The organism is Comamonas sp. 17RB (assembly GCF_030056555.1).
In the GTDB taxonomy this organism is placed as follows: domain Bacteria; phylum Pseudomonadota; class Gammaproteobacteria; order Burkholderiales; family Burkholderiaceae_C; genus Comamonas; species Comamonas terrigena.
In genome coordinates this window covers 230,195-287,712 of the sequence record NZ_JASHHY010000001.1, presented here as the reverse complement: position 1 = coordinate 287,712, position 57,518 = coordinate 230,195, and the positions used below count along the sequence as shown (strand labels likewise).

Below are 57,518 nucleotides of genomic sequence, written 5' to 3'. Positions count from 1 at the left end.
CGAACAGGCGCTGGCGCTGGACGGTGCGGTACGCCGCTTTGCCATGCCCGGTGGTACCACGCTGTCCGCAGCGTCCGTGGATGCCATGGCATGGGGTGGGGTGGCTGCGCCGCGCCAGGCCCCGGTGATGGCGCCGGTGGGCATGGCGTCGCTGGATGCAGCTCCCGCCGGCGTGCCAGCACGTGGCAATGCCGGTATCGAGGCGCCGGCCGAGGCCTGACGCCAGCTGGGGTGAAGGTGTACGGTGCGGGCAGGGCTGCCGCCGCGCTCTGCACCTGCACCGCAGCAGGGCCTGCCGTTCGCACCGCTGCGGGCGCAGGCCCGGAGGGTTCAGCCCGCGACCAGCTTGTGCACCAGATCGGCGGCGGTGGAGGCGCCGTATTTGCGCATCAGCCGGGCGCGGTAGATTTCCACGGTGCGGTGGCTGATGGCCAGGGCCTTGCCGATTTCCTTGGAGGTCAGCCCCTCCAGCAGGCGCGCTGCCACTTCGCGCTCGCGGCCGGTCAGCTCGGCTTTCACCGGGCGCTGGGCGGACAGGTCCTCAAAGCTCCAGATGCCGGAGGCGTGGGGGTCGTCCCGGTCCAGCGCGCGGCCGCTGACATGGCACCAGAAGGTCTCGCCGCTGGCGCGCTTCATGATGCGGTTGTCGGAATAGTGGCCCTTGGCGTTCAGGATGGGGGCCATGCGGGCGCCCAGGCGCTCGTATTCGTCGGCGCTGGGATAGAGAATCTGGAACGATTGCCCGATCATCAGTTCGCGCGAGATGGCAAACATCTCGCAGACCTGGTGGTTGCAGTCCACCATGGTGCGGTTGCGTGAGATCACCAGCCCGACGGGGGCCATCTCGAACGCCAGCTTGTAATCCATCTCCATGGTGCAACTCTTTACGAAAAACTACCTAATTACGTACGTAGTATCGTAATGCATCGCACAACAAGGAGACATGCATGAAAAAGCTCTACCCTTCCGCGGCCGCTGCGCTGCAGGGTGTGGTGGCCGATGGGCAACTGCTCGCCGTGGGGGGCTTTGGCCTTTGCGGCATTCCCGAAGCGCTGATTGACGCGCTGCGGGACAGCGGTGTCAAAGGGCTGACCATTGCGTCCAACAACGCCGGCGTGGACGGTTTTGGCCTGGGCAAGCTGCTGGAAACCCGCCAGATCAAGAAGATGATCGCCAGCTATGTGGGGGAGAACAAGGAGTTCGAGCGCCAGTACCTGGCCGGCGAGCTGGAGCTGGAGTTCACCCCCCAGGGGACGCTGGCCGAGAAGATGCGCGCCGGCGGTGCCGGCATTCCGGCCTTCTTCACCAAGACCGGTGTGGGCACGCAAGTGGCCGAAGGCAAGGAGCTGCGCGAGTTCGACGGCGACACCTATGTGATGGAACGTGCCATCGTGGCCGATGTGTCGCTGGTCAAGGCCTGGCGCGCGGACAAGAGCGGCAATCTGCAGTTCCGCCTGACGGCGCGCAACTTCAACCCGGCGGCGGCCACCTGCGGCAAGGTCTGCATCGTGGAAGTGGAAGAGTTGGTGGAAGTGGGCGACATTGCCCCGGACGACATCCACCTGCCCGGCATCTATGTGAACCGGATCGTGCACAACGCCCATCCGGAAAAACGCATCGAAAAGCGCACCGTGCGCGAGGCCTGAGCCGTGGTGGATCTGTCGCAATCGCCCGAGGCACCTGATGCACCCGATGCGCTGGCCGCAGCCAGCGTGCCGGTGTTTCGCGCCCTGGCGGCGCACGAGCAGGCGCAGCTGGACCGCGAACGCATGCTGGTGTGCCAGGTTGCCGCCCGCGAGCTGGGGCTGAACGACTGGAGCATGGACCGCTCGGGTCTGGTGCAGCTGCAGGCGCTGCTGGACCGGGGCCTGGTGCAGCCGGACAACCGGTTGCTGGCCCGCGGACTGGGCGTGGTGCTGGGCGATGCGCTGACCTGCGAAATGGACGACATGGACTGGCACATGGTGAGCGACGACTGGGGCACCGACCCGGTGGTGCGCTTTCGCGAATCCAGCATCCAGGTCGGGGCGCGCGACATGGTCCTCAAACGGCTTGAAGACGGCCGTGCGGTCGATCTGGTGCATCTGCTCGACGGTGTGGTTTCCCACCTGCAGCCCATGATCGACTCCGGCGACTACCAATAACGTCAATCACGATTTATTCAGGAGGCTCTTATGCCTTGGACCCAAGACCAGATGGCTGCACGTGCGGCCCAAGAACTCGAAGACGGTTTCTACGTCAACCTCGGTATCGGCATTCCCACCCTGGTGGCCAACCACACGGGCGACAAGGAGGTGTGGCTGCAATCGGAGAACGGCATGCTGGGCATCGGCCCCTTCCCGACGGAAGACCAGGTCGACGCCGACCTGATCAACGCCGGCAAGCAGACCGTGACCACCATTGCCGGCTCGGCCATCTTTGGCTCGGACCAGTCGTTTGCCATGATCCGTGGCGGCAAGATCAATCTGTCCATCCTGGGGGCCATGCAGGTCTCCGAGCAGGGCGATCTGGCCAACTGGATGATTCCCGGCAAGATGGTCAAGGGCATGGGCGGCGCCATGGACCTGGTGGCCGGCGTCAAGCGCGTGATCGTGCTGATGGAGCATGTGGCCAAGAAAAAGGACGGCACCACCGACCTGAAGATCTTGCCCCGCTGCAGCCTGCCGCTGACCGGCGTGGGCGTGGTGGACCGCATCATCACCGACCTGGGCGTGATGGATGTGACGCCCGAGGGCCTGAAGCTGGTGGAGCTGGCGCCGGGCGTGACGCTGGAGGAAATCCAGTCCAAGACCGGGGTGACGCTGCTGTCGTGATACGGCGCGCAAGCCGCCCGTAATGCTGTGAAAGCCTGCCGTGTGCAGGCTTTCGTATGATGGGCGTCAGAACTGTACTGGTCCGCATGAGCCTCCCATCGCATCCCTTACCCCAACTGGAGGCCGACAGCCTCCAGGGAACCGCGCATTTCCTGCGTGCCATCCAGGCCCTGGGCCAGCAGCAGAACCTGGTGCTGCGCGATGCCATCTACACCGCCAACGGGGTGCGCCTGGCCGACAAGGGCATGCGCATCGACGCGGTGCTGTACGACAAGCTGGTGAACGAGCGCCTGCGCCTTCCCATTGACGATCTGCTGGAGATCCGCGACCGGGTGGATGTGCCCACGCTGGAGGCCGAGGCGATGACGCTGTGCGAATCCGCCGCGCTGCCCCGGCTGCTGATGCAGGCCCTGGGCCCGCGCCAGCAGTGGCGCCTGCTGGCGCCGCTGGCCGACATGGCCTGGCCGGCGCAGGCCTGTTTCAAGCTGACGGTGATGCGCAGCCAGCGCCCGCAGCTGTACGAGCACAGCCTGTGCATGATGCTGGTGGCGGTGTTCCTGGGCGTGCGCGAGAGTCTGGACGACACCCAACTGGCGCAGCTGGCTGCCGCCGCCTTGCTGCACGATGTGGGCATGCTGTTCATGGAGCCCAGCTGGGCCGATCCGCAGCACAAGCTGACCCCCGAGGAGCGGCGCCAGCTGGCCGTGCATTCCATCACCGCCATGCTGGTGGTGCGTTCCACCGCGGCCTATCCGGCGGCCGTGGAGCTGGCGGTGCTGGAGCACCACGAGCGCATGGACGGCAGCGGCTACCCGCGCAACATCACCGGCGAGCAGATTTCACCGCTGGGCCGCATCCTGATGGTGGCCGAGGTGGTGGCCGCCTTCTTTGAAAAATATGCCGGCGACCGGCCGGCCATGCGCCTGTCGCTGATGCTGCGCCTGAACCGCGAGCGCTTTGATACCCGCCTCATCGAGCATGTGCACCTGCTGCTGCAGCCGGCGCTGGAGCGGGAGCCGCGCATGGCGGCCGAAGGCGAGATGCAGCCCATGGCGGCCGAAGTGCGCCACAGCCTGGTGATGCTGACCATGCTGATCGACCACTGGAAGCGCCGCAGCGCCCAGCTGCCCGAGAAGTGGCAGCTGCTGCCCAGCGGGCGGGCCGGGCTGTTTCTGGACGTGCGCGTGGCGGGTCTGGAGGCCGCGTTGGCCGAGGCAGGATCGCTGCCCAAGCAGCAGATGGCCGTGCTGCACCTGATGAAGCGCGACGCCACCATGCTGAGCGAGCAGGCCGTGATCAACCGCGAGGCGCTGTGGCAGCTGGAGACCTTCATCCACACCTGTCTGCGGCGCTGGCCCAAGGTGGCGCAGCAGGGCGATGCGGTGGCCCAGGCGGTGATGGACTGGATCAACCAGGCCCAGTCCGTGCTGGCCGGCAAGCGCCCGGGCGGGCGGCCGGCATTCTTCGGCTGAAAGTGGGCTGCACAGGCTGGCATCAGGCCGGCGTGCAGCACGGGACGGGGGCCGGGGCGTAGGGCGCAGCAGGGCGCCGCACCCCTCCGTATCGCCGGTGTGAAGCCGGCATGCAGCAGGTGTGCCGTCGGCGTGGAGCCTCAGCAGCCTTCGTTGACGATGGCCAGCAGCGCGTCGCTGTCGCGCACCACCAGACCCGAGGGTTCCACGCGGATGCAGTCTTCGCGTTCCATGCGCTTGAGTTCCTGGTTCACGCGCTGGCGCGAGGCGCCCAGCAGCTGGGCCAGCTCTTCCTGCACCAGCTGCAGGCCGATGCGGATTTCCTGCGGATCGTCGTGGGTGCGCAGCCCGTAGCTGCGCGACAGGTGCATCAGCTGCTTGGCCAGGCGTGCGCGCAGCGGCAGGGTGTTGAGGTCTTCCACCAGGCCGTAGATCTGGCGGATGCGCTGGGCCTGCAGGCGCAGCAGGGCATCGTAGAACTCGATGTGGTTGGACAGGATGGTGCGAAAGCTCTCCTTGCTCACGCACACCAGTGTGGTGTCGCCGTGGGCATGGGCGTCGCGGGTGCGGGGCTCGTCCAGGAAGGTGGACATGGCACCGAACCAGGCGCCGGGCTCCAGGTAGGTGAGGGTGGTCTGGCGTCCCGCCAGGCTGGTGGAGCTCATGCGCACCGCGCCCTTGGCGCAGGCAAACCAGTCGTGCGGGGCATCGCCGCGCGCGTAGATCTGCGCGCCGTCCTTGAAGCGCTTGACGGTGGCCAGGCGCAGGATGTCATGGCGCAGCGATGGGGAGAGGGTGGTAAACCACCGGCCGGCGTTGATGGCCTCGCGCTCGGTGACGCTCAGGATAGGTTCGTTATGGCTGGGTTGCATGGCAGCTTGTCTCGCTTTTTGGCGGTCATTGTAGGCCGCCGGGCATTTGTCCGGACAGCTGCAGCATACGCAATTGCCGCAGTGGTGTGGCGTACTTTCGCTTGGAATATGGCTTTGTGGAAGTATCTGTTGCTATGGTTTTTGATGGCTTCGGATTTCAGTGCGGCGGCCCTGCAGATCGAAGAAATGCGCGGATATTTCAGCAGTTTGGGGAAAATAAAAGCAGTGAAATGACGATGTGACGACATTTGTTGGCCGGATTGTCACTTTTTATACTTGTGGTGACAAAGCCGCGACCTACACTGCCCAGCGTGCTGCTTGGCACCCATCGGTGGGGCGCGCGCATCCGGGGCCCTGGCCTGGGGTGTGGCGGCCTGGCGGTGGTGCTGCACCCACCTCTCCCCCCTCTACGATTGTTTTGACGCGCGGCCCGGCCGCGCAAGGCATTTCCCATGACCGTCTCCCGCACTCTTTTCCGCTCGCTGGCAGTGGCCGGCAGCCTGTTGCTCACCCAGGCCGCCATGGCCCAGGACGAAACCACGCTGCAGCGCGTGGAGCGCACCAAGGTGCTGCGCATCGGCGTGATCTCGGGCGCCACGCCGTACTTCCACAAGGATCTGGTGCGCAATGAATGGCAGGGCTTCGGTCCCGACTTCGCCGAAGGTCTGGCGACCAAGCTGGGCGCCAAGGTGGAACGCGTGGAAACCACCTGGGGCAATGCCGTGATGGACCTGCAGGCCAACAAGATCGACGTGATGTTCGGCATGGGCCCCACACCGGCGCGCCGCGAGATGATCGACTTCTCCGATGTGCTGTTCAACAACACGCTGACCGTGGTCTGCAAGAAGGGCTATCCGGAAGTCAAGACCTGGGAGCAGCTGAACGATCCCAAGGTGAAGATCGTGGTGGACGTGGGCTCCAACCAGGACCAGTTCGCCACCAAGACCCTGCCCAAGGCCAGCATCTCCCGCCTGGAAAGCTCGGGCGCGGCCACCATGGCCATCCAGACCGGCCGTGCCGACTGCCAGGTGCTGATGGTGCTGCTGGCCCAGCCGCTGCTGGCCAAGCGCCCCGACATGGGCAAGATGTTCGTGCCCGAGCCGGTCAGCACCTCCACCGTGCACATCGGTCTGCGCAAGAGCGCCAACAAGGACCTGGAAAACAAGGTGAATGCCTGGATCAAGGAAACCCGTGCCGCGGGCGATGTGCAGAAGGTCATCGTGCACAACATGGAGAAGCTGGCCGGCGTGAAGCCCGAGAGCTTCCCCAAGCAGGTGAAGTTCTAAGCGGGCAGGGCTGAGGGTAGGTCAATGTACGAATGGGACTTTGCCTCGCTGTGGCAGTACCGCAGCCTGCTGATTGCCGGCATCGGCTATACGCTGCTGTTCACCGCGATCTGTGTGGCGGCGGGCCTGGCCATCGGCGTGCTCGCCGGGCTGGGGCGGCTGTCGCGCCATGTGTGGATCAGCGCGCCGCTGCGCGCCTATGTGGAAGTGTTCCGCTGCACGCCGGTGCTGGTGCAGCTGGTGTGGTTCTACTACGCGCTGCCGGTGCTGACCGGCATCGAGATGTCGGCCACCATGGCGGCGGCGCTGTGCCTGTCGCTGTATGGCGGTGCCTTTTATGCGGAAATCATCCGCGGGGGCGTGATCGCCACCGACATCGGCCAGACCGAGGCCGGCCAGGCCATCGGCATGACGCGCGGCCAGGTGATGCGCCGCGTGGTGCTGCCCCAGGCCTTCAAGCGCATGGTGCCGCCGCTGGTGAGCCAGTCCATCATGCAGCTGAAGAACACTTCGCTGCTGTCGGTGCTGGCGGTGCCCGATCTGCTGTACCAGGGCCAGGTGATTGCGCACGACACCTACCGTCCGCTGGAGGTCTACACCCTGATCGCCGTGGCGTATTTCGTGATCCTGCTGCCGGCCACGCTGTGGGCCAAGCGCCTGGAACAACACCATTCCAAGGGGGGCTGAGCCATGTCCACTTCCGATATTGCGATCAGCATCCGGGGGCTGCGCAAGTCCTTCGGCACGCTGAATGTGCTCAAGAACATCTCGCTGGATGTGCCGCGCGGCAGCGTGGTGGCGCTGATCGGGCCTTCGGGCTCGGGCAAGTCCACCTTGCTGCGCTGCATCAACCTGCTGACCGTGCCCGATGGCGGCGAGATCCGCGTGGGCGGGCAGGCGCTGGAGTTCACCGGTGGCGCCGACTGCCTGCCGGGTGACAAGGTGCTGGCGGGCTTTCGTGCCCGCACCGGCATGGTGTTCCAGCACTTCAATCTGTTCCCGCACATGACGGTGCTGCAGAACGTGATGGAAGGCCCGGTGACGGTGCTGAAGAAGCCCAAGGCCGAAGCCGAAGCCACGGCCCGCAAGCTGCTGGCCAAGGTGGGCCTGTCCGAGCGCTGCGACATGCTGCCCGAAAAGATGTCCGGCGGCCAGAAGCAGCGCGTGGCGATTGCCCGCGCGCTGGCCATGGAGCCCAGCGTGATGCTGTTCGACGAGGCGACTTCCGCGCTGGACCCCGAGCTGGTGGCCGAGGTGCTGGGCGTGATCCAGTCGCTGGCCAAAGAGGGCATGACCATGGTGCTGGTGACGCACGAAATTGCCTTTGCCCGCGAAGTGGCGGACCAGGTGGTCTTCATGCGCGACGGCGTGGTGGTGGAGTCCGGCGCGCCGGCGCAGGTCATCGACCACCCGCAGCAGGAAGCCACCCGCGCCTTCCTGGGCAAGATGGTGGGCAGCCACGCCGCCCCACATTGCAGCGCCTGTGGTGCTACGCTCTGAGCCTATGGACTACCGACTCGACGAAACCGACCGCCAGCTGCTGCGCCTGCTGCAGACCAATGCGCGTGCTTCGACCGCCCATCTGGCACGCCAGATGGACCTGGCCCGCACCACGGTGGTGGCGCGCATCGCGCGGCTGGAACAGGAAGGCATCATCGCCGGCTACGGTGTGCGCCTGGGGCCGCGCATGGAGCAGGCTTCGGTGCGTGCCTACTGCGGCATCCGGGTGCAGCCCAAGACCGCGACTTCGGTGATGCAGGCGCTCAACCGCCTGACCGAGGTGGAAGAGGTCTCCGCCGTCAGCGGGCAGTACGACTACATGGTGTTCCTGCGCTGCGAAAGCAACGAAAAGCTGGACGCGCTGCTGGACCGCATCGGCATGATCGACGGCATCCAGCAGACCTATACCTCGGTGGTGCTGAACCGCAAGATCGACCGCCGCACCACGTCGCCGCTGCAGGCGCCGGTGGTGATGGAGTGAGGCGCGGCGCCGGGGCGATTTGCAGGCCCCAGGCCGCCACCGCATGAAAAAGCACCTCCTTTGGAGGTGTTTTTTGTTTGGGCGAATGGAAGACGCAGTCGCTCCGCCCGGGCGCTTTTGCTCAGTCCGCGTCCGTCTGCACGGCGTAGATTTCGCGTGGTGTGCCGGTGCCGGGCAGCTCGCCCCGGATGGCGCCCCAGCGGCTGAGGGTGCAGCGCAGGCCGTCGCGCTGTTCGCACTGCTGCTGGGCCTGGGTGATGGCCTGTTCCTGGCTGGTCAGCCCGTGGCGCAGGTACAGGCCGACCATGTCTTCGCCCTGGTGCACCGTGAACAGGGCGTACAGACCGGGCGCTTCCACGGTGGCGGCGATTTCACAGGCCGGCTCGCCACAGCCTGCCAGCGCTTCGCGTTCGGCTTCGGTACGGCTGCGGTAGCTGATGCTGCTGGCCAGCATTTCCGAATCCGTGGCCACGGCCACGGCGGCGGTGTAGCGGATGGCGCAGCGGGCGTGTGCCTGCGCGCAGACGGCCAGGGCGGCGGCTTCGGCTTCGGCCTGGGTGGCGCCGGTGCCCCAGCCGCCCACCTGTTTGGGCGCGTACAGGGCCACCGCCGTGTAATCCGCCCAGGCAGCCGCGCTGCCCATGCCCAGTGCCATGCCCAGCAGGCAGTGTCCCATCCACTTCATGTTGTTTCTCTGCATGCGCAAAAGCATAGCGGAAAAACAAGGCACCAAGCCTGTTGCATCAGTCCGGGGTGGTGGGATACCCCGCGGCAGTGCGCGCTGCATCGGGATGGCTGCCTGCAGAGACGGCCTTGGCTGGGACGTTCTCTGCTGCCGAGCGGAGAGGGCGTTCCACAGAAGAACCACGCCGCACTGTGTGACAAAAATAAGGGTATCTACTATGTGTTGGCACGACTGTTCTGCAAAAAATCACGTCTGTCCTATCAATATCAATTGATTGTTCAACAATAGAATGGATATCACCCTCTCATGCAGGGGGCGAAGCCTTTCGAAAGAGCTGGGCGGGATTCCGAGAGGACTCCCGCCTTTGGCGTAGTACCTATGGCCCACCGCGCAGCGGGTATGGGCGTGATTCCCCGGAGGCTTGATGCCTGTAGATCTCAACCTGTGGCCGCTGATTGGCGTGCTCATCATCATTGCGGGCTTTGCGCTGCGCTTTAACCCCATGCTGGTGGTCATCGTGACCGCCATAGGCACCGCCTTTGCGGCGGGCTTCCCGCTGGACAAGGTACTGGCCGCCATTGGGGCCGGTTTCATCAAGACGCGCAATCTGCCGCTGATCATCCTGTTGCCTCTGGCCGTGATCGGTCTGCTGGAGCGCCATGGCCTTCGCCAGCATGCGCAGAACTGGATCAGCTCCATCAAGTCGGCGACCGCCGGCCGCCTGTTGATCGTCTATCTGGCTGCGCGCCAGCTGACCGCTGCCATCGGCTTGACCAGCCTGGGTGGTCATCCCCAGATGGTGCGCCCGCTGCTGGCGCCCATGGCCGAAGGCGCGACGGAAAACCGCTACGGCAAGCTGTCCGGCAAGGTGCGCGAGAAACTGCGCGCCATGTCGGCTGCCACGGACAACGTGGGCCTGTTCTTTGGTGAAGACATCTTCGTGGCCTTCGGTGCGATCGTGCTGATGACGACGTTCCTGAAGGAGGCTGGCATCGAGGTCGAGCCGATCCACGTTGCGCTGTGGGGCATTCCCACCGCCACCGCGGCATTTGCCATCCATGCCTTCCGCCTGCACCGCCTGGACAAGCAACTGGCGCGTGACATTGCTGCAGAGAAGAAAGTTGCCCAGGGAGAGTCGGCATGACCATCACCATCCAATACCTGTACTACCTTGTCGGCCTGGTGCTGGCGGTGACGGCCCTGATGACGCTGCGCGACAGCAGCAACCCGCGCCGTTTCTCGGCCGGCCTGTTCTGGGCGCTGTATGCGCTGGTGTTCCTCATCGGTGATCTGCTGCCACCCGCCTGGGTGGGGGCGGTCGCAGTCGTCATGGCGCTGATCGCAGGCTTCGGCGGCGTGATGGGTGGCAAGCACCAGCCGCGCACCGATGCGCAATACCTGGCAAGCGCCAAGCGCCTGGGCAACAAGCTGTTCGTGCCGGCGCTGGCCATCCCCCTGATCACCATGGTGGGTACCTTGTCGGCCAAGCACCTGGTCTTCGGCGGTGTTCCCTTGATCGATCCCAAGAACAGCACCCTGGTCAGCCTGGGCATTGGCTGCGTGATTGCGCTGGTGCTGGCCTGCAAGATGACACGTGAGACGCCCGCGCAGGGCCTGCGCGAGTCGCACCGCCTGATTGACGCACTGGGCTGGGCCCTGGTGTTGCCGCAGATGCTGGGCATGCTGGGCCTGGTGTTCTCGGACGCTGGCGTGGGCAAGGCGGTGGCTTATGTGACCACCACCTACATCAACATGGATGTGCGTTTTGTGGCTGTGGCCGTGTATGTGATCGGTATGGCGCTGTTCACCGTGATCATGGGCAATGGCTTTGCGGCCTTTCCGGTGATGACCGGCGGTGTGGGCGTGCCCGTGCTGGTGGGCGTCTACCACGGCGATCCCGCCGTGATGGCGGCGGTGGGCATGTTGTCGGGCTACTGCGGCACCTTGCTGACGCCCATGGCGGCCAACTTCAACCTGGTGCCCGCAGCACTGCTGGAAATTGACAAGAATGCCGTGATACGCGCGCAGGTTCCCACGGCTATCACGCTGCTGATCGTGAATGTGTTCCTGCTCAATTTCCTGATGTTCCGATAAGAAGAGAGAGTTGCCATGACTGCCCCTGCCAAGCGAATCCTGCTGACCGGCTTTGAGCCTTTTGATAAAGACAGCGTCAACCCTTCGTGGGAGGTGGCGCGCGCACTGGACGGCGAGCAGATTGCGGATGGGGTGGTGCATGCCGTGCAGCTGCCCTGCGTGTTCGGCGCAGCCATGGCGACGCTGGATGAGGCATTGGCCGGCCTGCAGCCCTCGCTGATCATCAGCCTGGGCCTGGCCGGCGGACGCTGCGACATCACGCCGGAGCGCGTGGCCATCAATATCGACGATGCACGCATTCCGGACAACGCGGGCAAGCAGCCCGTGGACCAGTCGGTGGTGGCTGGTGCGCCCGCGGCGTATTTTTCGACCCTGCCCATCAAGGCCATGGTGCGGCATCTGCGCGATGCGGGCATTCCGGCTTCGGTATCGAACACGGCAGGCACTTTTGTCTGCAACCATGTGTTCTATGCCCTGATGCACAGGCTGTCGCGCCGCGCGGCCCCCGGCGTGCGCGGCGGCTTTATTCACATCCCCGCGCTGCCGCAGCAGGCCGCACGCCAGCCCGGCATGGCCAGCATGGCGCTGGACCTTCAGGTGCAGGGCATTCGTGCCGCCATCCAGACAGCGATGACGGTAGAGCAGGACTTGCAGGAAAACGCAGGCCAGCTGCATTGAGACAGAGCCCCTGAGCCGCTAAACCGCTAGGCCGCGGCGCAGTTTCCTCATTTGGGGGCGATGCCTGCGCCGCGAGACGGCCTTTGCCCTGCCTCGCAGGCCTGGCGTGCGCCATGGGATGCGGCAAGGCCAGGGCGCCAAGACCGGCCCTTGATGGGCCCAGGTACAAGGACAGAAACGATGAAAATGGATTTGAACAGCGATTTGGGCGAGAGCTTTGGCGCCTGGAGCATGGGCGACGATGCGGCCATGCTGGACATCGTCAGCAGTGCCAACGTGGCGTGCGGCTTTCATGCCGGCGATGCTGCGGGGATTCTCTCCACCCTCAAGGCCGCCAAGGCGCGCAATGTGGTCGTGGGCGCACATGTGGCCTACCGCGATCTGGCGGGCTTCGGGCGCCGCAACATGGATGTGGCCAGCGCCGATCTGGTGGCCGATGTGATTTATCAGATCGGCGCACTGCAAGGCCTGGCGCAGGCTGCGGGCACTACGGTGCAATATGTCAAGCCGCACGGCGCGCTCTACAACACCATTGCCCAGGATCGACGCCAGGCCATGGATGTGATCCATGCGATCCAGGCCATCGACCCCAAGCTGGTGTTGATGGCGCTGGCCGGTGCCCCGCTGATTGGCTGGGCCCGCGATGCGGGTCTGAGCGTGGTGGCAGAAGCCTTTGCCGACCGTGGCTATACGCCTGAGGGCGCGCTGGTCTCGCGCCGCGAGCCCGGTGCCGTGCTGCATGACGAAAACCTGATTGCCCAGCGCATGCTGACCCTGGTGCGCGACGGTGTCATCGAGGCTGTGGACGGGAGCCTGGTGCGTGTGGAGGCCGACTCCATCTGCGTGCATGGCGACAGCCCCGGTGCCGTGGCCATTGCGCGCAACATCCGCCAGCGGTTTGAGCAAGAAGGCGTACAGATTGCCTCTTTTGTGGGCGCTGCGGGATGAGTGCCATGCGATTCCTTCCCGTCCACCGCCAGGCCATTCTGGTGGAGCTGGCCGACCTGCAGCAGACATTGCTGCTGCTGGGCGCCTTGCAGGCCAAGGCCATCCCTGGCGTGCAGGAGCTGGTGCCGGCTGCGCGCACCATTCTGGTCCAGTTCGCACCCCATCTCATCACGGCGGCAGAACTGGTCCAAGCCATTGCGGGCTGCGATCTGAGCGGCAGCGTGCAACGCTCGGACGTGCTGGTGCAGATTCCCGTGCGTTATGAGGGCGAGGATCTGGCCGAGGTGGCGCAGATACTGGGTATCACCGCCGAAGAAGTGGTGCGCCGCCACACGGGCTGCGAGTGGTCTGTGGCTTTTACCGGCTTTGCGCCGGGCTTTGCCTACCTCAGCGGTGGGGATGCCATCTTCAATGTGCCGCGTCGTGCCACGCCGCGCACCAAGGTGCCTGCGGGCGCCGTGGCGCTGGCAGGTACTTTCAGCGCCGTGTATCCGCAGGCCAGCCCCGGCGGCTGGCAGATCATTGGCGTGACGGATACGGCCATGTGGGATCTGGCGCGCGATCTGCCCGCACTGCTGCAGCCCGGTTATCGCGTGCAGTTCGTCGATGCGGCCACGCAAAGCACAGTATCGGATGTTTCGTCGGATGCGATTCCAGACCACAAAGTGTCTGAGATCCATCCGCAGCAAGAGCAAAAGCAACCAGCTGCCACGTTAAAGGGCAGGGCATTGCGTGTGCGCGCCACGGGCCTGCTCACGCTGTTCCAGGACCTGGGCCGCCATGGCCAGGCCGGGCAAGGCGTTTCGGCCTCGGGTGCTATGGACCAGGCGGCGTTCAAGACCGCCAATCGCCTGGTTGGCAATGCCAGCCAGGTGCCGGTGCTGGAAACCGTGGGTGGAGGCCTGTCGCTGCAGAGCGTTGGCGACAACGTGGTGGCCGTGACAGGCGCGGATGCGCCCATCAGCCTCACCACGGCCGAAGGCCAGCGCTGGCAGGTGCCGCGCTATGCCGCGATTGCGCTGGCGGATGGCGACGTGCTGAGTATTGGCCAGCCCACGGCCGGTGCGCGCTGCTATGTGGCGGTGCGTGGCGGCTATGAGGTCGCCCCTGTGCTGGGCAGCGCTTCCACGGACACCCTGGCCCATGTCGGTCCGCCGGCCTTGCGCAGCGGCCAGTTGCTGGTCGTGCAACCGGCCCAGAAGGCCGTGGTGGCCGTGGTGGCCGATACGGCCTTGCCGGTGCAGAACCTTCCGGCCGCAGGCGGCGAAGTCGTGCTGGATGTGGAGCTGGGCCCGCGCACGGACTGGTTCACTGCCGAGGCCGTGGCTTTGCTGGCCGGGCAGCGTTGGCAGGTCACGTCCCAGTCGAACCGCGTGGGGTTGCGCCTGGCTGGCGAGCAGGCCCTGACGCGCTCCATCAGCAGCGAGTTGCCCAGCGAAGGCACGCCGCTGGGTGCCATTCAGGTGCCGGCCAGCGGCCAGCCCGTGCTGTTTCTGGCCGATCACCCTTTGACTGGCGGTTACCCCGTCATCGGCTGTGTGGCGCTTCACCATCTGGATCTTGCGGGGCAGATCCCCGTGGGGGCCTGGATTCGTTTCAACCCTGTTCGTTCTTTTGAAGAACTCACACCCACTTTGTGAGGACCTTCCATGATTACCAAAGTTCTGATTGCCAATCGTGGCGAGATCGCCGTGCGCATTGCGCGCGCCTGTGCGGATTACGGTGTGAAGTCCGTGGCCGTCTATGCCAATGCCGATATCGACGCCGTGCATGCGCGCTGCGCCGATGAAGCCTACGGCCTTGATGGCGACAAACCTGCCGACACCTATCTGAACATCGCCAAGCTGATTGCGATCGCCAAGCGTTCGGGGGCCGATGCCGTGCACCCGGGCTATGGCTTTCTGTCGGAGAGCGAAGCCTTTGCGCAGGCCGTGCTGGACGCGGGGCTGAGCTGGATTGGCCCGCGCCCGGACACCATTGCCAAGCTGGGTGACAAGGTCGAGGCCCGCAAGATTGCGCTCAAAGTGGGCGCACCGCTGGTGGCTGGCACGCCCGATCCCGTCAAGGACGCCGACGAGGTGCTGGCCTTTGCCCAGCAGCATGGCCTGCCCATCATCATCAAGGCTGCCTTTGGCGGCGGCGGCCGCGGCATGAAGATCGCCTGGCGCATGGACGAGGTGGCCGAGCTGTATGCGTCCGCGGTGCGCGAAGCGGTGACGGCCTTTGGCCGTGGCGAATGCTTTGTGGAGCAATTCCTCGACAAGCCGCGCCATATCGAGGCGCAGGTCATGGCAGACACCCATGGCAATGTGGTGGTGCTGGGCACGCGCGACTGCTCGCTGCAGCGCCGCAACCAGAAGCTGGTGGAAGAGGCGCCTGCGCCCTTTATCAGCGATGCGCAGCGTGAACGCATTCACAGCGCAGCCAAGGCCATCTGCTCGGAAGCGGGCTACATCAGCGCCGGGACGGTGGAGTTTCTGCTCAGCGGCAATGGGGCCATCTCCTTCCTTGAGGTGAATACCCGCCTGCAGGTGGAGCACACGGTAACGGAAGAGACCACCGGCATCGATCTGGTGCAGGAGCAGTTGCGCGTGGCCGATGGCCTGCCGCTGTCTTTCACGCAGACGCCGGCACCACGCGCCCATGCCATCGAGTTCCGCATCAATGCCGAAGATGTGGGCCGCGGCTTTCTGCCCACGCCAGGCCTGATCACGCGCTTTGCACCGCCTTCCGGCCCGGGTGTGCGCCTGGATTCGGGCGTGGAAACGGGCTCGGTGATTCCCGGCAGTTTCGACTCCATGATGGCCAAGCTCATCGTCACTGGCGCAACGCGCGATCAGGCCCTGGCCCGTGCGCGCCGCGCGCTGGCCGAGTTCCAGATTGAGGGCGTGGCCTCCGTGCTGCCTTTCCACAAGGCCGTGCTCACTCAGCCTGATTTTGTGGGGGCGGACGGCTTCAAGGTCCACACCCGCTGGATCGAGACCGAGTTTGCCGAGCCATTGGCTGCGGCTGCCCGTGCCGAGCCTGTGGTCGACACCAGCCTGGTGCGTACGGCCATGGAGATTGACGGCCGCCGCGTACAACTGGGTCTGCCCGCCATGCTGCTGCAGGGGCTGTCTGCCCCGGCCTCGGCTGTCGCCCAGCCCGCAGCCCAGCAAGAGGTGAACCCAGATGCCGTGAGCTCCCCGATTGCAGGCAACCTCCACGCCTGGAAGGTGGCGGATGGCGAAGACGTCAAAGAGGGCGATGTGATTGCCGTGATGGAAGCCATGAAGATGGAGATGCAGGTGGCGGCCCACAAGAGTGGTCGCATCACGCTGGCTGCGCAGGCGGGCACTGCGCAGACTTTGGGCGCCGTGATCGCGCACATCCGATAGCCATGGCGGACCTTGCCCAAGGCGCGGCTTGTGGGCCGTGCCTTGGGCATGGGGCGTGATTGCGCCCCATGAGCGTCATTGAGCCTTATGGGGCCTCACTGAGCTTCCAACGTCACTGCCCGTTCAGAGCCCGAGCCGGCAGGCGCATGGATGGTGGGGCCCCATAGAAAGCCCCCCCGCTGGCACAGCACGGTGGCAATAGCTGCAGCCCCCCCCCATTTCCAGCCTGCTCACCTTCCGCCAAGGTGGAGCGCGCAAGCCCGGCGTGGGCGACGAGGCTGCCATCAGCGGCATGCTGTTCGTGTGGCACACCGGAATTCCTTCGGAAGAACTCCCCCCGTCCCTGGGCAGGGGCCGTGGCATGGCGTGCTGGCGGCGCCTGCGTGAAGGGAATGCCAGTCACGCCTGGTAGTGCTTGCCTTGCACCAAGCCATGCGGGTGCGCCTTCGTGGTCAGGCGGTGTTCGCGGCGCCAAGGACAAGGCATGCGAGATTGTTCAACAAAAAAAAGAGAGTGCCGTCCCATGCAAGGGCGGAGCGCAAGACGCTCTGGCAGGGCGGTGGAGAGGGGGCTGCGTGAGGGGAAGGGCGGTGCGTGGCCCGAATCTTGCATCGAACTTACTGGTTTTCCCTTATTCCTGTATTGGAGTAATGGATGACAATTTCGCAGTTTTGTTGAGCAATCTTTAAAACATCGTTGAAAGATTGTTTTTTGTTCCCGTTGACTATTGACGCCATGAATCTGAGCCCCGCCGCACTCTCACGACGCACCTTGTTTGCCTGTACCGCAGCCCTGCTGGGCGGCGCGCTGCATGCGCAAACCGCCTATCCCAACAAACCGATTCGCATCGTGGTGCCCTATGCGCCCGGAGGGTCGGTCGATATGGTGGGCCGGGTGATTGGCGACATCCTGGCCAAGCAGCTGGGCACCACCGTGGTGATCGAGAATGTGCCCGGCGCCGCGGGTGTGGTGGGCGCCCAGCGTGTCGTGTCTTCCAAGCCCGATGGCTACACCTTGCTGGCGGGCTCCAGCAACGAGATGGCGGGCACCAAGTTTGTCAACGCGGCACAAAAGTACGACCCAGCGGTGGACCTGACACCGATTGCACTGACGGCTTCGGCGCCCAATCTGTGGGTGGCGGGCGCCCATGTGCCGGTCAAGAACATGGATGAATTCATCCAACTGGTCAAGGCCCACCCTGGCAAGTACAGCTATGGCAGCCCTGGCATTGGCTCTACGCCCCATTTCTCGGGCGAGCTGATCAAGAAGACGGCTGGCGTCCACTTGGTCCATATTCCCTATAAAGGATCGCCTGCGATGACCGGCGATCTGGGCGGCGGCAATCTGGACTTTGCGATTCTCTCGCCCATGGCTTCGGCCCCGTTGGTGCAAACGGGCAAGATCAAGATCCTGGGCGCCACCACGGCCGAGCGCATCAGCAGCCTGAAGAACGTGCCCGCGCTGGCCGAGCATCCGGCGCTCAAAGGCTATGCCCTGAGTGGCTGGTTTGCGCTGGCAGCCCCCAAGGGCCTGCCTGCAGATATCGTCTCCAGCCTGCAAAAAGCGGTGCAGGCCGGCCTGGCCGATCCCGCCATCCGCCAACGACTGGACGCCGCAGGCACGCCGCCTGCCACTGGCACGGAAAGTCTGGCCCAGGTCATCCGCACCGATATGGGCAAATACGCCGAACTGGTGAAGTTCGCCAATATCTCGCTGGATAACTGAGCGGGATCTCGCCGCGCAAAAAACGCCTCCTTGGGAGGCGTTTTTTTGTTGGAGCGCTGTCGATAACGGCAGCCTTCCAAAGACTAGCGGAGAGGTCTTGCCGGGGCGCACGCCCTTCGGCGGTGCGGTGTCGGACGGGACGGCTTAGAGAAAGCGTTCGGCGCGGAAGGGGTGGGCGTCGATGGGGGCGGGCTGTCCGCTCATCAGCGCGCCCAGCAGTTTGGCAGTGCCGGTGCCGGTGGAAAAACCGACATGCTGGTGGCCGAAGGCCAGCCACAGATTGCGGCGGCCGGGCATGGCGCCGATGATGGGGCGGCAGTCCGGCAGCGTGGGGCGGCTGCCCATCCAGGGCGCGGCTTCCAGGCGTGCGCCCAGCGGCAGGGCCTGGCGGGCGGCGGTTTCGGCCAGCTCCAGCTGCACGGGGTGGGGGGCGGCCTCGCAGTCGTTCAGCTCCACGCCGGTGGACAGGCGTAGGCCTTGTTCCATGGGCGAGAGCACATAGGCGCCGCCGGTGTCGTACACCGGGCGCTGCAGGCGCGCCGGGCTGGCCGTGTCTGCGGCGTAGTGCATGTGGTAGCCGCGCTCGAAGGCCATGGGCACGCGGATGCCCAGCCGGCCCATGAACTGCTTGCTCCACGGGCCCAGGGCCACCACCACCTGGTCGAAGTAGCTGGCCTGGCCGCTGTCGTCCAGCACATCCCAGCCTTCGCCGTTGCGCTGCAGGGTGTGCAGCTGGCGGGTGCTGACGATGCCGCCGCGCGCGGCAAAGGCCCGGGCGTAGGCTGCGGTGACCTGGCCAGGGCTGTCGACGGAATAGGTGTCCTGCACCCACAGCGCCTTGGTGAACACGGAGGGGCGCAGCACGGGTTCCAGCGCGTGCAGGGCCGGGGCATCCAGCACCTGGGTGCGCACGCCAAAGTGGTCCATGGTGGCGCGGCCCAGCTGGCCGGCGTCGAAGGCGGCCTGGCTACGGTAGAGAAACAGCCAGCCGTTGTCACGCAGGCGCCGGCTTTCCCCGACTTCGGCCAGCAGGCGCTGGTGTTCGGTGGTGGACAGGCGGATCAGCGCGTCCAGCGCAGTGGTGGTTTCCTCAAACGCGCTGTGGGTGGCGTGGCGCAGGTAGGACAGGCCCCAGCCCAGGTTGCGCAGCATGAACGCGGTGTTGTAGCGCAGCGAGGCGGTGTTGTTGCGCAGCAGCGTGGGCAGCGACTTCCACAGATCGGGGTGGTTGAACGGCATCAGCGAGCTGCGGGCGATGACGCCGGCATTGCCGTAGGAGGTTTCCTGGCCCGGATCGCGCCGGTCGATCAGGGTGACCTGGGCGCCCAGGCGCTGCAGTTCCAGGGCGGTGGCAACGCCCACCATGCCGGCGCCCAAGACGGCGACGCGGGAATTCAACATAGTCCAACCAGATGAGGGGGAGATGGGGTGAGGGGGCAAGGCTTGCCCGGAAGGAGCCTGCCATTGTGCGCCTGCGTGCGGGCAGTCAGGCAGTGTTGCGGCGTCACATCGGCAAAACAGCGTGTCAAAGCGACGGCGGTGGCTGCGGGGCGTTGCAGGCGTTGCGGGCGCAAAAAAGGCACCCGAAGGTGCCGGTGTGCGGGAGCGCGGTGGCGCCCTCTAGGGCCTGCAGCCTGTAACCCTGTGGGCTCGGTTGCCCAGTGGACCCTGCCGGCTCAGTCGACGACCACCTGGGCGGCGCCGGCTTCCATGCGGCCCACGACAGCGGCATCGGCAAAGCCATGGCGGGCGAACAGGTCCAGCACCTGCTGCACGGTGTCGGGGGTGCAGGACACCAGCAGGCCGCCGGAGGTCTGCGGGTCGGTCAGCAGGGCGCGCTGGGCGTCGCTGGTGCCGCTGGCCAGTTGCACGCTGGCGCCATAGCTGGCCCAGTTGCGGGTGGAGGCGCCGGTGAACACGCCTTGCGCGGCAAACTCGGCCACGCCCGGCAGCACCGGCAGGGTGCGGCTGTCGATGCGGGCGGTCAGGCCTGCACCGCGGGCCAGCTCCAGGCTGTGGCCCAGCAGGCCGAAGCCGGTCACGTCGGTCAGGGCGTGCACGCCGGCCAGCTGTGACAGTTCCATGCCAGGGCGGTTGAGCTGGGTGGTGGCGGCCACCATGGCGCGGTAGCCCGCGTCATCGAGCAGGTTCTTCTTGAGCGCGGCGGACAGAATGCCCACGCCCAGCGGCTTGCCCAGCACCAGCACGTCGCCTGCCTGGGCGTCGGCGTTGCGTTTCAGGTGCTTGGGGTTGACGATGCCGATGCCCACCAGACCGTAGATGGGTTCCACCGAGTCGATGGAGTGGCCGCCGGCCAGCGGGATGCCGGCGTCGCGGCACACGGATTCACCGCCTTCCAGGATCTTGGCGATCACGTCGTGCGGCAGCACATTGATGGGCATGCCCACAATGGCCAGCGCCATCAGCGGCGTACCGCCCATGGCGTAGATGTCGGACAGCGCATTGGTGGCGGCGATGCGGCCAAAGTCGAAGGCGTCGTCGACGATGGGCATGAAGAAGTCGGTGGTGGCGACGATGGCCTGCTCGTCGTTGATGCGGTAGACGGCAGCGTCGTCGGCCGTCTCGGTGCCCACCAGCAGATTGGGGAAGAACTGCTTGGGCAGGTTGCTCTTGGCCAGCAGTTCCGACAGCACGCCGGGGGCGATCTTGCAGCCGCAGCCACCGCCATGGGACAGTGAAGTCAAACGGGGCACGGCAGGGGCGGTGGTGGAGGCTGGGGTGGTGACAGTCATGGCAGCGTGTGAAAAAGCCCGCGGCGCAGGCCGGGCGGGCAGGGTCCAACAGGGCCGGTGGGCGCCGCCGTGCTGCGGGGCAGGGGGGCGGTGCGCCAGCGGCGACTCCCCCTATTATCGGCAGCTGGGCCTGCGGCCAGAAAGCCAGGGTTGCGGCGGTCGTTTTTCTGCTTTTTTTCAATCTATGGATGCTTTTGTCACTGCGGCCGGTGCGCCGCCTGTTCCCGGTGTTCCAGCCGGTCCCGATGGTTCCCTTCCCCTGGTGGCCGCGCCGGGCACGGCCAGCGTGGCGCGGCTGGAGCAGCGCAGCTTCAATGCCTGGCCGGCGGTGCGCACGGCGGTCATGGACGGCTGGCTGCTGCGCAGCAGCGGCGGCTACACCAAGCGCGCCAATTCGGCCAACGCAGTGCAAGCCGGTGCCTTGCTGGACGAGGGTTTGCTGCAGGCCATCGAAGCCTGGTATGCGCGGCAGCAGCTGCCCGCCATCTTCCGGCTGTCCCCGCTGGCGGATGCACCGTGCGATGCGCTGCTGGCCGCGCGCGGCTATGCCCTGGTGGAGCCTTCCCGCTTTTTGCTGCGCCACGGCACGCCTGCGGACTGCCAGCTGCCCGCCGTGCCCGTGGAGCCCCGCTGCACGCCGGCCTGGCTGGCTGGTTATGCCCAGGCCAGCGGCCTGGCGCCACAGCAGCAGCCCTGGCACCAGCGGATTGTGGATGGCATTGGTGGGCAGTGCGCCTATGCCACGGTGGAGCAAGGCGGGCGCAGCGTGGCCTGGGGCCTGGCGGTGCTGGAGCGTCGCGCCGCGGGCCTGTACGACGTGGTGGTGGCGCCGGAATGTCGGGGGCAGGGCCTGGGCCGGCAACTGGTGCGCGGCCTGCTGCAATGGGCGGCGGCCCAGGGTGCGCAGCAGTTGGACCTGCAGGTGCGCGGCGGCAATCGGGTGGCCGAGCAGCTGTATGCCAGCCTGGGCTTTGTGCCGGTCTATGGCTACCACTACCGGGTGCAGCGTTAGGGGCTGGCTTGGTGGTTTAGGTTTCGGTGTGGGCGCGGTGCCGGTGGGCGATCGGTGAATTGCGATTGGGCTGGCGGGCAGGCGGTAGGCGGCAGCGCGGCAACTCCTCCACGTGCCTTCCGTGTCCTTGCCGCATGCTTCCCGCGTGTTTGCCAGGTGTTTTTCGCGCGATTTCTGCGCGCCGGTCGGGCAAGGGGTAGGCGTCTATCGTTCGGCCGTGTCGTCCCTGTGGGGGCGCACAAAGCGTTCCGGAAAGCGCAGCATGCCCAGGCCCAGGCCCTGGCCCAGCAGGTCCAGGCCGTCCACCGCCTCGTCGCCAGCGGGTGCGCCGAACAGGCAGACCCGGTCGCGCCCGGCGTGCTTGGCCTGGTAGAGGGCCTGGTCGGCCTGGTGCAGCAGCACATTGCTGCAGGCGTCTGCACTGTCGGCAGCCAGGGCGCTGACGCCCACGCTGATGGTCACCGGCCAGCTGCCCTTGGCATGGTGGGCGCGTAGCTGGTTGCGGGCGGCTTCACACAGGCGGTTGGCCAGCTGCACGGCCTGTTCGGCCGTGGTGTCCGGGCAGACCACAATGAACTCTTCCCCGCCATAGCGGCCCGCCACACTGAGCGGGCGCAACTGCTGGCGCAGCATTTGCCCCATGCCGGCCAGCACCTGGTCGCCCACCGGGTGGCCGCACTGGTCGTTGACGCGCTTGAAGTGGTCCAGGTCCATCAGCAGCACGGCCAGGGGGCGGCGCTGGTGGTGGGGCAGGTCCAGGGTCTGCTGCAGGGCCTGCATGACCGTACGGCGGTTGGGCAGGCCGGTGAGGCTGTCTTCATTGGCAAAGCGCAGCAGCTGCTGGTCCGCCCGCGCCTGTGCCATCATCAGAAAGCCGATGGCCTTGAGGTGCAGGGCGATGAACAGCACGGCATAGGACAGCAGCAGGGAAGAGCTGCTGCGGGTGCTGGAAGGGGAGAGCACGGTCAGCGACAGCTGGGGCGAGAACATGCGCAGCACCAGGGCCGCGGTGAGCAGCGCCACGCCCGCCATGAACACCCATTCCCCGCGCCCCATATGGTGGTAGCGGCGCAGCAGCACCTGCGCCATCCACAGGTTGTGCAGGATCAGCATGCCGCAGACCGTGCGCGTGCGCGCCACAACCTGGGCCGGGTCCAGCAGCAGCACATAGACCACGGCAATGCACACCGGCAGCACATACAGCCAGGCGGTGGTGAGCGGGATGCGGTAGAAGCGGTGCAGGCTGGCAATGCTGGCGCAGATGCCGCTGGCAAACGCCACATAGCCGATGCCGGACAGCAGGGGCCGCAACGGGGAGCCCATAAAGCTCAGGCAGCTGAAGCCCACGCCGAACAGCACCAGGCCCAGTGTCAGCTGGCTGCCACCGTCGTTCCAGAATTTTCTGCCCCAGAAACCCGTCAGCGCAGCGAGGGTGACCGAGGACAGAACGATCATCATCGACACCGTCGTCAAATCCAGCATGATCTATTTCTATCCCCCCTGTGCGCGACATCGAACCCTCTCTGTGCGCAGCCTGTCGGCATTCGAATAAATGCTATCGGCAATTGCCCACCAAGGCACCTGGGTGGAATGCGGGCGAGATGAAGTCAGGATGCTGTGTATTTGATAGCTGTTGACGGCCTTCCGAATGGCCCTGGATGCCAGTGTCTGGACATGCATCCAGCATGGCTCAGACCCCTGTTTTGCAATGCAGAACAGGGTTTCTGGATGGGCGGTAGTGCAGGTGGTGGAACTGGGGGATGCCCGGCAGGTGCGGTATGCCGCTGCGGCGCCGGGAAGGCTGCGGGCTGTGCGGCTTTGGCGGGGCTATGGGGCAGCAACTGAGAGCGGCAGTCACCTGGCGCGAACACCAGCGCGGACTGGGCACGCCAACATGCTCCCATACCCTCACACCGTGCGCAAACGCTTGACGCTGCTGGTCACCACACCCCAGATCTCGATGTGCTGCCCCTCCTGGGGATGGATGTCGGGATACGCCGGGTTTTCCGGGTGCAGCACGAACTGGTCGTCGCGTACGTGCAGGCGCTTGCAGGTGAATTCGCCATCCACCTGGGCCACCACGATGTCGCCGTGCGCGGGCTGGAGTTGTTTGTCCACAACCAGCATGTCGCCGTCGAACATGCCCGCGCCTTCCATGCTGTCCCCCGTTTGCCGCAGGATGAAGATGGACTGCGGGTGCTGTGCCAGTTCGGTAGCTAGGTCGATGTGCCCGACCGCACCGCGCTCCGCCAGACTGGCACGGCCGCCGCGCGCGGGCGCTGCCAGCATGGGCAGCGGCATGGCGGTGATGGTGGCGGGCACGGGCAGGCCGGCAAGGAAGTGATTGCTGTACATGTGTACAGTATATGCGAGCGATGCGACGGATGCAGCAGCGGTTGGTGACTGGGTGTGTCTACAGCCGTTGGGGTGGGGGAGAGCTGCTGAACCGGTAGAGCGGCGTTGCCTATGGTTATTAGGTCTGGAGTGATCAGAGCTTGGCTTCATCAGCGTGTGGCAGACCGCTTTTATGTGGTGTATGCCGCTGAGAGTAGGTGCATTTTTTAGTAATGACCCCGCGTCGTATTTGAGCAGCCTATTGGACAGAAAGAGCATGTTGCTTTCATCCGTCTGCTCCAAGTTAATTTGGCAGCAGGAAGCGTGCTCGCATCTTTAAGTACTGAAATCCCATTCATGTATCATTAGTATTTGAATGTTACACCGCGGTTACTGCACACATCGGCTGCTAGGGGACTAAAACAAGCGGCTCCTTCTTTTTCATAGCACTTGCTGTGATGGCTGAAGAAAATGGGGTATGTATTCTGCGTTGTGACAGTTCAACGTGCTGTCGAAACTGAATCTACGCTAGTGCTTATAGAGCGAGAGTTGCTGTATGCGTCGTGCCATAGTTCAGAGCAGGTGCGACGCCCTGCATTCGCAGCGGCCTATGCTTTGAGGCCTGTGTACGTCACGGGTGGCCGTAACGTGCCATGACACACAGAGGCAGCGACATTAGGAGAACAGCGTATGGAAGATGGTCGCAGCCTTCGGTTTGCCTACATCTGTCGCATCGTGCAATTGGCGTGTTAGGGAGAAGAATAGATGATCAACTTTGGATCGCTAGCGAAGGCATCAGGGGGCGAGGTCCCTGCAACGCTCGAAGAGCTGTTCAAACAACTAGACCGTAAAGCCACACATACTGGTCTTCGTCCAGCCCAGCTTGCCGCACTGGCCGCACTGAACCAGCAGATCGAGCACAAAGATGTCATCATGAAGTTGAGTACAGGGTCCGGAAAGACGGTGCTGGGCCTGCTTTATGCCGAAATGATGCGTCGCAAGTACAAGGGCGAGCCTGTAGTTTATCTGTGCCCGACCAATCAATTAGCCGATCAAGTCGTCGAGACTGGCAGGCTTATTGGCGTGAAGGTCAGCACATTCCCCAGCAAGGGACTGCCCTATGACGCGTTGAGCGGTGATACTGTTCTTGCTTGCACGTACGACCGCCTGTTCAATGCGAACTCGGTCTTCGAGAACAAGTCGATCCGGCCTTCAGCCATAGTCATGGACGATGTTCATGCTGGCGGCGAACGAATTCGTAAGGCTTATACCGTCCAGGTGCCTGATACCGTTTTTCCTGCGTTGCGAGCATTGCTCGAACCGTTGTGCAATGCCACCGATGCAGCTACTTGGGCAAGCATCGTCAGAGGCGATGCCGGTTCGACGTACGAGGTACCGTACTGGGTGTGGGCGCAGGTTTGCGGTGAGGCCGCCAGATTGATGGCTGACTTGATTGACAAACCTCCGCTGTTGTTCACATGGGGGAACATAGCTCGCTATCTAGAGTTGACGCGATGCTGTATTTCAGGTGTGACGGCGGAGATTGCGCTGCAGATACCGCCAGTGGAGGAGGTGTCGGCATATGCCGGCGCCAAGCATCGGTTGTTCATGTCGGCCAGCATCAAGGACAGCTCTGGCATGATCGCAGCGTTAGGATGCTCGCCTGACGCCTATAAACGTCTAATCGAGCCAAAAGAAGATGAAGGTGCGGGCGAGAGGATGATTTTGCCCACGTCGCTTATAAACTCAGATAGTGAAAAAAAGGAGATCGCTGCCGCGTGTGCGGAGTTGGCCACGAAGACCAACGTCGTTGTTCTCACGACATCGGCGGCCCAGGCTGCGACGTGGATTACGGCGGGTGCCGTTTTGTCGCAGGGCGGTGACTTCGATGGAACGCTTGAGAAACTGCGTACGACTACTGGGAACTACGTCGTGTTCGCGCAGCGTTTCGACGGCGTCGACTTACCCGATGATGCTTGTCGCGTCCTCGTCATCGACGGCGTACCGGGTGGGGAGCGCATCATCGACCACGTCGATGCATACCGACAGAAAGACAGCCCGGAATACGAGGTGCGAACGGTTAATAAGTTCGAGCAGGCACTAGGCCGGGCGGTCCGCTCCAGTGCTGACTTTGCGACAGTGTTGCTGGTTGGTACGGATATCGCGGCTTTCATTGGCCGCAAGAACGTCGCGGGGTTGCTTGAGGAGCGCACTCGGCGACAAGTGGAACTTGGACAAGAGCTGGCGCGTTTACCGGACCATGCTGGCAAGTCGATCGGTGTGGTCATCCAGGATCTTGCGCAGGCGCTACTGGATCGCAATGAGGGTTGGCGGTACGCGCACAAGACGCGCGTCGCTGTGACTGATAAACAGGTGCGCGATACGGCACTGACACCCTATGAAGCCGGTGCGCTTGCCATGCGCGAGGCCTGGAGTATGGCGAAGGCCAAGAACCCGCAAGGTGCAGTCGCGCGCCTTCGCGATGCTGTCAACGCCAATCACCTGCACCCGGTCCATAAGGCCGAGCTGCTGTACTGGATCGCGGCGTACCAACACCAATTCGATCCAGGTCAGGCTGCAGAGGTTTACAAGGCTGTCTTTGGTTTGAATACCAAATTTCCAAGGCCACTTCAGACGCCCGACAAGCGATTCGCACGCATGACCGATCAGGCGGTGGCGTTATGTGGGGTGTTCGGCATTTTCGGTTCTACGAACGCTGCTCTGGCGCGCGTCGACGAGGTGAAGGCCAAGCTAGCTTTCGCCAACGAGGCAGAAACCGTGGAGCGCGGCCTGCATGAGCTAGGCGAATTACTTGGCGCAGCCAGCAGCCGGCCCGAGAAGGAGACCGGTCGCGGTCCGGACGTACTCTGGTTATTTGATGACTGTGGGGCCTGCATTGAGGCGAAGAATGAGAAGACGGCGCCGATCCACAAGTCCGACGCCGCCCAGTTGCTCCTGAGCAATACCTGGTGCGATGAGCATCTCGTGGCCGGTACTCCGAGGCCGACGCCTGTTTTTGCGACCAACGTAACGTCCGCTGATCGAGCCGAGGACATCGCGTTTGGACCCAGGCTGATGCCTGAGCCAGTGCTCATGGACATCGTTGATCGGCTTCGCAAGGTGCTGATGAGCCTCGCCTTTGACGGCCCCCTGTTCACAGACCCCGGAGTCGTTGCCGCAAAGCTGCGCGAGCAAGGTATCACTGGCGTTGCGATCATTACTCGATTGGCTGTAATGAAAAGCTGATGCCTGCAGTGCCCAGCGAAAAAGCTGTTTGACTGCTACTGATACTTGGCAACCATGGACGACTGAACAGTAAATCGGTTCTGTCGCGCGTCCAGTCTAACTTATAGATTCGGTGCACGGTACACAACTGGCATCACTAATCCAGGTATGGCAGTCGGCGGTCCAGTGAGTCTGTATCGCCGGCATAGCTTTATGAGGCTTGAACGGCAGCAGTGGGGCGATTGCTGCCGATTAGGTCGGCCCTCTCAATACGTCAAACGTGCATTTGGCACAAGCTCACCCTAGCGATAGCGGCACCGCGTTCTTGTCTCAGTTTTGGTTGATGTGGCGCATGGCGTTCACCAACACGCTGTGTTTCCGGCCTATAGATTTGCTTTCTCGGGTAGCAGTAAAGGCAGGTCCCACGTCTGCGGGCTCGGATCCAGCTGCATGATGCCCCACCGGGCCCAAGACAAAAATCTTCCTCGTATCGCGCACAGATGTTTTTGGTTTTATTTTAAAGAGATATTATATAAATATGGATGACGCAAAGAATCTCATGCTTAGCATGATGAACACTCTTAAAGAACGGATAGGAAACCCTTTGATCGGAGCGTTTGCAACAGCTTGGGTTGTTTGGAATTTTAAGATTGTTCTAGTCATTTTCAGCAAAGGTGATGGCGGCTGGAAAGCAAAAAATGACTACATCTTTAAAGATTTAATGCAAGACTGGAGTGACTGGCTGTTGCACGGGTACGTCGTGCCTTTAGGAATCGCCTGTATTTGGATTTTTGCTCTTCCTCCTATTCTTCGGAAGATAAGTTGTTGGCATGAAAAGCAGAACAACTTAACTAGAGAAAAATTGTTTGAAGCGACGCAAGAAAAGGTTCTATCAAAAGCTGACGAACAAGCCCTTCGAGAACACATTCTTGCTGAACGATTAAAAATTATCGAAAATAGAGAGCGCGATGCTAAAGCTCTGCAAGGTTTAATTGAAGATAATTCAAAAATATCTAATTCAAACATAGAGCTTCAAAAAGAAATAACAAGATTAATTGAGATTAATAAAGAAAGTATAAAAAAAGAGCAAGATCTATCTTCAAGATTAAAAAATCTTGCGAGAGAAGTCGATCCTCCTGCTGTTTTAATAAACTCCGAAATTTTTAATGATAAAGTTAAATTTGATGCCGCTTTAGAGCTAATTGGATTTAAAGAACCATATTCAAATAAATTATATACATCGTTTATTAAAAATGAGAAAAATAATTTCATCATACCTATGATTTTTTTGCGTGATGCTGCTTTCCAAAATGTTGTGATTTTTGATAGGAATCAGATTCTTGATGAAAATATCATGATATCTATAATGGTATTATCGAAGCAGATGCAACATACAAAGTCTCATTCTATGAGCTACTTAAAAGATCAGCTTAATAGGGTAGGTGTAAAAAACGCAGAATCACTGGTTGAGCGTCTTTTGATGCATAAATATCTGCGTGGAATTTCCGCCGGAGATGGTAATATTTTTTATGTTATGGATCACAGAATGACTGCAGCAAATGATTTTTTATTGCGTATTGGATTTGAATTGAAAATTAGTTAATAAATTGATTATTAGTTTTCAATATATCTCCACTTCGTGCCATCTGCACTTTGCTGTCCAGGCCGTCGTCGCTGAGGGTGTGACAGGCCTTTTTCACTAGCCAACTTTGGCTGTTGATGTCTTCCTTGACGCCGGTGATCCGTACGGGGCTTCGAGATATGAGTTCTGGACGTTCTAGGGGCGGACATTGGGCGCGGTGTCCTGTTCGCTAGCGGACCACTTTGGTGGCTGCCTGCTTGCGTCTAGCTCGTGGCTCAGATAGTTGCGCTTGGCGAGCTCGTCAGGAAGGCACGTCTGCCTGATGTTCAGAAGCTTGGCATCTGTAATGCGGCTAGCGGTGCCGCTGTGATCGGCAAAGACCGACTGACAAAGCGCGCGCAGAATGAAAAAGCCCCAGTGGTGAAGGGCTGGGGCTTTAGGGGGTTCTTGCGAACCGGTGTTCTGGCGGAAAGCAGCTGGAGTCGAACCAACCCAGGAGTGACTGACACCCCTCACCGGGTTTGAAGCCCGGCCGCGCCACCGGGCACGATTGCCTTCCTTGGGAGGAAAGCGGCGATTCTACCGTGTTACAGCCTGTGTGCAGGGCAGACTGCGGCGATGTGGAGCACAGGGAATGTCCCAGCCCCTGCTGCACACCTGCATCGTTATCTCCATCCCATCCCTAGCTCAGCCCAGCCCAGCCCAGCCCAGCCCAGCCCAGCCCAGCCCAGCTCAGCCCAGCTCAGCCCAGCTCAGCCCAGCTCAGCCGATCTCCATCGCATGACATCGCATCGCCACCATCACCCCTGTGCGCTCAGCGGCTGCGGTTCCATTGCGCGTCTGGGCGCAGCACGTGGGCGTCGCGCACGCGGCGGGTGTAGCCCAGGCGGTCGAAGCATTCGATGATCTGGATGGCGCGCTTGCGGCCCAGGCCGGTGGCGTCGCGGAAGGCGCGGGCTTCGACCTCGCCGTGGGCGGCCTGGGTGGCCAGTTGCTGCACGATGTCGGCCAGCTCGTCCATGCGCGCGGCGCTGTAGAACAGGTCTTTGACCACCTGGAACAGCTGGCCCTGGCGGGCGAGCTTGCGCAGCAGCTGGCGCACAGCTTCTTCGCCGGTGCCGGTGCCGGCGGCCAGGTCGCGCACCCAGGGCGGGTCGTAGCGGCCGGCGTGCAGCAGCGGCAGCAGCTGTTCCGACAGCGTTTGCTCGGCGGCGGTGAGCTGCACGCTGTGGCCGGGCAGGTGCAGCCAGGCGCCGCTGGCGGTGATGCTGCCGTCCTGCAGCAGCGCTTCCACCAGACCGGCCCACAGCGCGTCGTGCTGGTTGTGCACCAGTCCGGGCAGGGCCATGCGGCGCAGCCGGGCGGCGTTGATGCCGGGCTCGTCCGGGTTCTTGGCGTGAAAGCGTTCCAGCGTGTCCAGCACGCGTGCGCGCAGCGGCTGCCAGCGGGCGGCGTCCAGCAGCAGGGCGTCGCCATCCGCCATGGGCAGGCGCAGCGTGCCGGGCAGGGCTGCACCGTCCAGTGCACGCCCGGTTAGACGGGTCAGCTGCGACAGCGGCAGGCCGTGGGGGGCCTGGGCGATCAGGGCGGCGGGGCTGGCGGTGGCCACCAGTTGTTCCAGCGCGTCCAGATAGGCCGTGCGTTCTGCGCTGCGGCGCTTGCGGGCCGGCGCATAGGGGTCTACCACCATGCCGCCGGCGACGGTGCGGCTGGCCTGGGCGTTGCGCAGGATCAGGCGGTCGCCGGGCAGGGCGAACACGGGCGCATCCAGCACCAGCTGGGCGCGCACTTCGGTGCCGGGGTCGATGGGTTGGTCCTGCAGCAGCGCCACGTGGGCGGTGCCCTTGTGGGTGCCGATGTGCACATGCACCGGCGTCCACTGCGCCAGGGGCGGGGCTTCGGCCAGCAGGTGCAGGCGGATGTCGATGCGGTCGGTGGACTGGAGCAGGCGGCCGTCCAGAATCCAGTCGCCGCGCTGGATGTCTTCCTTGGCGATGCCGGCCAGGTTCAGGGCACAGCGCTGGCCGGCCACGCCGGTGTCGCTGGCCTGGTTCTGGGCGTGGATGCTGCGCACGCGCACGGACTGGCCGCTGGCCGAGTGCAGCAGTTGGTCGCCCACGTTCACGCGGCCGTTGAACACGGTGCCGGTGACCACGGTGCCCTGGCCGGGCAGGGTGAAGACGCGGTCCACCGCCAGGCGGAACAGCCCGTCCTGCGCGCGTGCGGGCATGAGCTGGGCCTGCACCTGCAGGTGGTCGCGCAGCGCGGCCACGCCGGGGTCGTCGGCCTGTACGGCATGGGTGGGGAAGATGGGGCTGCCGGCCAGGGCGGTGACCGACAGGATGGCCTGGATTTCGGCGCGCACATCGTCCAGCCGTTCGGGCAGCACGCGGTCGACCTTGGTCAGGGCCACGGTGCCGTGTTTGACGCCCAGCAGCTGCAGGATTTCCAGGTGTTCGATGGTCTGGGGCATGACGCCGTCGTCGGCGGCCACCACCAGCAGGGCGTGGTCTATGCCCACGGCGCCAGCGGCCATGGTGTGGACGAATTTTTCGTGGCCCGGCACGTCGATGATGCCCAGCACGTCGCCGTTGGGCAGGGGGCTGTAGGCGTAGCCCAGTTCAATGGAGATGCCGCGCGCTTTTTCTTCCTTCAGCCGGTCGGTCTCCACGCCGGTGAGGGCGCGCACCAGGGTGGTCTTGCCATGGTCGATATGGCCTGCGGTGCCGATGATCATGGGTGTCTCTGCTTTCCGCACCGTCTGTGCGGTGCTGGTTTAATGTCTCAATGGGAGGTCGTACAGGCTGCCAGGGTGCCATGGTGTCGTGGGCACGCTGGCAGCGCTGTAGGGAATGGCCTGGGGGTCAGGGCTGGGCCGGGGCCGCGCCGTCGGTGCGCAGCAGGAAGAACTGGGCGATGAAGCCGTCCAGTGCGTCGGCTTCCAGGCAGCGCAGGTCCAGCCACAGCGCGTCGTCGTGCAGGCGCCCGATGATGGGGCGGGGCAGGGCGCGCAGGCGCGCTTCGAGCTGCTGCAGCTGGCGGCCGGCCTGTTTGCCGCTGGCCGGGTAGATCTGCAGGCCCCAGCTGGGCAGGTTGTCCACGGGCAAGGCGCCGCTGCCGATCTGGCTGTGCAGCTCGGCGGTGTCCACCGTCCAGCTGGCGCCCAGGGCGTGTTGCAGCATGGGGGCCAGTTGTTCGGCCTGGGCGCGCATGTCGGCCTGCGGGCGGGTGAACAGGCGCAGCGTGGTCAGGTTCCGGGCCAGGGCCTCGGGGTGCAGGTACAGGCGCAGCGTGGGCTCCAGCGCCGCCAGGGTCAGCTTGCCCACGCGCAGGGCGCGCTTCATGGGGTGCTTCTTGATCCTGGCGATCAGCTCTTTCTTGCCGACGATGATGCCGGCCTGCGGCCCGCCCAGCAGCTTGTCGCCGCTGAAGGTGACCACATCGGCGCCGGCGTCGATGGTTTCGCGCACCGTCACCTCGTGGGGCAGGCCCCACTGGCGCAGGTCCACCAGGGTGCCGCTGCCCAGGTCCACCACCATCTGCAGGTCGTTGGCGTGGGCGATGGTGGTGACCTCGGCGTCGGGCACGCTCTTGGTGAAGCCCTGGATGGCGTAGTTGCTAGTGTGCACCTTCATCAGCAGGGCGGTGTCTGCGGTGATGGCGCCTTCGTAGTCGCGCGCATGGGTGCGGTTGGTGGTGCCCACCTCAACCAGCTTGCAGCCGGCGCGGCCCATGATGTCGGGGATGCGGAAGGCACCGCCGATTTCCACCAGCTCCCCGCGCGAGACCACCACTTCCTTGCCGGAGGCCAGTGTGGACAGGGTCAGCAGCACGGCGGCGGCGTTGTTGTTGACCACGGTGGCGGCTTCGGCGCCGGTGAGGCGGCAGATCAGTGCTTCCACCAGGTCGTCACGGTCGCCGCGGCCGCCGGTGGTCAGATCGTATTCCAGGTTGGCGGGGGTGGTCAGCGCTTGCACCACGGCGTCCACCGCCGCCTGGGGCAGCAGGGCGCGGCCCAGGTTGGTGTGCAGCACAGTGCCGGTGAGGTTGTAGACGCTGCGCAGGCGCGGGGCGAACAGCTGGGCGAGCTGCTGGCCGATCTGCGCTGCCAGCGCGGCAGTGGCCACGGCTTCGGGCGCCAGCGCGGTGCCGGTGCGCAGTTGCTGGCGCAGGTCTTCCAGCACCTGGCGCACGGCATCGGTGGTGGCGATGCGGCCGTAGTCGGCAAGCAGGGGCTGCAATTCAGCCGATTGCAGCAGGCGGTCCACCGACGGCAGGCGGGCGGGTTCCAGGGGGGCGGTAGCGTGGGGTGCGGATGGTGCGGCCACAGGCAGTCTCGGCAAGGTGCAGTCGGGAAAATGAAAACGGGCCGCCACGGGGTGGCCCGGCGTGGTGTGCGGGAGAGCGCAGCCTTGTCAGGCGCTTCGGCCGCAGACTGGGGCTTATTGTGCCGGATCGATCAGCCCGTCCTGGGGCTGGTCTGCATCCTGCGCTTCGGCCACGGCCACATACAGCAGCGGGTTGGCGCTGGCGCGCTGGAAGCGGGTCTGCTCGCTCATCAGCAGGTCCAGCATCAGGCTGGCCAGGTCGTCGGCCAGCGGCTCGGCGAACGGGTCTTTTTCCTGGTTGACCACCTTGCGGTAGGTGCCGCACTCATCGCAGGTTTCGGCGGTGACCACGTCCTTGCTGCCTTCGATGGTTTCGTAGTGGATGCCCTTGGTGGATTCGCAGTGCGAGCACTTGACGCGCACCATGTGCCATTCGGTGCAGCAGGTGCCGCAGTGCAGGTAGCGGTGGCCGTTGGCCTTGCCGCCGATGCGCAGCACGCTGGCCACGGGTTCGCTGGCGCAGACGGGGCAGATGCTGGCCGGGTCGGTGTAGGGCACGTCCACTGGGTTCAGCGCAGCGGCGCGGCGGGCATAGGTGACCTGCAGCGCGGCCATGATGAACGGCGCCATGCCAATGTGGCGTGCCGCCACTTCTTTTTGCAGCAGCTTGGCGGCAATGTCGTTGCGCTCGGCGTCCGGCAGGTTGCGCAGTTCGGTGATCAGCGGCTGCAGCGGTGCGGGCAGGCCTTCGGCGCTGGAGAGGGTTTCCAGCATGCTGTGCAGCACGGTGTGCCAGGCAGGGTCCACATGTTCGGCGGCGGGCAGCAGCGGCATGGAGTGCTGCTGGGCCCGTTCGATGGTGCTGGTGTCCAGCGGGGCCAGTTCCACGCTGCTGGCGGCGGCCTGCTGGGCGTCGACGATCTTGGCGGCGAACTGCAGGTAGTCGGCGATGGGGTTGCCGTCGGCCAGCTGGCGCAGGCGGGCCGCGCGCTCGCTGAACAGGCTGGCGACCTGCGGCAGCAGGATGCGGGGGAAGGAGGTCTTGTCCAGCGCTTCGATTTCGCCGGGTTGGAGGATACGTTGCTGCATTTGTGTGGTTCTCAATGAAGGCCGCCGGCAGCCCGTGAAGGCAGCCGGCGGCAATCAACAAGCGTCAATGAGGGGGGCTGAGGAGTGCCCCTGTTTTTTTAGTCGTTGTCGCCGGTCATCTTGCGATACCAGCCGCGGTGATGCTGCTTGGCCCAGGCACGTGTCACTGTGCCATAGAGCATGGCACGGATGGTGCCGCGGGTCCAAATAGCCGCATACACGTGCATGATGATCAGGCCGATCATCCACACGGCCGCAATGGCGTGCACCACCGAAGCGGCACGCACCACGCCCACCGGCAGGTTCCACCAGGCGCGCCACATCAGCACGCCGGTGATGGTGATCAGCGCCATGCCGATGACCAGGCCCCAGAACAACAGCTTCTGACCGCCGTTGTACTTGCCTTGTTCGGGCATGTCGTGGTCGTCGCCGTCGATCATCTTGTTGACGTTCTTGAGCCAGTCAATGTCGCGGGGTTCCACGATGTTGAGCTTGGCAAAACGGCAGGCCATGACGATGAAGAACAGCGCCATCACCACCCCGATGTAGGGGTGCAGGATGCGGCTCCACGGACCACCGCCGAACAGCTGGGTCAGCGGGAAGAACGCCGGGTGGAAGAACGCCAGGCCGGACAGGGCCAGCAAGATGAAGCAAATGCCGACCACCCAGTGGTTGGCGCGCTCCGATGCGTTGTAGCGCACGAGGTCGCGGGGATTGCGTTTCATTTGCCAGACTCCTTATTCAGCGCTTCGGCGTCCTTGCGTTCCATTTCATCTTCCAGCTCCTTGGACACGTCGTTCGGGCCCTTGGTGATGTAGTGGAACAGGCTGCCCACGGCAGCGGCGCCCAGTGCGGCCATGGCCAGAGGCTTGGCCACGCCCTTCCACAGTGCGACCATGGGACTGATCTTGGGATCGTCCGGCAGGCCTTTGTAGAGGGAGGGCTTGTCCGCATGGTGCAGCACGTACATCACGTGGGTGCCGCCCACACCTTGCGGGTCGTACAGGCCGGCCTGGTCGAAGCCACGGTTTTTCAGGTCAACCACACGGTGGGCGGCCTGGTCCTTCATGGCTTCCTTGGTGCCAAACATGATGGCGCCGGTCGGGCAGGTCTTGACGCAGGCGGGTTCGCGACCCACCGCCACGCGGTCGGAACACAGGGTGCACTTGTACGCCTTGTGGTCCTTCTTCGAGATGCGGGGGATGTTGAACGGGCAGCCGGTGACGCAGTAGCCGCAGCCGACGCACTGGTCCTGCTGGAAGTCCACGATGCCGTTGCTGTACTGCACGATGGCCCCGGGGGAAGGGCAGGCCTTCAGGCAGCCCGGGTCTTCGCAGTGCATGCAGCCGTCCTTGCGGATCAGCCATTCGAGGTTGCCGGTCGCTTCGTTCTCGTACTCGGTGAACCGCATCACGGTCCACGACTGATCGGTCAGATCGGTCGGGTTGTCGTAGACGCCGGCTGCTGCCGTGCCGATTTCGTCGCGCAGATCGTTCCACTCCATGCAGGCTGTCTGGCAGGCCTTGCAGCCGATGCATTTGGAGACGTCGATCAGCTTGGCCACCTCGCCGCTGTGCGTTTCGCGCGCACTGGGGGCAGGGGTGGTCGTCGCGGAGCGGCGCTTGATATCAAGGGACATGGTTGAAGACATCAGCTACTCCTTAAGCCTTCTCAACCTTCACGAGGAAGGTCTTGGATTCAGGGGTCAAGCTATTGCCGTCACCGACCGAGGCGGTCAGGTTGTTGGCCATGTAGCCCTTGCGGCCCTGGGACGAGAAGCCCCAGTGGATAGGCACACCCACGTGGTGGATGGTCTTGCCGTCGATCTGCATCGGCTTGATGCGCTTGGTCACCACGGCCGCAGCCTTGACGAAGCCGCGCTTGGACGACACCTTGACCTTTTGGCCGGTCTCGATGCCCAGCTCCTTGGCCAGCGCCTCGCCGATTTCCACGAACTGCTCGGGCTGAACGATGTTGTTCAGGTGCACGTGCTTGGTCCAGTAGTGGAAGTGCTCGGTCAGGCGGTAGGTGGTGCCCACGTGCGGGTACTCGGCGGCCGTGCCGGCGGAATCCTTGACGGAGTCAAAGATGCGCATGGCAGGGTTGATGACAGCCAGCTTGTTCTTGGGGTACATGGGGTTGTAGCCCAGCGGGTTGTCAAACGCCTCGTAGTGGGTGGGGAACGGACCTTCGTTCATGCCCTTGCGTGCGAACAGACGCGCCACACCTTCGGGGTTCATGATGAACGGGTTGGTCGTTTCGGGCGGCATGGTCGGTCCCATGTCGGGCACGTCGGCGCCACCCCAGTTCTTGCCATTCCACTTGATCAGCACGCGGTTCGGGTTGAACGGCTTGCCTTCGCGGTCGCAGGATGCACGGTTGTACAGCACGCGGCGGTTGGCCGGCCAGGCCCAGGCCCAGTTCAGCGTGTTGCCGATGCCCGTGGGGTCGCTGTTGTCGCGGCGGGCCATCTGGTTGCCCGAAGACGTCCAGCTGCCGGCCCAGATCCAGCAACCACCCAGGGTGGAGCCGTCGTCGCGCATTTCACCAAAGCCTGCCAGCTGCTCACCCGCCTTGCGGATGACCTTGCCTTCGGCGTCGGTCAGGTCGACCAGCGCACGACCGTTGTATTCCTTGGCGATTTCCTCGGAAGACGGGTGTGCGGGCTGTGCGTACGGCCAGTAGAGCTTGGTGATCGGGTCGGAGAACTTGCCGCCTTCCGTCTCATACAGCTTCTTCAGGCGCAGGTGCAGGGCCGACATGATGGCGATGTCGGTCTTGGCCTCTCCCGGGGGCTCGGCCGCCTTCCAGTGCCACTGCAGCACGCGCGAAGAGCTGACGACAGCGCCGTCTTCTTCGGCAAAGCAGGTGGTGGGCAGGCGGAACACCTCGGTCTGGATGGAAGCGGAATCCACGTCGTTGAATTCGCCGTGGTTCTTCCAGAATTCCGAAGTCTCGGTGGTCAGGGGATCCATCACCACCAGGAACTTCAGCTGCTTCAGGCCGTTGCGCACGTTGTTGCTGTTGGCCAGCGCCGCCAGGGGGTTGAAGCCCTGGGCGATGTAGCCATTGATCTTGCCCTGGTTCATCAGGTCGAAGACCTGCAGCATGTCGTACTGCTTGTCCAGCTTGGGCAGGTAGTCGAACGCCCAGTTGTTTTCCGCCGTGGCGGCAGGGCCCCACCACGCCTTCATCAGGCTGACGTGGAACTTGGGCGTGTTCGACCAGTAGTTCATCTGGCCCGGACGCAGTGCCTTGGGCGTGCGCGCGGCGATGTACTTGTCGTACTCCTGTTCGGCTTCGTTCGGTAGCGTCAGGTAACCTGGCAGCGAAGCAGACAGAATGCCCAGGTCCGTCAGGCCCTGGATGTTGGAGTGGCCGCGCAGCGCGTTCATGCCGCCGCCAGCGATACCGATGTTGCCCAGCAGCAGCTGGATCATGGCGCCGGTACGCAGCATCTGTGCGCCGGTGGTGTGCTGTGTCCAGCCCAGGGCGTACATGATGGTGGCGACACGGCCGGCTTCCGCCGTCGAGGCGAGCTTGTCTGCCACGTGCAGGAACTTTTCCTTGGGCGTGCCGCAGATGCTTTCCACCTTTTCAGGGGTGTAGCTGGCGTAGTGGCGCTTGAGCCACTGGTACACGCAGCGGGGGTGCTGCAGCGTGGGGTCGACCTTCACGAAGCCGTCTTCACCCAGTTCATAGTCCCAGGTGGACTTGTCGTAGGTGCGCTTTTCGGGGTTGTAGCCCGAGAAGATGCCTTCGTCGAACGCAAAGTCCTCGCGCACGATGAACGTGAAGTCCGTGTAGTTCTTCACATACTCATGGTGGATGCGGTCGTTGGTCAGCAGATAGTTGATCACACCACCCAGGAACACGATGTCCGAGCCCGAACGGATAGGGGCATAGAAATCGGCCACGGATGCCGAGCGGTTGAAGCGCGGATCGACCACCATGAAGTGAGCATTGTTGTGCTCCTTCGCTTCGGTCACCCACTTGAAGCCGCAGGGGTGTGCTTCGGCGGCATTACCGCCCATGATCAAGATAACGTCCGCGTTGCGAATGTCGACCCAATGGTTCGTCATCGCTCCACGGCCAAACGTCGGGGCAAGACCTGCCACCGTCGGGCCGTGTCAGACACGTGCTTGGTTATCGAGTGCGAGCAGGCCCCAGGAACGGGCCACTTTGTGCGTAACGTAGCCGGCTTCGTTGCTGGCGGCCGAAGCGGCCAGCATGCCGGTGGTGAGCCAACGGTTCACCGTCTGGCCCTTTTCGTTCTTTTCAACGAAATTGGCGTCGCGGTCTTCCTTGAGGAGCTTGGCGACGCGGGTCAGTGCCTCATCCCAGGACATGCGCTTCCACTCGGTCGAGCCGGGGGCGCGGTATTCGGGGTACTTGAGGCGGTTGGGGCTGTGCACGAAGTCCAGCAGCGATGCGCCCTTGGGGCACAGCGTGCCGCGGTTCACCGGATGGTCCGGATCACCTTCGACGTGCATGACCGACAGCTTGGCGTTCTTGGCGCCGTCGCTGTAGGAATACATCAAAATGCCGCAGCCGACCGAGCAGTACGTACATGTCTGCCGAGTGACGGTGGCGGCGGCCAGCTTGAACTGACGGACCTCCGCAAGGGCAGCGGTGGGCGAGAAGCCCATCACTGCCAAGCTGGATGCCGCCAGACTCGAACCAGTCACTTTCATGAACTGGCGTCTGGAGAATTGCACCATGGGTTACCTTTTTTAACTTGACGCTTGTGGGGCCATTCTAGGTCCGGCAACTTATATAAGACGCAGGAGTTCAGGTTCTCGGTCACTCTTCTCGGGATTGCTGTACGCCTCTGGGTCTGCTCATGTACTCCTGTGAACGGCTGCCGGTTCCCTTGCTGCCTTCTGCTTTCCAGCACGCTTGGGCAGCCATAAATACTGTGGACCACAAAAAGACAAGCCGACCTAGGGAAGTCCCGAGGTCGGCCTGGCGAAAAGGTGTTTCCATCTGCGCGATGGATAAACGCGCGTATCAGATGTAACTAGTTGGGCGTATTTTCGGCGGCAGGTGGGGCGTAAATCTCCCAGGTGGCCATGAACAGGGCAGCGATGGCCGGGCCCACGACAAAGCCCGACAGGCCGAACAGGGACATGCCGCCCAGGGTGGAGATCAGCACCACGTAGTCGGGCATCTTGGTGTCCTTGCCCACCAGCAGGGGGCGCAGGATGTTGTCGACCAGGCCGATGACCAAAATGCCATAGGCGGTCAGGATCAGGCCCTGGCTCCAGTTGCCGGTGGCCAGGAAGTAAATCGCCACCGGGCCCCAGATCAGGCCGGCACCCACGGCGGGCAGCAGGGACAGGAAGGCCATCAGCACGCCCCAGAGCACCGGGGCGTCAATGTCCAGAATCCAGAAAATCAGCCCGCCCAAGGCGCCCTGGGCGGCGGCCACGGCCAGGTTGCCCTTGACGGTGGCCTTGATGACGGTGGTGAATTTGCTCAGCAGCTGGGTCTTGTGCTCGCGGTCCAGGGGGATGGCGTCGCGGATGCGCGCGGCCAGCCGGGTGCCGTCGCGCAGCAGAAAGAACAGCAGGTACAGCATGATGCCGAAGCCCACCACAAAGCTCAGGGTGCCCTGGCCCAGGTTGACGGCCTTGGTGGCAAAGGATTTGGCGGCTTCACCGGCCACGACCGCCAGGCGCTGCTGGATTTCGGTCAGGGTGCTGAGGTTGAGGCGGTCCAGGATGTCCAGGGCCCAGTCCGGCAAGGCCGACTTGATCTGCTGGATATAGGTGACCACGTTCATCTGGCCCGAGCTCATGCGGTGGTAGACCGACACGGCTTCCTGGATCACCGACAGCGAGATGGCGATCAGCGGCAGGATCACCACCAGCAGGCACAGCAGCAGGGTGAGGAGGGTGGCGGTATTCGGGTACCGGGGCATGCGGGCCAGCAGGCGGCGGTTCAGCGGCTGGAACAGGATGGCCAGCACCACGGCCCAGAACACGGCGCCCACGAAAGGCCACAGGATGGTCAGGAACCCGAGGGTGACGGCTGCCAGCAGCAGTGCAAAGGTGTACTTGTTGGCGTTTTCCGAGCGCATGTGCATGGAGGCAAGCCTGCAGACTAAGGGGATATGGGAATGTAAGCGAAGCAGACAGCGTTTAAGCTGTGACCGCCTTTCGGAATGGCATGGCATTCGGTGGCACAATGGCAGACGCAACAACAGGCCCTTCCCCAGCCACAGTCGCATCCGCCATCCGGTACAGCCGTGTCGCGGAAGGTTTACCAACCAGCTAAGGCTTTCCCCAGGAAAGCGGAGGTCAGCGGAATATGAGCGATCAGCCATCTGTTTACCAAGCCTACCAAGGCAACACCTATCTCTTCGGCGGCAACGCGCCCTATGTCGAAGAGATGTATGAAAACTATTTGGCCAACCCCGGCAGCGTGCCGGATTCGTGGCGTGAATACTTTGATGCGCTGCAGCATGTGCCTGCAGCCGATGGCACCAACGCCAAGGATGTTCCCCACCTGCCCGTGATCAACGCGTTCGCGGAACGCGCCAAGCAAGGCGGCACCAAGGTGGTCCAGGCTTCCGGCGCCGATTCCGAACTGGGTCGCAAGCGCACTGCCGTGCAGCAGCTGATTGCCGCATACCGCAATGTGGGCCAGCGCTGGGCCGATCTGGATCCGCTCAAGCGCACCGAGCGCCCCGACATTCCCGAACTCGAACCCGCTTTCTACGGCTTCACCGATGCCGACCAGGAAGTCGTGTTCAACGTGGGCAACACCTTCTTCGGCAAGGAAACCATGTCCTTGCGCGAGCTGATGAATGCTCTGCGTGAAACCTACTGCGGCACCATCGGTGTCGAGTACATGTATGCCACGGACCAGGCGCAAAAGCGCTGGTGGCAGCAGCGTCTGGAAACCATCCGCTCCAAGCCCGTCTTCGATGCCGCCAAGAAAAAGCGCATCCTGGACCGCCTGACGGCAGCCGAAGGTCTGGAACGCTATCTGCACACCAAGTACGTGGGCCAGAAGCGCTTCTCGCTGGAAGGCGGTGAGTCCTTCATCGTCGCCATGGACGAGCTGATCAACGCCAGCGGCCAGCAGGGCGTGCAGGAAGTGGTGATCGGCATGGCCCACCGCGGCCGCCTGAACGTGCTGGTCAACACCCTGGGCAAGATGCCCAAGGACCTGTTCGCCGAGTTCGATCACACCGCTCCCGAAGAGCTGACCGCCGGTGACGTGAAGTACCACCAGGGCTTCAGCTCCGATGTGTCCACCGCAGGCGGCCCCGTGCACCTGTCGCTGGCCTTCAACCCTTCCCACCTGGAAATCGTCAACCCCGTGGTCGAAGGTTCGGTGCGCTCGCGCATGGACCGTCGCGCCGACCCGCACGGCAAGCAAGTGCTGCCGGTGCTGGTGCACGGTGATGCCGCTTTTGCCGGCCAGGGCGTGAACCAGGAAACCCTGGCGCTGATGCAGACCCGTGGTTATTCCACCGGCGGCACTGTCCACATCATCATCAACAACCAGATCGGTTTCACCACCTCCGACCCCCGCGACAAGGGCTCCACCACCTACTGCACGGACATCGTGAAGATGGTGGAATCGCCCGTGCTGCACGTGAACGGTGACGATCCCGAAGCTGTGGCACTGTGCATGCAGCTGGCACTGGACTTCCGCATGGAGTTCCAGCAAGACGTGGTGGTGGACGTGGTCTGCTTCCGCAAGCTGGGCCACAACGAGCAAGACACCCCCGCGCTGACCCAGCCGCTGATGTACAAGAAGATCGCTGCCCACCCCGGCACGCGCAAGCTGTACGCCGACAAGCTGGCTGCCCAGGGTCTGGGCGAGTCGCTGGGCGACGACATGGCCAAGGCCTACCGCGCCGCCATGGACGAAGGCCGTCACACCCAGGAAGTGGTGCTGACCAACTTCAAGAGCCAGTACGCCGTGGACTGGAGCCCGTTCCTGGGCCAGAAGTGGACCGATGCCGGTGACACCGCCATCCCGCTGACCGAATGGAAGCGCCTGGCCGAGAGAATCACGACGCTGCCCGAAACCGTGAACCCCCACGCTCTGGTGAAGAAGGTCTATGACGACCGCGCCGCCATGGGCCGTGGCGATGTGAACGTGGACTGGGGCATGGGCGAGCACATGGCTTTCGCATCGCTGGTGGCTTCGGGCTATCCCGTGCGTCTGTCCGGTGAGGACAGCGGCCGCGGTACCTTCACCCACCGCCACGCCGTGATCCACGACCAAAAGCGTGAAAAGTGGAGCGAAGGTTCCTACATCCCGCTGTCGAACGTGGCCGAGAACCAGGCTCCGTTCACCGTGATCGACTCCATCCTGTCCGAAGAGGCAGTGCTGGGCTTCGAATACGGCTATGCCTCCAACGATCCCAACACCCTGGTGATCTGGGAAGCCCAGTTCGGCGACTTCGCCAACGGCGCCCAGGTGGTCATTGACCAGTTCATCGCCTCCGGTGAAGTGAAGTGGGGCCGCGTCAACGGCCTGACCCTGATGCTGCCGCACGGCTACGAAGGCCAGGGCCCCGAGCACAGCTCGGCCCGCCTGGAGCGCTTCATGCAGCTGGCTGCCGACACCAACATGCAGATCGTGCAGCCCACCACGGCCAGCCAGATCTTCCACGTGCTGCGTCGTCAGATGGTGCGCAAGCTGCGCAAGCCGCTGGTCATCTTCACGCCCAAGTCGCTGCTGCGCAACAAGGACGCCACGTCGCCGCTGTCTGAATTCACCAAGGGTGCGTTCCAGACCGTGATCGCCGAGCAGGATGCCAACGTGGTGAAGAACGCCGCCAAGGTCAAGCGCGTGATCGCTTGCTCGGGCAAGGTGTACTACGACCTGGTGAAGAAGCGTGTCGAGAAGGAAAGCAACGATGTGGCCATCATCCGCGTCGAGCAGCTGTATCCCTTCCCGCACAAGGCTTTCGCTGCCGAGCTGAAGAAGTACCCCAACGCTACCGACATCGTGTGGTGCCAGGATGAGCCACAGAACCAGGGCGCCTGGTTCTTCATCCAGCACAACATCCACGAGAACATGGCCGAAGGCCAGAAGCTGGGCTACTCGGGTCGCGCTGCCTCGGCTTCGCCGGCGGTGGGCTACTCGCACCTGCACCAGGAGCAACAAAAGGCTCTGGTGGAAGGCGCATTCAGCAAGCTCAAGGGTTTTGTCCTGACCAAGTAATACAGGGACAACCCCTGCCCGGAGGGCAGGGGTATACAAAAACATCTTTGGAAAGAATTCAAAATGGCAATCGTTGAAGTCAAGGTTCCCCAGCTGTCCGAGTCCATCGCCGAGGCGACCATGCTGACGTGGAAGAAGAAGGCCGGTGAGGCCGTCGCTGTGGACGAGATCCTGATCGAGATCGAAACCGACAAGGTGGTGCTGGAAGTGCCCGCCCCCGCCGCTGGCGTGCTGGCCGAAATCGTGCAAGGTGATGGCGCCACCGTCATCGCCGAGCAGCTGATCGCCAAGATCGACACCGACGCCGTGGCCGGTGCCGCTGCTGCGCCTGCTGCCGCTCCGGCCGCTGCCGTGGCTGCCGCTGCCCCCGTGGCCGCCCCTGCTGCCGCTGGTGGCAACAAGGGTGATGTGGCCATGCCCGCTGCTGCCAAGCTGCTGGCCGAAAACAACCTGTCCGCCGCCAACGTGGCCGGTTCGGGCAAGGATGGCCGCGTGACCAAGGGTGATGCACTGTCCGCCATCAAGGCTGGCGCTACCATCCCCACCGGCGCTCCCAAGGCTGCTCTGCCCCAGGTGGCTGCTCCTGCGCTGAAGGAAGACCTGTCGGGCCGTCCCGAACAGCGCGTGGCCATGACCCGTCTGCGCGCCCGCGTGGCCGAGCGTCTGCTGCAGTCGCAATCCACCAACGCCATCCTGACCACGTTCAACGAAGTGAACATGGCTCCGGTGATGGCACTGCGCAAGAAGTTCCAGGACGATTTCGTCAAGGAACACGGCGTGAAGCTGGGCTTCATGTCCTTCTTCGTGAAGGCTGCCGTGCACGCGCTGAAGAAGTACCCGGTGCTGAACGCTTCGGTGGACGGCAACGACATCGTCTACCACGGCTATTTCGACATCGGTATCGCCGTGGGTTCGCCCCGTGGCCTGGTGGTGCCCATCCTGCGCAACGCCGACCAGATGAACTTCGCCGAGATCGAAAAGAAGATTGCCGAATTCGGCAAGAAGGCAGCTGACGGCAAGCTGGGCATCGAAGACATGACCGGCGGTACCTTCTCCATCTCCAACGGCGGCACCTTCGGCTCGATGATGTCCACCCCCATCATCAACCCGCCCCAATCCGCCATTCTGGGCGTGCACGCCACCAAGGACCGTGCCGTGGTTGAAAACGGCCAGGTCGTGGTGCGCCCCATGAACTACTTCGCCATGTCCTATGACCACCGCATCATCGACGGCCGCGAAGCCGTGCTGGGTCTGGTGGCCATGAAGGAAGCGCTGGAAGATCCTTCGCGCCTGCTGTTCGACCTGTAATTCACACCGGGTTCACACCTCGACGAAACCCACCCTCGGCCACACGCCCACGGTGGGTTTTTTTCAGCACCTGTAGACAAGAGATTTGAGACATGAGCAAGCAATTTGACGTTATCGTGATCGGCGCCGGCCCTGGCGGCTACATCGCCGCCATCCGTGCCGCCCAGCTGGGCAAGACCGTCGCCTGTATCGACGAGTGGAAGAACGCTGACGGCGGCGCTGCCCCTGGCGGTACCTGCACCAACGTGGGCTGCATTCCTTCCAAGGCGCTGCTGCAGTCGTCCGAGCACTTCGAGCATGCCAATCTGCACTTTGCGGACCACGGCATCTCCACCGGCAAGGTCGAGATCGATGTGCCCAAGATGATCGCCCGCAAGGACGCCATCGTGAAGCAGAACAACGACGGCATCCTGTACCTGTTCAAGAAGAACAAGGTCACTTTCTTCCACGGCCGCGGCTCCTTTGTGCGCACCGTGGAAGGCGGCTACGAGATCAAGGTGGCCGGCAAGGAAGAGGAATCCATCACTGGCGCGCAGATCGTGGTGGCCACCGGCTCCAACGCCCGCGCACTGCCTGGCGTGCCTTTCGATGAAGAAAACATCCTGTCCAACGACGGCGCGCTGCGCCTGGGCAAGACCCCCAAGAAGCTGGGCCTGATCGGCGCCGGCGTGATCGGCCTGGAAATGGGTTCGGTCTGGCGCCGTCTGGGCACCGAAGTGACCGTGCTGGAAGGCATGCCCACTTTCCTGCCCGTGGTGGATGAGCAGATCGCCAAGGAAGCCAAGAAGGCTTTCGACAAGCAGGGTCTGAAGATCGAGATGGGCGTGAAGATCGGTGAAGTCAAGTCGTCCAAGAAGGGCGTGAGCGTGGCCTACACCAACGCCAAGGGCGAAGCCCAGACGCTGGACGTGGACAAGCTGATCGTCTCCATCGGCCGCACCGCCAACACCATCGGCCTGAACGCCGAAGCCGTGGGCCTGCAGCTGGACGAGCGCGGCTGCATCGTGGTGGACGACGACTGCAAGACCAACCTGCCCGGCGTGTGGGCGGTGGGTGACGTGGTGCGCGGCCCCATGCTGGCACACAAGGCGGAAGAAGAAGCCGTGGCCGTGGCCGAGCGCATCGCCGGCCAGCACGGTCACGTGAACTTCGCGACCCTGCCTTCCGTGATCTACACCAGCCCCGAAGTGGCATGGGTGGGCCGCACCGAGCAGCAACTGAAGGCCGAAGGCGTGAAGTACAAGGCCGGCACCTTCCCGTTCCTGGCGAACGGCCGTGCCCGTGCACTGGGCGACACGACCGGTATGGTCAAGTTCCTGGCCGATGCCGAGACCGACGAGATCCTGGGCGTGCACATGGTGGGCCCGATGGTGTCCGAGCTGATCTCCGAAGCCGTGGTGGCCATGGAGTTCAAGGCATCGAGCGAAGACATCGCCCGCATCTGCCACGCTCACCCCTCGCTGTCCGAATCCACCAAGGAAGCGGCTCTGGCGGTGGACAAGCGCACGCTGAACTTCTGATGGCCGTGAGCCGTTTGCACGGCTGACCATTCAGAGCGCTGCCTGTGCCCGAGAGGGTGCAGGCAGCTTTTTTTTGTGTGTACGGTGGGCGGGCGCCGGATGCGCTGGGTCAGAGGGCGGGGTGGATGCGTATGCGCATGCACGCACGCAATCTGTGGCGTGACATGGCCTGCTCGCGGTCAGCGCCGTGGCGGGGCGCCGTGCAGCTCACGTCAGGCGGCAAGGGCGGGGTCAGTGCGGCGGGCCGGTGCGGCGGCCTGAGAAGTTGCCTGAGAGACGGCCTGTGCGGCCGCGCAAGGCGCGTGCCGGCAGGTCTTAGCGCAGGTCCGCGGGATACCAGAAGGTGCGGAACATGTCGTGGCCGTAGGAGTGGCCGTCGTAGCGCAGCACGGTGCGTGCGCGGCGCTGGCGGGTCTTCTCGTCCGCGTCGCCATGGACTTCGCTCTGGACAATGCGGGCGGTCAGGGCCAGATCGGCAAAGCCATGGCTGCTGGTCTTTTCCACGGAGACGGTCAGGTGGGCTTCTTCGCTGCGGCTCAGTGCTTCGTTGAGGATGCAGGGCGTGCCCACGATGTTGACCCAGCCACGCAGATTGGTGCCGAGCACCGGGCGCAGTTGCCGGCCTTCGCGCACCCACAGCGTCAGCTCGTGATCAGCGGCGGCGTCGGGACAGCGGGAGCCCAGTGCATCGCTGTGGAACACGGTGCCGAAGGCGCGCACGCCGGGGCGCAGGTGGTAGCGTGCGGTGTCGATGTCGTAGCGGCCCACGGCGGTGGTGGCGTCTTCTTCGATCTGGGAGCGGTGGGCGGCCACGACCTGGCCGGCTTCGACCAGGGCGATGATCTGCAGCTTGTTGCCGTCGCCGCGGGTCTGGCCTTCCAGCAAGGTATCGAAGGCGATGGCGGCGATCGTGGTGTCCGGTGCATCGGGCATGGCCTTGCAGCTGGCCGCTGCAATCAGGCCTCCGGGCTGGTCCCAGCTGACCAGTTTGCCCTGCACGCCTGCCCAGCGCGCCACGGCGGCGACGGTGGCAGGGGCACAGGCCTGGGGCGGCTCGGCGGCCCAAAGGGCGCTGCCCATGGTGGAGAGCAGCAGGCAGGGCACCATGCGGCCCAGGGTGCGCAGCAGCAGGGGAGCGCGAAGAGCAGAGGACGGCATGGGAGGGCGCGGAGGCAACTGGAGTGCGGGAACGGAAGGGAATCGGGCGGGGGGCGTGCAGGCCGGGCGAAGGTGCAGCCAGAGATATCTGCAGGCCGGCAGGGCATGTTGCGGGCCGCTATAGAATAGACAGCATGTCGCAGGCTCGACATGATACCTGCAAGCCTTGGCGAAAGACTTTTTCGCACACTCTGCTCGGACGCTGCCCCCTGGTGGTGCCACGCGTCGGGACCTCCTCGCTCCCTACATTCCGCGACTGGGCCTTGCACAGCAGCATGCTTGAGCCGCGGATCCGAGTTGGAGGTAGATGGTGAATGTGAGACAAGCGTACGAGGCCGAGCTGGCCGCCAAAGGCTTTACGGCCGATCCCGCGCAACTGCGCGCGGTGGATGCGCTGCAGCGCTGTGCGGACGATTGGGCCGCCTACAAATCCCGGCGTTCCAACGCGATCAAGAAGATTTTTTCCAAACCGGAAATTCCCCGCGGTGTGTACATGTACGGCGGGGTGGGGCGTGGCAAGAGCTTTCTGATGGACTGCTTTTTCAACGCTGTCCCCATCCGGCGCAAGGTGCGGCTGCACTTTCACGAATTCATGCGCGAAGTGCACCGGGAGCTGCACCTGCTGCAGGGCACACAGAACCCGCTGGATGCGCTGGGTGCCAAGATCGCCAAGCGCTACAAGCTGATCTGCTTTGACGAATTCCACGTGGCGGACATCACCGACGCCATGATCCTGTACCGTCTGCTGGTGTCGCTGTTCGACAATGGCGTGGGCTTTGTCACCACGTCCAACTTCACGCCCGATGGCCTGTACCCGGGCGGCCTGCACCGCGACCGCATCCTGCCGGCCATCGACCTGCTGAACGAGCGCATGGACGTGGTCAATGTGGACAACGGCACCGACTACCGCTGCCGCACGCTGGAGATGGTGCAGCTCTACCACTGCCCGCTGGGCCCGGAGGCTGACGCGGCCATGCAGGAAGCGTTCGAGCGCCTGGCCGAAGTGCCGGAAGAAAAGCCGGTGTTCATGATCGAGTCGCGCCAGCTCAAGCCGCTGCGCCGTGCCGGTGGTGTGATCTGGTTTGATTTCCGCGAGCTGTGCATGGAGCCGCGCTCGCAGAATGACTACCTGGAAATCGCCACCCAGTTCCATACCGTGCTGCTGTCGAACGTGCCGTTCATGCCGGTGAACATGGCCTCGCCTGCGCGCCGCTTCACCTGGCTGGTGGACGTGCTGTACGACCGGCGCGTCAAACTGATTCTGTCGGCCGCCGTGCCGCCGGAGCAGCTGTACACCGAAGGGCCGTTGGCCCACGAATTTCCGCGTACAGTGTCCCGATTGAACGAAATGCAGTCCCAGGAATTCCTCTCGCTCGAGCGGCGCGAGGTCGATACCGGTCTGACCTGACACACCATGCACACACGCGCTTCTATGTTCCTGCCCCATCTGCTGGCTGCCGTGGTGGCCGTTTCGGCCACGGCCGCACTGGCCCAGCCTGCGCCCGCCGCGCCTCTGCCGGAAGAGGATGCGGCGCGCGCTGCCGCCCTGCAGCACCGCAAGGAGCAGCGGGATGCCGAGCGCCACGAGATCGAGCAGCAGCGCCGCGCCCTGGCCGAGCGCCAGAAGCCGCTGGAAGCCGCCTGCTACCAGAAGTTTGCGGTGGAGGATTGCCTGAGCAAGCTGCGCAGCCAGGCGCGCGAACAGGAAAAGCCGCTGCGCGAACGCGAGCTGCGCCTGAACGATGCCGAGCGCCGGGAAAAGACGGAAGAGCGCCTGCGCAGCATCGACCAGAAGATGAAGGAGCCGCGCCAGCAACCGGCCATACAGGCCACGCCGCGCCAACCCTTGACGCAGCCCGCCAAGCCGGCGCCCAAGCGCACCCAGGAGGATGTGGCGCACGACCGCGCCACCATGGATGCGCAGGCCCAGCAGCGTGCACAGACGCAGTCGCAGCGCGCGCAGTCGCAGCAACGCCAGCAGGCCGAGCATGTGCAGGCCGAAGCCGAACGCCGTAGCAAGGCCCAGGAAGCCGCCAAGCAGACCCAGGAAGAAGCGGCCAAGGCCAAGGCACGCCGCGACAAGGCCGCGGCCGACCGCAAGGGTGCGCCCTTGCCGGTGCCGGGTACGCCCTGATCCGCTCCGGCCGGCGCGCAGCGGTTTTCCTGATGAGAGCGGCGAGCGCGCCTGTGAACCATTGCTCTCTGCAGCTGCTTGGGTGCCAGCAGGGAGGGCTCAGGGATGTACCGGTACACCTGGCCGGGGCCGTGGGGCATAGCGCGGCCCTGTTCCTGCGTTGGAAAGCCTTGGCATGACAGCCCCCCTGATGGACGCTGTGCGCGCCGTGTTTGCGGCCGACGGGGCATTGGCCCGGGCGGAGCCGCATTTTCACCCCCGCGCCGGACAGACCGCCATGGCCGAGGCCGTGGCCCAGACCATTGCCGATTGCGGCGTGCTGGTGGTGGAAGCCGGCACGGGCGTGGGCAAAACCTATTCCTACCTGGTGCCGGCGCTGCTCAGCGGCAAGCGGGTGGTGGTGTCCACGGCCACCAAGGCGCTGCAGGACCAGCTGTTTGTGCGCGATCTGCCCCGGCTGGTGCAAAGCCTGGGTCTGCCGCTGCGCATGGCACGGCTCAAGGGGCGCAGCAGCTATCTGTGCCAGCAACGCCTGCTGCAGGTGCGCCTGGGCAAGCAGCCGCTGGATGCCCAGGTGCTGCGTGCCGTGGCGCGGGTGGAGGACTGGTCGCGTTCCACACGCAGCGGCGACATGGCCGAGCTGCCCGATCTGGCCGAGGATTCGCAGGTGATTCCGCTGGTGACTTCCACGCGAGACAACTGCGTGGGCCGCGAATGTGCGCACTGGCAGGCCTGCCATGTCAATCGCGCACGCCAGCAGGCGCTGGAGGCCGATGTGGCCGTGGTCAACCACCACCTGTTCTTTGCCGACATGGAGGTGCGCGAATCCGGCATGGCGCAGCTGCTGCCCCAGGCAGGGGTGGTGGTGATCGACGAAGCCCACCAGCTGAACGAAACCGGGATCCAGTTTGCCGGCCTGGTGCTCAGCAGCAACCAGCTGCTGGCCTATGCCCGTGATGTGATGCAGGACGCCAGCGACCATGCCCGGGGCATGGCGGACTGGCTGGTGCTGGCCGCGCGCGTGCAGCAGGCCGTGCGCGACTGGCGCCTGGTGGCCAGCACGCACCGCAGCGCACAGCCGCGCCTGCGCTGGCAGGGGCTGGCCCCGGACACCCTGGATGCCGCCCAGTGGCGCGCGGCCACGGTGCACCTGGGACAGGCCCTGCGCGCCGTGGTGCAGGCGCTGGCCGGGGTGCTGGAGATGGCGCCAGCCCTGGTACACCTGCAGGAGCGCGGACAGATGCTGCTGCAGCGGCTGGCGCATTTTGTGCGGCCTGCGCCGGACGATGCCGTGCGCTGGCTGGACGTGGGGCGCCAGCACCTGCGGCTGACCGAATCCCCGCTGAGCATTGCCCGCCTGGTGCGCGAGCAACTGATGGCCGGCCATCCTGCGCTGGAGGTGCGGGCCTTCAGCGATGCGGACCTGGCACCCGGTGGGGCCTGGGCAGAAGTTGCAGAACCGGCTGCTGCAGAACCGCCTGCAAACGAGGACGAGGCCGGGCCGGTGGAGGCCGCGGAATCGGCGGAGCCGGGCGGCGATGCCGTGCTGCCGCCGGTATCTGCCGTGCAGCCGGACCGGCCGCCGACCACATCGCTGACGTCGCCGATCACGCCGGCGGCGGCGGACGCTGCGGCGGCCCACACGGCCTGGATCTTCACCTCTGCCACCCTGGGCCTGGGGGAGGATTTGCGCTGGTTCACCGAGCCTTGCGGCCTGCACGGCGCCCAGGTGCTGCGGGTGGACAGTCCGTTCGATTACGCGCACCAGGCGGCGCTGTATGTGCCCGAAAGCTTTCCGCTGCCCGGTGATGCGCAGCACAGCGATGCCGTGGCCCGGCTGGCTGGGGACGGTGCCGCAGCCCTGGGGGGGCGCACCCTGGTGCTGACCACCACGCTGCGTGCGCTGGAGCAGATCGGGCAGACGCTGCGGGCGCGCTTTGGGCTGCTGGAGCCCATGGATGTGCTGGTGCAGGGGCAAGGCTCCAAGCACGCGCTGATGGAGCGCTTTCGCGCCGGCACGGTGAACGGGCGCGGCTGTGTGCTGGTGGCGTCCAGCACCTTCTGGGAGGGGGTGGACATTCCGGGGGATGCGCTGCAGCTGGTGGTGATCGACAAGCTGCCGTTTCCGCCACCAGACGATCCGCTGGTGGAGGCGCGTTCGCGCCAGCTGGAGCAGTTGGGCCGCAACCCGTTTGACGACTATGTGCTGCCGGAGGCGGCCCTGGCCCTCAAGCAAGGCGCGGGGCGCCTGATCCGCACCGAAACCGACCGGGGCATTCTGGTGGTGACCGATATCCGGCTGCGCACCAAGGGCTATGGCCGCAGCATGGTCGAAGCGCTGCCGCCCATGCGCCGCCTGGGCACGGAGGCCGCGTGGAAAGAGGCCTTGCAGGCGCTGCGGAGCCCGGCGCCGCTGTAGGGCGGGCCCGCGCCGGGGCGCAAGCGGTCAAGGTTGCAAGTTCTCAAGGTCGGAGGGCCCGGGGCCGGACTGCCAGGCTACGGCCTTGCCGTGGAGAGGGACATTCCCGGATGGTTTTCCCATGGTCACGCATGACCACGTATGGCCACACGGTGCGCCTGACACCCTGCACCCATGCACCATGAAAAAAGCCCATGCGCAAGGGCATGGGCTTGGGGTGTGCAGAGGAATGCTCTGGTTAGCCAGCAGTAGCGCGGCGGCTTACCAGAACTTCCACCAGGGCGCGCTCTTGCGGCGCTGGGCCGTGGTTTCCTGGGCCGCAGGGTAGGTGCTTTCCAGCACGCGCCTGGCGTCATCGCGCAGCTGGTCCATGCCCAGCTTGTCGTAGGAGTTGACCAGGATCTCCAGCGCTTCCTTGATGGCGGGCACGCCTTCGTATTCGGTGATGGCGGTCTGGGCGCGGGCAATGGCAGCCACATAGGCACCACGCGAGTAGTAGTAGCGCGCCACATGCACTTCGTACTGGGCCAGCGAGTTGACGATATAGGTCATGCGCTGGCGGGAATCGGCGGCGTAGCGCGAATCGGGGAAGCGGTTGACCAGCTCGTTGAAGGCTTCGAACGAATCCTTGGCGGCCTTCTGGTCACGCTCGGACAGGTCCTGGCGCGACAGCCACGAGAACAGGCCCAGGTTTTCGTTGAAATTGACCAAGCCCTTCAGGTACAGCGCGTAGTCGAGGGCCGGGCTGGCAGGGTGCAGCTTGATGAAGCGGTCCAGCGTGGCAATGGCCTGGGCCTTGTCGCCGGCCTTGTACTGTGCGTAGGCCTTGTCGATCTGGGCCTGCTGGGCCAGCGGGGTGCCGGCAGCGCGGCCTTCCAGCTTTTCAAACAGTGGCACGGCCTTGTCGTAGCCGCCGCCATTGAGCTCTTCCTTGGCCTCGGTGTAGATGCGGTCGGGCGTCCACTTGGCGGTCGGGTCTTCCTTGGTCGTATTGCATCCGGCCAGCAGGCCGGCAGCCAGCAGGGCGGCGAACAGGGGCAGGCGGTGACGGGGCAGAGAAGACAGCATGCGGACAGGAGATGTGTACATAAGTTTCTGGCAAGGGCACCGTTGCGGGCCACTGGTTGGGAGGCATTGTAGCGGCAGGCCAAGGGCCCCTTCGTCGCAGGTTATGACGCAGTGTCGGCGTGGAGGCTGCCGGGCCTTCCTACAATGGCGTCCATGTTTGTTCACCTGCGCCTGCACACCGAGTTTTCCGTCGTCGACGGGACCTGCCGTATTGACGATGCCATCAAGGCGGCGGCTGCCGACGGGCAGCCCGCCATGGCCATCACCGACCTGAACAATATGTTCGGCGGGCTGAAGTTCTACAAGTCCGGACGGGGCAAAGGGGTCAAGCCCATTCTGGGCGCCGAGCTGATCATGGAAGGCGAGGGTGGTGCGCCCGGGCCGCGTGTGCTGGTGCTGGTGCAAAGCACGCTGGGCTACCACAATCTGTCGGAAATCCTGGCCCGGGGCTGGACCGGCAATGTGCCGCGCGGTCAGGCCCAGGCGCAGAGCAAATGGGAATGGCTGCAGGAGCTGGGCGAGGGCCTGATCTTGCTGTCCGGTGCCAATGCCGGCCCGGTGGGCCAGGCCCTGCAGCGTGGCGACAAGGACGGAGCCGCGCGCGAAGCGCTGCGCATGGCCAGCCTGTTTCCGCACCGCTTCTACCTGGAGCTGCAACGTGCCGGTCGCCCGGAGGACGAGAGCCTGGTGGCGCAGACCGTGCAGCTGGCGGCGCGGCTGAACCTGCCGGTGGTGGCCACACACCCGGTGCAGTTTTTCAAGCCCGGTGATTTCGAATCCCATGAAGCGCGGGTGTGCATTGCCGAGGGCGAGGTGCTGGGCAATACCAAGCGCGTCAAGCGCTTTACCCGGGAGCAGTACCTCAAGAGCAGCGCCGAGATGCAGGCGCTGTTTGCCGATGTGCCGTCGGCGCTGGAAAACACCGTGGAAATCGCCCGCCGCTGCAGCGTGACGCTGCTGCTGGGCAAAAACTTTCTGCCGGACTTCCCCACGCCCAACGGCATGCCGGCCGAAGACTATTTCCGCCATGCCTCCTACGAGGGCCTGGAGGAGCGCCTGCAGCTGCTGTTCCCGCACGAGGCCAAGCGCCAGGCAGCCCGACCGCAGTATGTGGAGCGGCTGGAGTTCGAGCTGGGCATCATCTTGAAGATGGGGTTCCCGGGCTACTTCCTGATCGTGGCGGACTTCATCAACTGGGCCAAGAACAACGGCTGCCCGGTGGGGCCGGGCCGTGGTTCGGGTGCCGGTTCGCTGGTGGCCTATGTGCTGAAGATCACCGACCTGGACCCCATCCACTACAACCTGCTGTTCGAACGTTTTCTGAACCCCGAACGCGTGTCCATGCCTGACTTTGACGTGGACTTCTGCCAGGCCAACCGCGACCGCGTGATCGATTACGTGAAGGACCGCTACGGCCGCAATGCCGTCAGCCAGATCGCCACCTTCGGCACCATGGCCGCGCGCGCGGCCATCCGCGACGTGGGCCGGGTGCTGGACCTGAGCTATAACTTCTGTGACGGCATCTCCAAGCTGGTGCCCAACAAGCCGGGCCTGCACGTCACGCTGAAGTACCCGCCCAATCCGCGCAAGGAGAACGACAAGTACACCTATGCGGTGGATGAGCAGGCACTGGCCGAACGTCTGGAAAAAGAAGAAGACGTGAAGATGCTGATCGAGATGGCGCAAAAGCTCGAAGGCATGTGCCGCAACATCGGCATGCACGCCGGGGGCGTGGTGATTGCGCCCGGCAAGCTGACCGACTTCTGCCCGCTGTACCAGCAGCCCGGCAGCGATTCGGCCGTGGCCATGTACGACAAGGACGATGTGGAGCAGATCGGCCTGGTGAAGTTCGACTTCTTGGGTCTGGCCACGCTGACCATCCTGGAGATCGCGCGCGAATTCATCATGAAGCGCCACAAGGGGCAGGAGAACTTCAAGTTCGAAGAAATTCCGCTGGACGACTACCCCACCTACAAGCTGTTCCAGGAAGGCAAGACCGAAGCCGTCTTCCAGTTTGAATCCCGCGGCATGCAGGGCATGCTGCGCGACGCCAAGCCGTCGCGCCTGGAAGACCTGATTGCGCTGAACGCGCTGTACCGTCCGGGCCCCATGGACCTGATTCCGTCCTTCGTGGCCCGCAAGCACGGCCGCGAAGAGATCGAATACCCCCACCCGCTGGTGGAGCAGGTGCTGGCCGAGACCTACGGCATCATGGTCTACCAGGAGCAGGTGATGCAGACGGCCCAGGTGCTGGGCGGCTACTCGCTTGGCGGCGCCGACTTGCTGCGCCGCGCCATGGGCAAGAAAAAAGTCGAGGAGATGGTCAAGCACCGCGGCATCTTCCGCGAGGGTGCGGCCAAGAAGGGCATCAGCCAGGACAAGGCCGACGAGGTCTTCGACCTGATGGAGAAGTTCGCGGGCTACGGCTTCAACAAGTCGCACGCGGCCGCCTATTCGCTGCTGGCCTACCACACGGGCTGGCTCAAGGTGCACTACACGGCGGAGTTCTTCTGCGGGAACATGACCGTGGAAATGGACGACACCGACAAGCTCAAGGTGCTGTACGAAGATGCGCTGAAGATGGGCCTGACCTTCGAGCCGCCGGATGTGAACCGCGGCGTCTACCGCTTCGAGCCGGTGACGGACAAGGTGATCCGCTACGGCCTGGGCGCCATCAAGGGCACGGGCCAGCAGGCGATCGAAGCCATCATCGCGGCGCGCGACGGCCAGGGCGTGGGGCCGAACGGCCACATCAAGGGCCCGTTCACCAGCCTGTTCGATTTCTGTGTGCGGGTGGACCGATCGCGCCTGAACAAGCGCACCTTGGAAGCGCTGATCAAGGCCGGTGCGTTCGACGCCATTCACCGGGACCGCGCGGCGCTGTCGGCTTCGGTGGACACGGCGTTCGAGTTTGCCAATGCGACGCTGGCCAATGCCAACCAGGGCGGCCTGTTCGACATGATGGGCGACGATGCCGTGGGCTCCAGCACCCAGGAGCCGCCGCTGGCCGAGGTGCTGCCCTGGGGCATCAAGGAGCGCCTGACCCTGGAAAAGACAGCGGTGGGCTTCTACCTGTCCGGCCACCTGTTCGACGAGGTCGAGGCCGAGGTGCGCCGCTTTGTGCGCACCCCGCTGGCCGATCTGGGGGACAGCCGCGAGCCGCAGGTGCTGGTGGGCATCGTCAGCGACCTGCGCGTGATCAACAGCCAGCGCGGCAAGCTGTGCCTGTTCAAGCTGGACGACAAGTCCGGCGTGATTGAGGCGTCGGTGGACGAAGCCACGCTCAACGCCCACAAGGACCTGCTCAAGGACGACGAGTTCGTGGTGCTGACGGCGCGGGTGCAGCAGGACCGCTTCAGCGGCGGCCTGCGTGCCAAGGTGCAGAAGGTCTGGGGTCTGGCCGATGCCCGCTGCCGCTTTGGCCGCTACCTGCAGGTCAGCACCACCGAAAAAATGCCCGATGTCCAGCGCCTGCTGCGTGAATTCCCCGCCAAACGGGAGGACACCGAGCACGGCAGCATCCAGCACGGGCTGAAGGTGCGCCTGGGCGTGCGCTGCCAGTCGGAGCTGGGCGCGGCGCTGGTCGAGGTGCAGCTGGGCGATGACAGCCGCTTCTTCCCCAGCGATGCGGCGCTGGCCGCCTGGTGCGCCGAGGCGGGCAGCGGGCACAGCACGGTCGTCTACGAGTAAGAAAACGGCCATCTTGTCGGCGCTACCATTGGCCTTATCTGTACGCCATGCCACCGTTGGTAGGAGAGCTTGTGCTGTCCTACAAATGCTTGCATATCGTCCCTCTGTTTTTGGTCTGAAGGCGACTCAAAATACGCCCGAAGCCGTCGCTACAATGAATTCCATGGCTACCGAACAACCTCCTATTCAACCTCCCAAGCCCCAGCTTCCACGCGAAGAGGGCGGTGGTTCGGTCGTGCTGGAGCGGCGCACCCAGAAGGTCGCCCCGCCACCGATGTACCAGGTGGTGATGCTCAACGACGATTTCACCCCGATGGAGTTCGTGATCGTGGTGTTGCAGGAATTTTTTGGAAAAGACCGCGAGGCGGCCACCCAGATCATGCTCAAGATCCACCTGGACGGTCGGGGCGTTTGCGGGGTGTATTCCCGCGATGTGGCCTCCACCAAGGTGGAACAGGTGTTACAGGCAGCCAACAAGGCCGGTCATCCGCTGCAGGCTGTCAGCGAGCCTATTGAATAACTGCCGATCGCCCCGATTTCAGAGTAGATTTACACAACTGGCAAGCGCAAAGGAGCCACTACATGATTGCCCAGGAACTGGAAGTCAGCTTGCACATGGCATTCGTCGAGGCGCGTCAGCAGCGCCACGAATTCATCACGGTGGAGCACCTGCTGCTTGCCCTGCTGGATAACCCCAGCGCGGCGGAAGTCTTGCGTGCCTGCTCTGCGAACATCGATGACCTGCGTGCTTCGCTGACCAACTTCATCAAAGACA

45 protein-coding genes and 1 tRNA gene (2 of these 46 running past the window's edge) are annotated in these 57,518 nt (G+C 64.1%); 29 read left to right on the top strand and 17 right to left on the bottom strand.

Annotated elements, in window-relative coordinates:
- Window positions 1-220 carry the final stretch of a methyl-accepting chemotaxis protein gene (locus tag QM470_RS01210; RefSeq protein ID WP_283337834.1) on the top strand. It extends 1,505 nt beyond the left edge of the window, so the window shows 220 of its 1,725 coding nt (coding positions 1,506-1,725); the start codon falls outside the window, past its left edge; it ends in the stop codon at window positions 218-220.
- 110 nt (window positions 221-330) lie between these two features.
- On the opposite strand, the gene QM470_RS01205 is transcribed toward QM470_RS01210, so the two are convergent.
- Window positions 331-873, bottom strand: coding sequence for a PAS and helix-turn-helix domain-containing protein (locus QM470_RS01205; RefSeq protein WP_066532531.1), 543 nt, complete (start codon window positions 871-873; stop codon window positions 331-333).
- Window positions 874-947: 74 nt separating this feature from the next.
- Here QM470_RS01205 and QM470_RS01200 point away from each other — a divergent pair, with 74 nt between their 5' ends.
- The 4 genes from QM470_RS01200 (at window position 948) to QM470_RS01185 (ending at window position 4,285) form a co-directional block, all read left to right on the top strand.
- Complete coding sequence (locus QM470_RS01200) at window positions 948-1,646, top strand: CoA transferase subunit A (protein WP_066532529.1); 699 nt, start codon at window positions 948-950, stop codon at window positions 1,644-1,646.
- A 6-nt stretch (window positions 1,647-1,652) separates the two neighbouring features.
- A complete protein-coding gene (locus tag QM470_RS01195) occupies window positions 1,653-2,144 on the top strand; it encodes a DUF3806 domain-containing protein (RefSeq protein WP_283337833.1) in 492 nt (163 codons plus the stop codon).
- 30 nt (window positions 2,145-2,174) lie between these two features.
- Complete coding sequence (locus tag QM470_RS01190; RefSeq protein ID WP_280010750.1) at window positions 2,175-2,813, top strand: 3-oxoacid CoA-transferase subunit B; 639 nt, start codon at window positions 2,175-2,177, stop codon at window positions 2,811-2,813.
- 86 nt (window positions 2,814-2,899) lie between these two features.
- Window positions 2,900-4,285: an HD-GYP domain-containing protein gene (locus QM470_RS01185; RefSeq protein WP_283337832.1), complete on the top strand. Its 1,386-nt coding sequence runs from the start codon at window positions 2,900-2,902 to the stop codon at window positions 4,283-4,285.
- Between the two features lie 140 nt (window positions 4,286-4,425).
- Here the strand turns inward: QM470_RS01185 and QM470_RS01180 are convergent, their stop codons facing one another.
- Entirely contained in the window at window positions 4,426-5,157 is a 732-nt protein-coding gene (locus QM470_RS01180; protein ID WP_172591799.1) for a Crp/Fnr family transcriptional regulator, read from the bottom strand.
- Between QM470_RS01180 and QM470_RS01175 the strand changes: the two genes are divergently transcribed.
- The 5 genes from QM470_RS01175 to QM470_RS01155 all read left to right on the top strand — a co-directional run bounded on the left by QM470_RS01175 (window position 5,143) and on the right by QM470_RS01155 (window position 8,424).
- On the top strand, window positions 5,143-5,391 hold the full coding sequence (locus QM470_RS01175; RefSeq protein ID WP_283337831.1) for a hypothetical protein: 249 nt from the start codon (window positions 5,143-5,145) through the stop codon (window positions 5,389-5,391). The two genes, QM470_RS01180 and QM470_RS01175, sit on opposite strands and share 15 nt — an antisense overlap.
- Window positions 5,392-5,609: 218 nt before the next feature.
- A complete protein-coding gene (locus tag QM470_RS01170) occupies window positions 5,610-6,443 on the top strand; it encodes a transporter substrate-binding domain-containing protein (protein ID WP_066532512.1) in 834 nt (277 codons plus the stop codon).
- Between the two features lie 24 nt (window positions 6,444-6,467).
- A complete protein-coding gene (locus QM470_RS01165; RefSeq protein WP_066532510.1) occupies window positions 6,468-7,130 on the top strand; it encodes an amino acid ABC transporter permease in 663 nt (220 codons plus the stop codon).
- Between the two features lie 3 nt (window positions 7,131-7,133).
- Window positions 7,134-7,943 (top strand): amino acid ABC transporter ATP-binding protein, encoded by an 810-nt coding sequence (locus QM470_RS01160; RefSeq protein ID WP_192334010.1) that lies wholly within the window; start codon window positions 7,134-7,136, stop codon window positions 7,941-7,943.
- Between the two features lie 4 nt (window positions 7,944-7,947).
- Entirely contained in the window at window positions 7,948-8,424 is a 477-nt protein-coding gene (locus QM470_RS01155; protein WP_066532503.1) for an Lrp/AsnC family transcriptional regulator, read from the top strand.
- Window positions 8,425-8,545: 121 nt separating this feature from the next.
- On the opposite strand, the gene QM470_RS01150 is transcribed toward QM470_RS01155, so the two are convergent.
- Window positions 8,546-9,109: a DUF4189 domain-containing protein gene (locus tag QM470_RS01150; protein ID WP_283337830.1), complete on the bottom strand. Its 564-nt coding sequence runs from the start codon at window positions 9,107-9,109 to the stop codon at window positions 8,546-8,548.
- Window positions 9,110-9,533: 424 nt separating this feature from the next.
- Here QM470_RS01150 and QM470_RS01145 point away from each other — a divergent pair, with 424 nt between their 5' ends.
- From QM470_RS01145 to QM470_RS01110, 7 genes are all read left to right on the top strand, one after another.
- Window positions 9,534-10,253, top strand: a complete 720-nt coding sequence (locus QM470_RS01145) for a DUF969 domain-containing protein (protein WP_066532497.1) — start codon at window positions 9,534-9,536, stop codon at window positions 10,251-10,253.
- The gene (locus QM470_RS01140; RefSeq protein WP_283337829.1) at window positions 10,250-11,203 is read left to right on the top strand and encodes a DUF979 domain-containing protein; all 954 of its coding nucleotides are present in this window, start codon (window positions 10,250-10,252) and stop codon (window positions 11,201-11,203) included. Before QM470_RS01145 ends, QM470_RS01140 begins: the two co-directional genes overlap by 4 nt.
- 15 nt (window positions 11,204-11,218) lie before the next feature.
- A complete protein-coding gene (gene pcp, locus QM470_RS01135; RefSeq protein WP_283337828.1) occupies window positions 11,219-11,881 on the top strand; it encodes a pyroglutamyl-peptidase I in 663 nt (220 codons plus the stop codon).
- Between the two features lie 180 nt (window positions 11,882-12,061).
- Window positions 12,062-12,829 carry a LamB/YcsF family protein gene (locus tag QM470_RS01130; RefSeq protein WP_283337827.1) on the top strand — a complete coding sequence of 256 codons (768 nt, stop codon included), beginning with the start codon at window positions 12,062-12,064 and terminating at the stop codon, window positions 12,827-12,829.
- Between the two features lie 5 nt (window positions 12,830-12,834).
- Window positions 12,835-14,469, top strand: coding sequence for a 5-oxoprolinase subunit B/C family protein (locus QM470_RS01125; protein WP_283337826.1), 1,635 nt, complete (start codon window positions 12,835-12,837; stop codon window positions 14,467-14,469).
- Between the two features lie 12 nt (window positions 14,470-14,481).
- A complete protein-coding gene (locus tag QM470_RS01120; protein ID WP_283338193.1) occupies window positions 14,482-16,206 on the top strand; it encodes an acetyl/propionyl/methylcrotonyl-CoA carboxylase subunit alpha in 1,725 nt (574 codons plus the stop codon).
- 735 nt (window positions 16,207-16,941) lie between these two features.
- Complete coding sequence (locus tag QM470_RS01110; RefSeq protein WP_283337825.1) at window positions 16,942-17,931, top strand: Bug family tripartite tricarboxylate transporter substrate binding protein; 990 nt, start codon at window positions 16,942-16,944, stop codon at window positions 17,929-17,931.
- A 144-nt stretch (window positions 17,932-18,075) separates the two neighbouring features.
- On the opposite strand, the gene QM470_RS01105 is transcribed toward QM470_RS01110, so the two are convergent.
- On the bottom strand, window positions 18,076-19,332 hold the full coding sequence (locus QM470_RS01105) for an NAD(P)/FAD-dependent oxidoreductase (protein ID WP_349307055.1): 1,257 nt from the start codon (window positions 19,330-19,332) through the stop codon (window positions 18,076-18,078).
- A gap of 275 nt (window positions 19,333-19,607) precedes the next feature.
- Entirely contained in the window at window positions 19,608-20,684 is a 1,077-nt protein-coding gene (selD, locus tag QM470_RS01100) for a selenide, water dikinase SelD (protein WP_283337824.1), read from the bottom strand.
- Between the two features lie 184 nt (window positions 20,685-20,868).
- Between selD and QM470_RS01095 the strand changes: the two genes are divergently transcribed.
- Entirely contained in the window at window positions 20,869-21,696 is an 828-nt protein-coding gene (locus tag QM470_RS01095) for a GNAT family N-acetyltransferase (protein ID WP_283337823.1), read from the top strand.
- Between the two features lie 204 nt (window positions 21,697-21,900).
- On the opposite strand, the gene QM470_RS01090 is transcribed toward QM470_RS01095, so the two are convergent.
- Both QM470_RS01090 and QM470_RS01085 read right to left on the bottom strand, forming a co-directional pair.
- Window positions 21,901-23,178, bottom strand: coding sequence for a GGDEF domain-containing protein (locus tag QM470_RS01090; protein WP_283337822.1), 1,278 nt, complete (start codon window positions 23,176-23,178; stop codon window positions 21,901-21,903).
- Window positions 23,179-23,604: 426 nt separating this feature from the next.
- Window positions 23,605-24,051, bottom strand: a complete 447-nt coding sequence (locus QM470_RS01085) for a LexA family protein (RefSeq protein ID WP_283337821.1) — start codon at window positions 24,049-24,051, stop codon at window positions 23,605-23,607.
- A 744-nt stretch (window positions 24,052-24,795) separates the two neighbouring features.
- Between QM470_RS01085 and QM470_RS01080 the strand changes: the two genes are divergently transcribed.
- Window positions 24,796-27,276, top strand: a complete 2,481-nt coding sequence (locus tag QM470_RS01080; protein WP_283337820.1) for a DEAD/DEAH box helicase — start codon at window positions 24,796-24,798, stop codon at window positions 27,274-27,276.
- Between the two features lie 517 nt (window positions 27,277-27,793).
- Window positions 27,794-28,858 (top strand): Clp protease/crotonase-like domain-containing protein, encoded by a 1,065-nt coding sequence (locus QM470_RS01075; RefSeq protein ID WP_283337819.1) that lies wholly within the window; start codon window positions 27,794-27,796, stop codon window positions 28,856-28,858.
- A 442-nt stretch (window positions 28,859-29,300) separates the two neighbouring features.
- Here the strand turns inward: QM470_RS01075 and QM470_RS01070 are convergent.
- The 8 genes from QM470_RS01070 to QM470_RS01035 all read right to left on the bottom strand — a co-directional run bounded on the left by QM470_RS01070 (window position 29,301) and on the right by QM470_RS01035 (window position 40,336).
- Window positions 29,301-29,396 (bottom strand) — tRNA-Sec (locus QM470_RS01070).
- A gap of 255 nt (window positions 29,397-29,651) precedes the next feature.
- Window positions 29,652-31,574, bottom strand: coding sequence for a selenocysteine-specific translation elongation factor (gene selB / locus QM470_RS01065; RefSeq protein ID WP_283337818.1), 1,923 nt, complete (start codon window positions 31,572-31,574; stop codon window positions 29,652-29,654).
- 127 nt (window positions 31,575-31,701) lie between these two features.
- Entirely contained in the window at window positions 31,702-33,180 is a 1,479-nt protein-coding gene (gene selA / locus QM470_RS01060) for an L-seryl-tRNA(Sec) selenium transferase (RefSeq protein WP_502846787.1), read from the bottom strand.
- A 99-nt stretch (window positions 33,181-33,279) separates the two neighbouring features.
- Window positions 33,280-34,254 carry a formate dehydrogenase accessory protein FdhE gene (gene fdhE / locus QM470_RS01055; protein ID WP_283337817.1) on the bottom strand — a complete coding sequence of 325 codons (975 nt, stop codon included), beginning with the start codon at window positions 34,252-34,254 and terminating at the stop codon, window positions 33,280-33,282.
- 98 nt (window positions 34,255-34,352) lie between these two features.
- Window positions 34,353-34,979, bottom strand: a complete 627-nt coding sequence (locus QM470_RS01050) for a formate dehydrogenase subunit gamma (protein WP_066532416.1) — start codon at window positions 34,977-34,979, stop codon at window positions 34,353-34,355.
- Window positions 34,976-35,905 (bottom strand): formate dehydrogenase subunit beta, encoded by a 930-nt coding sequence (gene fdxH, locus QM470_RS01045; protein ID WP_066532413.1) that lies wholly within the window; start codon window positions 35,903-35,905, stop codon window positions 34,976-34,978. Before fdxH ends, QM470_RS01050 begins: the two co-directional genes overlap by 4 nt.
- Before the next feature lie 10 nt (window positions 35,906-35,915).
- On the bottom strand, window positions 35,916-38,975 hold the full coding sequence (gene fdnG / locus QM470_RS01040; protein ID WP_283337816.1) for a formate dehydrogenase-N subunit alpha: 3,060 nt from the start codon (window positions 38,973-38,975) through the stop codon (window positions 35,916-35,918).
- A gap of 299 nt (window positions 38,976-39,274) precedes the next feature.
- Window positions 39,275-40,336, bottom strand: a complete 1,062-nt coding sequence (locus tag QM470_RS01035; RefSeq protein ID WP_283338190.1) for an AI-2E family transporter — start codon at window positions 40,334-40,336, stop codon at window positions 39,275-39,277.
- A 230-nt stretch (window positions 40,337-40,566) separates the two neighbouring features.
- Between QM470_RS01035 and QM470_RS01030 the strand changes: the two genes are divergently transcribed.
- The 3 genes from QM470_RS01030 to lpdA all read left to right on the top strand — a co-directional run bounded on the left by QM470_RS01030 (window position 40,567) and on the right by lpdA (window position 46,274).
- Window positions 40,567-43,446: a 2-oxoglutarate dehydrogenase E1 component gene (locus QM470_RS01030; protein WP_280010724.1), complete on the top strand. Its 2,880-nt coding sequence runs from the start codon at window positions 40,567-40,569 to the stop codon at window positions 43,444-43,446.
- Between the two features lie 63 nt (window positions 43,447-43,509).
- Window positions 43,510-44,754, top strand: coding sequence for a 2-oxoglutarate dehydrogenase complex dihydrolipoyllysine-residue succinyltransferase (gene odhB / locus QM470_RS01025; RefSeq protein WP_192334052.1), 1,245 nt, complete (start codon window positions 43,510-43,512; stop codon window positions 44,752-44,754).
- A gap of 92 nt (window positions 44,755-44,846) precedes the next feature.
- Window positions 44,847-46,274: a dihydrolipoyl dehydrogenase gene (gene lpdA, locus QM470_RS01020; protein ID WP_283337815.1), complete on the top strand. Its 1,428-nt coding sequence runs from the start codon at window positions 44,847-44,849 to the stop codon at window positions 46,272-46,274.
- 315 nt (window positions 46,275-46,589) lie between these two features.
- Here lpdA and QM470_RS01015 read toward each other — a convergent pair whose 3' ends face one another.
- Window positions 46,590-47,432 carry a PA3715 family protein gene (locus QM470_RS01015; protein ID WP_283337814.1) on the bottom strand — a complete coding sequence of 281 codons (843 nt, stop codon included), beginning with the start codon at window positions 47,430-47,432 and terminating at the stop codon, window positions 46,590-46,592.
- A gap of 310 nt (window positions 47,433-47,742) precedes the next feature.
- On the opposite strand from QM470_RS01015, the gene zapE reads away from it, so the two are divergent.
- The 3 genes from zapE to QM470_RS01000 all read left to right on the top strand — a co-directional run bounded on the left by zapE (window position 47,743) and on the right by QM470_RS01000 (window position 51,985).
- Window positions 47,743-48,840, top strand: coding sequence for a cell division protein ZapE (gene zapE, locus QM470_RS01010; RefSeq protein ID WP_066533315.1), 1,098 nt, complete (start codon window positions 47,743-47,745; stop codon window positions 48,838-48,840).
- A 6-nt stretch (window positions 48,841-48,846) separates the two neighbouring features.
- Window positions 48,847-49,566, top strand: a complete 720-nt coding sequence (locus QM470_RS01005; RefSeq protein WP_283337813.1) for a hypothetical protein — start codon at window positions 48,847-48,849, stop codon at window positions 49,564-49,566.
- Between the two features lie 175 nt (window positions 49,567-49,741).
- Window positions 49,742-51,985 carry an ATP-dependent DNA helicase gene (locus QM470_RS01000; RefSeq protein WP_283337812.1) on the top strand — a complete coding sequence of 748 codons (2,244 nt, stop codon included), beginning with the start codon at window positions 49,742-49,744 and terminating at the stop codon, window positions 51,983-51,985.
- A 261-nt stretch (window positions 51,986-52,246) separates the two neighbouring features.
- On the opposite strand, the gene QM470_RS00995 is transcribed toward QM470_RS01000, so the two are convergent.
- Window positions 52,247-53,041, bottom strand: a complete 795-nt coding sequence (locus QM470_RS00995) for an outer membrane protein assembly factor BamD (RefSeq protein WP_283338189.1) — start codon at window positions 53,039-53,041, stop codon at window positions 52,247-52,249.
- Window positions 53,042-53,206: 165 nt separating this feature from the next.
- On the opposite strand from QM470_RS00995, the gene dnaE reads away from it, so the two are divergent.
- From dnaE to clpA, 3 genes are all read left to right on the top strand, one after another.
- Complete coding sequence (dnaE, locus tag QM470_RS00990) at window positions 53,207-56,743, top strand: DNA polymerase III subunit alpha (protein ID WP_283337811.1); 3,537 nt, start codon at window positions 53,207-53,209, stop codon at window positions 56,741-56,743.
- A gap of 154 nt (window positions 56,744-56,897) precedes the next feature.
- Complete coding sequence (gene clpS / locus QM470_RS00985) at window positions 56,898-57,263, top strand: ATP-dependent Clp protease adapter ClpS (protein WP_066532383.1); 366 nt, start codon at window positions 56,898-56,900, stop codon at window positions 57,261-57,263.
- Window positions 57,264-57,325: 62 nt separating this feature from the next.
- A protein-coding gene (clpA, locus tag QM470_RS00980) for an ATP-dependent Clp protease ATP-binding subunit ClpA (protein ID WP_280010719.1) crosses the window boundary here: on the top strand, window positions 57,326-57,518 show its 5' end (the start). Its footprint extends 2,147 nt past the window's final position; the window shows 193 of its 2,340 coding nt (coding positions 1-193); the start codon lies at window positions 57,326-57,328; its stop codon lies beyond the right edge, outside the window.

Excerpts from the sequence above, each read along its gene's own strand:
- QM470_RS01205 (WP_066532531.1), bottom strand. The coding sequence starts at position 873 with ATGGAGATGGATTACAAGCTGGCGTTCGAGATGGCCCCCGTCGGGCTG.
- QM470_RS01200 (WP_066532529.1), top strand. The coding sequence starts at position 948 with ATGAAAAAGCTCTACCCTTCCGCGGCCGCTGCGCTGCAGGGTGTGGTG.
- QM470_RS01190 (WP_280010750.1), top strand. The coding sequence starts at position 2,175 with ATGCCTTGGACCCAAGACCAGATGGCTGCACGTGCGGCCCAAGAACTC.
- QM470_RS01185 (WP_283337832.1), top strand. The coding sequence starts at position 2,900 with ATGAGCCTCCCATCGCATCCCTTACCCCAACTGGAGGCCGACAGCCTC.
- QM470_RS01175 (WP_283337831.1), top strand. The coding sequence starts at position 5,143 with ATGGCTGGGTTGCATGGCAGCTTGTCTCGCTTTTTGGCGGTCATTGTA.
- QM470_RS01180 (WP_172591799.1), bottom strand. The coding sequence starts at position 5,157 with ATGCAACCCAGCCATAACGAACCTATCCTGAGCGTCACCGAGCGCGAG.
- QM470_RS01170 (WP_066532512.1), top strand. The coding sequence starts at position 5,610 with ATGACCGTCTCCCGCACTCTTTTCCGCTCGCTGGCAGTGGCCGGCAGC.
- QM470_RS01165 (WP_066532510.1), top strand. The coding sequence starts at position 6,468 with ATGTACGAATGGGACTTTGCCTCGCTGTGGCAGTACCGCAGCCTGCTG.
- QM470_RS01160 (WP_192334010.1), top strand. The coding sequence starts at position 7,134 with ATGTCCACTTCCGATATTGCGATCAGCATCCGGGGGCTGCGCAAGTCC.
- QM470_RS01155 (WP_066532503.1), top strand. The coding sequence starts at position 7,948 with ATGGACTACCGACTCGACGAAACCGACCGCCAGCTGCTGCGCCTGCTG.
- QM470_RS01150 (WP_283337830.1), bottom strand. The coding sequence starts at position 9,109 with ATGAAGTGGATGGGACACTGCCTGCTGGGCATGGCACTGGGCATGGGC.
- QM470_RS01145 (WP_066532497.1), top strand. The coding sequence starts at position 9,534 with ATGCCTGTAGATCTCAACCTGTGGCCGCTGATTGGCGTGCTCATCATC.
- QM470_RS01140 (WP_283337829.1), top strand. The coding sequence starts at position 10,250 with ATGACCATCACCATCCAATACCTGTACTACCTTGTCGGCCTGGTGCTG.
- pcp (WP_283337828.1), top strand. The coding sequence starts at position 11,219 with ATGACTGCCCCTGCCAAGCGAATCCTGCTGACCGGCTTTGAGCCTTTT.
- QM470_RS01130 (WP_283337827.1), top strand. The coding sequence starts at position 12,062 with ATGAAAATGGATTTGAACAGCGATTTGGGCGAGAGCTTTGGCGCCTGG.
- QM470_RS01125 (WP_283337826.1), top strand. The coding sequence starts at position 12,835 with ATGCGATTCCTTCCCGTCCACCGCCAGGCCATTCTGGTGGAGCTGGCC.
- QM470_RS01110 (WP_283337825.1), top strand. The coding sequence starts at position 16,942 with ATGAATCTGAGCCCCGCCGCACTCTCACGACGCACCTTGTTTGCCTGT.
- QM470_RS01105 (WP_349307055.1), bottom strand. The coding sequence starts at position 19,332 with ATGTTGAATTCCCGCGTCGCCGTCTTGGGCGCCGGCATGGTGGGCGTT.
- selD (WP_283337824.1), bottom strand. The coding sequence starts at position 20,684 with ATGACTGTCACCACCCCAGCCTCCACCACCGCCCCTGCCGTGCCCCGT.
- QM470_RS01095 (WP_283337823.1), top strand. The coding sequence starts at position 20,869 with ATGGATGCTTTTGTCACTGCGGCCGGTGCGCCGCCTGTTCCCGGTGTT.
- QM470_RS01090 (WP_283337822.1), bottom strand. The coding sequence starts at position 23,178 with ATGCTGGATTTGACGACGGTGTCGATGATGATCGTTCTGTCCTCGGTC.
- QM470_RS01085 (WP_283337821.1), bottom strand. The coding sequence starts at position 24,051 with ATGTACAGCAATCACTTCCTTGCCGGCCTGCCCGTGCCCGCCACCATC.
- QM470_RS01080 (WP_283337820.1), top strand. The coding sequence starts at position 24,796 with ATGATCAACTTTGGATCGCTAGCGAAGGCATCAGGGGGCGAGGTCCCT.
- QM470_RS01075 (WP_283337819.1), top strand. The coding sequence starts at position 27,794 with ATGGATGACGCAAAGAATCTCATGCTTAGCATGATGAACACTCTTAAA.
- selB (WP_283337818.1), bottom strand. The coding sequence starts at position 31,574 with ATGATCATCGGCACCGCAGGCCATATCGACCATGGCAAGACCACCCTG.
- fdhE (WP_283337817.1), bottom strand. The coding sequence starts at position 34,254 with ATGCAGCAACGTATCCTCCAACCCGGCGAAATCGAAGCGCTGGACAAG.
- QM470_RS01050 (WP_066532416.1), bottom strand. The coding sequence starts at position 34,979 with ATGAAACGCAATCCCCGCGACCTCGTGCGCTACAACGCATCGGAGCGC.
- fdxH (WP_066532413.1), bottom strand. The coding sequence starts at position 35,905 with ATGTCTTCAACCATGTCCCTTGATATCAAGCGCCGCTCCGCGACGACC.
- QM470_RS01035 (WP_283338190.1), bottom strand. The coding sequence starts at position 40,336 with ATGCGCTCGGAAAACGCCAACAAGTACACCTTTGCACTGCTGCTGGCA.
- QM470_RS01030 (WP_280010724.1), top strand. The coding sequence starts at position 40,567 with ATGAGCGATCAGCCATCTGTTTACCAAGCCTACCAAGGCAACACCTAT.
- odhB (WP_192334052.1), top strand. The coding sequence starts at position 43,510 with ATGGCAATCGTTGAAGTCAAGGTTCCCCAGCTGTCCGAGTCCATCGCC.
- lpdA (WP_283337815.1), top strand. The coding sequence starts at position 44,847 with ATGAGCAAGCAATTTGACGTTATCGTGATCGGCGCCGGCCCTGGCGGC.
- QM470_RS01015 (WP_283337814.1), bottom strand. The coding sequence starts at position 47,432 with ATGCCGTCCTCTGCTCTTCGCGCTCCCCTGCTGCTGCGCACCCTGGGC.
- QM470_RS01005 (WP_283337813.1), top strand. The coding sequence starts at position 48,847 with ATGCACACACGCGCTTCTATGTTCCTGCCCCATCTGCTGGCTGCCGTG.
- QM470_RS01000 (WP_283337812.1), top strand. The coding sequence starts at position 49,742 with ATGACAGCCCCCCTGATGGACGCTGTGCGCGCCGTGTTTGCGGCCGAC.
- dnaE (WP_283337811.1), top strand. The coding sequence starts at position 53,207 with ATGTTTGTTCACCTGCGCCTGCACACCGAGTTTTCCGTCGTCGACGGG.
- clpS (WP_066532383.1), top strand. The coding sequence starts at position 56,898 with ATGAATTCCATGGCTACCGAACAACCTCCTATTCAACCTCCCAAGCCC.